The following is a 56,015-nucleotide window of genomic DNA, read 5'->3' as shown; positions in this document are numbered from 1 at the left end:
GCGCGGGCCATCGTGGTGGTCGACGCCGACGGCAATGTCGCCTACACCGAACTGGTGCCCGAGATCGCGCAGGAGCCCAACTACGACGCGGCGCTGGGGGCGGCGGGCTGATCGCTGCCCGCCGGATCGGCCGGGCGGACGCGCTCCGACGTGGTTGCCAGCACCTCGCGGCAGCCGCGCCACATCTTTGTGATGATGTCGGCGGCCGGGGGCAGGTCCTCGATGCGCCCGGCCACCTGACCGGTGTTGGCGACGCTGGCGTCCAGGTCGCCGTCGAAGTAGAGTCTTTGCACGCGTTGTAGTGCCGCGGCGCCCTGGTCGGCGGACGTCGAGGTGTCGAGCCGCTCGGCGGCGGGTGTACGGATGACGCGCATCATTCGCGTCCCGTCGAGCGGCAGCATCACCGTTCCGGTCTCGTCGGCGTCGACAACCGCCTGCTTGAGGTTGCCGTGCACCGGCGAGTCCGCCGACGCCAGCAGCCGGGTGCCCATCTGCACGGCCTCGGCGCCCAGAACAAACGCCGCCGCCATGGACCGCGCGTCGCAGATCCCGCCTGCGGCCACGATCGGGATGTCGACGTGGGCCGCCACCAGCGGCAGCAGCACCATGGTCGACGCCCCGAACCGGTTCTTGAAGCCGCCTCCCTCGACACCCTCGACCACCAGCCCGTCCACGCCGGCGTCGACGGCCTTCCTGGCCGCGGCCAGGGTGCCCACCACGTGGAACACCGTGATGCCGGCGTCGTGCAGACGCTCGGTGAACACCGACGGGCTCCCGGCCGAAGTGGTCACGAACCGAATGTCATTGGCGACAAGCAAATCCAGCATCGCCGGGTCGCGGTTGAACAGCAACGCGATGTTGGCGCCGACGGCGCCGCGGGTCAGCTCGCGCACCCGCCGCAGATCGGCCCGGCCCTGCTCCGAGGTGGTCTCGATGATTCCCAGCGCGCCGGCATTGGACACCGCGGCGGCCAGTTGGGCGCCGGCGATATAGGTCATGGGCGCCTGGATGATCGGGATGTCGATGTGTGCCAGCGCGCAAACCCGGTTGGGCGCGGCGCCCGGGCCGGCGCTCATCGGTCCCGCGGATCGACAAGGTCGCGGAAGCTCTCGGACCGCTGCACGGATGCGCCGAGACTGCGCACCCGCTCGGTCAAGGCTCTGTCGGATGTCACGACGCGAATGTCGTGCGGCGCGGCATCGGCCGCGACAAGCCGAACGATCTCGTCGTCGGCCGAATTCGCGGCCGCCTTGGGCGCGTGCGCGACCTCGACCACCGAGGCTGCGATGGCCGTCGACGGCGGCCGCTCAAAAACCACTGTCACGGTCTCTTTCTGGCCCGACGCCCATCGATCCAGCCTTTCCACCAAAGTGACCATGGCACCGTTGCGGTCTTTCCACCAGCCATCGGGACGGCTTCCGATCACGTTCATGCCGTCGACAATCCACCGCACACCCACACCGTAAACGACGTGGTGGCGCGGCCGGTGATTCTCAGGCCGCGAGCGAGCACCAGTTGATACGGTCACCCCCATGACCTCGATCGCCGACACCACAGACCGGGTGGTCGCGCTGGCCCGCGGCATGCGGGACCTGGTGCGCACCCAAGCCGCCGAATCCGAGCGCATGCGCACACTCACCCCGGCGATCGTCGACGCGATGTGGACCGGCGGGCTGATGTCGGCGTTCAACCCGGTCGCGGCCGGCGGCGTCGAGCCGTCGTTCACCGAGATGATCGAGACCTGGATCGAAATGGCTTGGCAAGACGGGTCATTCGGCTGGGTGGGGATTGCCAATCTGCCGTCGTCCTTCGCCGCCGCGGCCTACCTGCCCGACGACGGCTTCGCCGAAGTGTTCACCGCACACGACAACCGGGTCACCATGGGCGGGCAGTTCTTCCCCAACGGGCAAGGCGCCGCCGTCGACGGCGGCTACCTGGTCACCGGCGCGTGGAACTTCGGTTCGGGCATCGGTCACGCGGAATACGTTGCGGCCGGCTTCCTGCCGATGGACGACGGCGAGATGCGTTGGATCAGTGAGGGTTTCCCCGAGATGCGGGTCGCCGTGATTCCGCGGGAGCAGATCAGCTTCGACGACGGCTGGTTCGTGCAAGGGCTGAAGGGGACCGGGTCCTATGACTACAGCGCTCAGGAGATCTTCGTCCCCGAGACCCGCACGTTCGAATTGTTCGTGCGCCGGCCCTACCGGGGGACGTCGCCGGCCACCCGGATGGGGCTGATGCCCGTGACCGCCGCCGGGCACGCGTCGTGGGCGCTGGGCGTGGCCAAGAGCATGCTGGACGACGTCCAGGAGCTGGCCGCGACGAAGTTCCGGATGAGTGACATGGCCTCGCTGGCCAGCCGCCCCACCTTCCAGAAGGGCCTGGCGCATCACCGCGCGGCGTGGCGCGCGGCCCGTCTGTTGGTCCTCGACGCGTTCACCACCGCAGAGGCGGCGGTGGCGTCGGGGGAGGACCTGACGCCGGCGCTTCGCGCCGACATGCGGGTGGCCGCCGTCTACGCCACCGACACGGCCCGCAGCTGCGCCGAGTGGGCCCATCTGGTGGCCGGGACCAGTTCGATCCGCGAAGGCAGCCGGCTCGAGCGCGCCTTCCGTGACATCTACACCGGCACCCAGCACGCCTTCATCAGCGAGAAGGTCGCGATCGACGTCGCGCAGATCTGGCTGGGCATCATCGACGACCAGCCCGGGTTGTAGCGCCGGGTTCTCGATAGCATTGCGCGCATGCGCGCCGCGAAAATCCTGATCACCGGCCCGACCGGGCAAATCGCCACCCCTATCTCCCGGGCGCTGGCCGCCGACAACGAGGTGTGGGGGATTGCTCGTTTCACCGATCCCGCCGCGCGAAAAGGCCTCGAGAAGGCTGGGATTCGTTGCGAGAAGGTCAATCTGGCGGCCGGCGACTTCAGTGCGCTGCCAACGGATTTCGACTACGTGCTGAATTTGGCGGTGGCCAAGAGCGGACGCTGGGACAAGGACCTGGCGGCCAACGCGGAGTCGGTCGGCCTGCTGATGGCCCACTGCCGTAGCGCGAAGGCCTTCTTGCACTGCTCCTCGGCCGCCGTGTATGACCCGCCGGGGGATGACCCCCGCAGCGAGGAGTCCGCGCTGGGCGACAACCACAAGCCGCTGTTTCCCACCTACTCCATCTCCAAGATCGCCGGGGAAGTGGTCGCCCGTTCGGTGGCGCGGGCGGTCGGCGTGCCCACCACGATCGCGCGGCTCAACGTCCCCTACGGCGACAACGGCGGCTGGCCGTTTTACCACATGGAGATGATCCTGGGGGGCATCCCGATTCCCGTCCCACCCGGTGCACCCGCGCGCTACAACCCGATCCACGAAGACGACATCATCGCCAGCATTCCCAAGCTGCTCGAGGCGGCGTCCGTCCCGGCGACCACGGTCAACTGGTGTGGCGACCAGACGGTCAGCCTGCAGGAGTGGTGCGACTACCTCGGCTCACTCGTGGGCAAAAAGCCTGACTTCGAGCCCAGCGAACAAGCGCTGCGCGGCAACCCCACCACAGTCGACCGGATGCACGAGCTCATCGGCGGCACCACGATCGACTGGCACGACGGAATTCGCCGCATGGCAGCCAAATTCCACCCGGAACTGGTCCACGTCTAATACGTCGGGGCACGCGTCAGCGATTCCGCGAGTAGCCCCGCCGCCGGCCGGCAACAGCGCCGAAGCCACCCCACCCTGCGGGTGCTTGACCAGCCGTGTGCACAATGCTAAGCAAGTGCTCAGCACTGAGCGTATCGGCGCCCGGCGCCACGACTTGGACCACGACTGGCACGAGGAAAGGGATCGGATGGCTCTGCAGGCGGTACTGGACGACCTCACCAAGCGTCCCGGCTCGGGTGAGGTCATTCCGATCATCAATCCCGCGACCGAAGAACAGATCACCGAATTCACCGACTGCGGGGAAGAGGCGGTCAACGAGGCCGCCGCGCGGGCGAAGGCGACATTCGAATCAGGCGTCTGGTCCGATCTTCCGGGTCGCGAGCGGGCCAAGATCTTGTGGCGCATCGGGGAGCTGATCGACGAACACGCCGAGGAGTTCGCGCAACTCGACTCGCTCAACACCGGCATGCCGTTGATGCAGGCGCAGCTGCAGATGTCGACTTGCTCGGAGTTCTTCCGCTATTACGCCGGCTGGTGTTCGAAGATCAACGGCGTCGCGTACGACGTGAAGACCGACGGCATCGCGACCGACACCTACGTCAACATGCACGCCTACACGCTCAAAGAGCCCTACAGCGTGGTGGGCCTGATCTTCCCGTGGAACGGCCCGATCTTCAACGCCAGCGCCAAGCTGGCGCCCGCCCTGGCTGCCGGCGGCAGCCTGCTGGTCAAACCTGCCGAGGAGACCCCGCTGTCGGCGGTGCTGCTGGACCGGCTCATCCACGAGGCCGGTGTCCCCGAGGGCGTCGTCAACCTGCTGACCGGCTACGGCCACACCGCGGGCGCCGCGATCACCGCCCATCCCGATGTCCAGAAGGTGGCCTTCACCGGCTCGACCGAGGTCGGCAAGGCGATCGTGCGGGCCGCGGCCGACAACCTGAAGAAGGTCACGCTCGAACTCGGCGGCAAGTCGCCGGTGCTGATCTTCGACGACGCCGACCTCGACAAGGCCATCATGATGGCCTCGCTGGGCATCTTCGTGCACTCCGGCCAGGGCTGCGTCTGCGGATCGCGAATCTTCGTCCAGCGCGGCGTGTTCGACCGCGTCGTGGAAGGCATTGCCATGATGGCGAATTCGTTCAAGCTAGGCGCGCCGAGCGAGGAGGGCTGCGTCAGCGGACCGCTGATCAGCGAGAAGCAGCTGACCCGCGTCATGGGCTACATCGACGAGGGCAAGAAGGACGGCGTCGACGTGGTCACCGGCGGCCACCGGCTGGACCGCAAGGGCTACTTCGTCCACCCGACGGTGCTCACCAGCGTCGATCCCAAGATGCGGCTGTACCGGGAGGAGATCTTCGGGCCGGTGGTCAGCATCCTGCCGTTCGACGACGAAGACGAGGCCGTGGCCCTGGCCAACGACACCACCTACGGTCTGGCGGCCACCGCCTGGACGGAGAACCTCGGCCGGGCCCACCGGATCATGAAGCGACTGCAAGCCGGCAGCGTTCAGGTCAACTGCCAGTTGGTGTTCGACCACGACGTGCCGTTCGGCGGGTACAAGCAGTCCGGCTGGGGCCACGAGTTCGGTAAAGAGGGCCTCGAGATCTACCTGAAGACGAAGTCGGTCTGGGCGCAGCTCTAGCCCCTTCAACAAGGGGGCCGGGCAGAAGGGTCAACTCGATGAACGTGGTGCGCCGAATAGCCCCGGCGTGTGCGGTCGCGCTCGCCGCGTCCGTCGCTGTCGTTTCATCGGCGGTCGCCGATCCGCCGCCCACCCAGGTGGTCACCGTGATTGCCGTCGGGCCCGGCGGCGAAGCGATCAACGGCTACACCGTGGCGCCCGGACCGGGCAACGTCGGGCAGGCCGGCGACTGCTCGCAGGTGTCGCCGTCGGCGCTGGCCGACAACGTCTACTACTGTTCACCCAGCGCGGCCGGGGCCGGAACCTGCTGGCCGTCGACACCGGGATCATCCCTTCTGTGCGTGGACAATCCGTGGGACCGGCAGATGCACCGGGTGATGTTCGACGGCCCGCTTCCGACCGTTCATCCGAGTGCCAACCCGGACCCGTTCGCGCTGACCCTCGACGACGGCACCCGCTGCCTGCTGCGCAACGGCGGCGCGTGGGGCGGGCGCGCCGACGGGTATGTCGGCGTGTACGGATGCGGCGGCGCCGGCAGCGATCTTGCCGTGCTGTGGCAGCCCAGCCAGGGCGCCGGATCCTGCATCGACCGCTCCTCGCCGGTATGGACCGTCAAAGTCGGTCGCCTCGGCGCGCCGGACGCCGTCCTTCCGCCGCCTGCGACTCGCGTGGTGACCTCTGCCTGGCTCGCCGGAGGCAGGGCCGGTCAGTAGGACGGCAGCGGTACTGCTATAACGCACGTATGTCAGATCTTGGGCACACGATTACCCATGTTTCCGATACTGCCCGGTGGACAGCGTTGCACCGAGCGACCGAATCGGCCCGTCCCGATGCACTATTCAGCGACCCGCTCGCCGAACGCCTCGCCGGTGAACAGGGCCGCGCGATCGTCGACAACGCCCCGTGGACGGATCGCAGTGGTTTTTGGCTGGTCGCCCGGACCAAGCTCATCGACGACGCCATCGCTGACGCACTCGCGCACGGCTGTGACCGCGTTCTGAATCTGGCCGCCGGTCTCGATACCCGGCCCTATCGCTTGGGCCTGCCGTCCGATCTCACCTGGGTCGAGGCCGACCTACCCAAGCTGCTCGCGGAAAAGACCGAAGCGCTCGCCGATCAGACTCCGCACTGCCGGCTGACCCGCATAGCCGTCGACCTCGCGGACCCGCCCGCCCGAGACGCCTTCTTCGACGAGGCGCTGGACGGCGCGACGAAGGCCTTCGTGCTGACCGAGGGGCTGTCCATGTACCTGACGGCCTCTGACATCGCGGCGCTGTCTAACGCGATCACGCGACCCGAGGTCGCCTGGTGGATGCTCGATTTCGCCTTTCCCGGCCTGCAGAAGCGAATCAACAAGAACGTCGCCGGCATTGCGGCGAACGCCCCATTCAGATTCGCACCCGAAAACGGGCTGGCATTTTTCGAGGACCTTGGCTGGCGGGCCGTCGAGGCGGAATCGGTGCTGGTGGCGGCCCACCGGCTGCACCGCCTACCGGTATGGATGCGCCCACTCGCCTGGCGGAAACCGGATTTGCGCCACCCGGGACGCCAACCCACGAGCGCGGTGGCCCTGCTCACCCACTGAACGCCGGGTGGCTACCAGACGCGGATCCAGTCGACGAGCATGTCGGCCGGGTAGCTGCCCGCGCCGGGGTCGCCGCCGCCGGAGCCGGCCACCGCCAGGTTGAACACCGGATACACGGTGTAGCCCGGGCCGTTGAACGGCCAATCCGGCAGCGAGCTCGCCGGTACGTCGAAGTACGGTTGCGCCCCGTCGGAATAGTCTTTCCAGAACCGGATGCCCGCCTCGTCCCACTGGCAGCGCCAGGTGTGCCAGGCGCTGTCCACGGCGATGTTGTGGGTCTTCCATTCGCCGCCGTTGGCTTTGGCGTGCACGGTAGTGGCCGAGGGCCAGTTGCCGTTGCCGTACCACTCCATGACGTCGATCTCGCCCTGATCGTCATTGCCCATCCAGTAGGCGGGCCAGGCGCCTGGGGTCAGGCAGTCCAGCTTGATCCGCGCCTCCCAGGTGTGGCCGACGCCGCCGCGCCACAGGCTCTGCACCTTGCCGCTGTAGTAGGTGGGGCCGTCCTTGGCGGCGCGCAGCACCAGGTTGGACTTGCCATCGACGAAGACGTTGCGGCGATCGTCGCGGTACTGCCCGATGTTCTCGGGACGTTCCCAGTAGGTCGGGTCCTTGATGGTCTCCCGCGCTTTGGCCACCGCCCACTTCGACGCATCAGGAGCCGAGCCCGCCGGGCCGTCGAAATCGTCCGAGAAGATGTAGTTCCCGGACTGGCCGCTCGGCGCGGCAGGCGGCGGTATCCGTTCGTCCGGTCGAGGGTAGGCCCGGGCCTTCGGGGCCGGCAGCGTTGCTGCCAGCACACCGATCCCGGCTGTCAGAAGCACGCGGCGGCGATCGATCTCCGGCATAAGCATGGGACCCTAGCAGCCAATCGCGCATGCGGTCGGACGGGAATTCTGTCGGTGCCCGCAGCTTTGGTTCGAATCGCGGTCGGACCAGCGGGGATGACAGCACGACAGGGTAATGGATTGTGTTGGCGAATTCACGGCCAATTCCGATACACGTGCCAGCTAACGGCCTTGACCAGCGGATGCACAGTGGGCCATGCCTCGGAGGCTGTTTCGCAGTATTCCTGCGCACGTGTTAAATAGCGCGGTAGCATCAGCCCATCGGGCCAATAGTTATCTGCACCTAATCTCCGCCAGCCAGAAGGGTGTTGACCGAATGAACAAGGCCATTAAAAAGACGCTGAAAGCTGCCGCACTTGCCGTGATAGCGGTCGGCGTGATGCTCGGGTCGTCGGGCTGCATAACGATCACAGCGCCCGCCCCGGTCAGCCGGTACTAAGACGGAGCCTGGATAAAGGGCGGACCGCCGCCGTAGTCCGCCTCAGCCTGCGCCGTTCAGCCCGGCAGCCGTAATCGAGCGGTAGTCCGTTAGGTCACCGCTTCGCACTCCGCAGCGCCATGTTGTGTGGATCACGATGACGCAGACCACGATAATCATGATCAGGACGGCAGCGAGGATGTCGACGAGTTTGTCGCGGGCGTTGGTGCTGAGGGCCAGCCGCGACCGCACTTAACCCTGGCTCGCGATGGACGAACCGAGAACCTGGCGGGGATCCGAGCAAGCTGCTCGCGACCTGCTCAACAACTTGGGTGACCAACTCGGACTCGCAGGTGGAGGGCAAGTAGCGTCTCGACGGCCGGGCCGAGGAGGGTCGTGCTGCCCGAGTTGTCGGTGGTGGGGCGTAGCGTCCGCGGCGTGAATCTCGGTAAGCGAGTTGCGTTCGGCTGGGACCGTAGTGGAATTGCAGGGCAGTTGACGCGTCTCAAGACTGCTTGGCGCTATCAAGCGCTTGACCAGCATGTTTGCAGAGCCGTTAAGACAGCTGAGCCCTGCGAAATCCCGGGAGATAATTCACGGCCAATTCTTATCTTGGCGGGTGGTTTGGTCTCAGGATTCGACGGGCATTCTGGAATCACGATCTGATAACCACACTGTTGTGTTTTTGCGGGTGGTACTGAGAGGAGTGGACGATCGTGGCGAATACATCTGAAGGCACGGTTGTTTTTCTTCAGTCCCACCCGGCATGGGTCGCCGCCCAGCGTCGGCAACGCGAATGCAACGAAGCAATGCGCCGCCACCCTTCCTTTCGTGCCCGGCGGCGTGCCGCAGCCGCTGGCAACCACGCCGTTCCGATGGTCCGCGACTTCAAGCTGTACTCGAGCGGAAACACCCCGGCCTGAATTTCGCCAACAATTGGCCTAACCGGCACGAGCAACTAGCGGGCGCTCATGTCACTCGCGCCCAGATGTCGCGGCGCCGATATCGAGCACATCACCGCCGGCTGGGTCGCGAACCTCTATCACCGGGTCGTCGACGTCATCGAACTCCAGCCGCAATGCACGGGACATGATCGCGTGCATCACGTACATGGTGGTGGTGTAGGTGAACTCGAGGATCTCGGTGTCGGTGAAGACCTCCCGCAACTGAACGAACAACTGCTCGGGTACCCGACCATGTTGACCCGCAAGGCAATCCGCGTAGGCCAGTAACAGCCGCTCGGTGTGGTCGAAACAATCGGCGGTCTCCCACGACGGTATGGCCGCGATCTTCTCCTCGGACAAGCCCGCCGACCGGGACGCCTTGCAGTGCTGCGAGAAGACGAACTGGCTGCCGACTACCCAGCCCGCACGGATTTGGCCCAACTCGCGGTGATCGGCCCGGATGGACACCTCTTCGCGGTAGAGGCGAAAGCCACGCACTGCGTGGCGCAGGGCGGCGGGGGACTGCGCCATCACCGTCCACCAGTTGCCGGGAGTACCTCCGACAGCGCCCGGCTCGGCCACCGGGTCGCGACCGCCGAACATCAAGTCGTACATCTTCAGCGTGAACTCGTCGCTGACTTCACCTAGCGGGATCGGCTTCAGACGCGGCATTGAGAGTCCTCTCGGCTGGCGGCATGGATCGGGCAATACTGGCAGATCCCATGCAGAGCCCGGGAATGGTTGCCGGCCTCAGGCGTGGCCTGTCGGCGTCTCTGCCGTCCCGTTTTGCACGACGGCCGGGCGCGGGTCGTCATCCCAACGGGGGAAGACGCCGGCCTGGATGCCGAACGAGTCAAGGGCGCGGCCGACGGAGTGGCCAACACGCCGTCGGCCCCGCCGGTCAGAGCTTGCCGGCGACGAAGTCCGCGGCCTGGTTGGCCATGCCCGCGTCGATGTAGGCGCTCGCGAGATGTTGAGGCCAGTTTTCCTTCCAGGTGTTCGGGTCGGCCGGGTTGCAGATGGGATCGGCGCCGTGGCACAACTCGATGGTCCGGTCGTTGTACACCGGGCTGAAGTTGGTGATCGGGCCCGCCCACTGGCTTCCGTTGCCGAACAACGCGACCGCGGCGATGTGCTGGTCGGCGCCCGCCGGCAGCGGGCTGTCGAACCCGAACGCGCCGATCGGCGCAGCCAGCACGACGTCGGTGACCGCAGCACCCAGGGAGTAGCCGCCCAGCACCAGTCGGGTGTCAGGGCAGTTGTTGATCATGTCCTGAACGTGGTGGCTCATGTCGTTGGCACCCTGGGCGACCTCGGTATCGGCCGGGTAGCGCACCGCGTACACGCCGACGTTCCTGTTCACCTTTGCGCGCACATCGCTGATGAACGCGTTACCCAACACTCCCGGCCCGGGTGATTCGTTTCGGCCGCGGGCGAAAACGATCTGCACCGGCGGGCAGTTCGCGGCCGCGGCGGGCGGTGCCGCCCCTGGCGTCCCGGGCGGCAGCACCGCGGCGGGCACCATCAGCGCGGCCGCGGCCACCACCGCGGCAAAGCCGACACCGATCCATTCACGAATAACGAAGGCACGCACACGACGATGTTAAAGCGAACCCGCTCCGCCCGCCGGGCGGCGGGTGCTCCGATGCCTGGTGATCTCCCAGGGCGAACAACGACCACGGTGTCGGGGGTCGAGAGCGAGACGATAGGTTCGGCTGATGAGTGACGTCGACGTGGATGCGCCCGAGCGCTTGTTCGCGCTGGCCGAACAGGTACCGGGCTTCATGCCGGGCGACGAGGGGCGCGCGCTGTACGACGCGGCGCTGCGCTATCTCGGCAGCGGTCTCGGCGTCGAGATCGGCACGTACTGCGGCAAGTCCACCCTGTTGCTGGGCGCAGCGGCGCAACAAGCCGGCGGCGTGCTCTACACGATCGACCACCATCACGGTTCCGAAGAACACCAGGCCGGGTGGGAATACCACGACGCGTCGATGGTGGATCGGGTCACCGGTTTGTTCGACACACTGCCGACGTTCCGGCGCGCGCTCGACTCCGCCCGGCTGGACGACCACGTCGTCGCGATCGTCGGCAAGTCACCGCTGGTGGCGAGGGCCTGGCGCGCACCGCTGCAGTTCCTGTTCATTGACGGCGGCCACAGCGAAGAAGCCGCGAACCAGGACTTCGATGGCTGGGCCAGATGGGTTGACACGGGCGGGGCGCTGGTCATCCACGACGTGTTTCCGGACCCTAAGGACGGCGGCCGGCCCCCGTATTACATCTATTGTCGCGCCATCGATTCCGGACAATTCAGGGAAATATCGGCGACCGGATCGCTGCGGCTGCTCGAACGCGTCGGCGGCCGGCCCGGGGAACGGGTTTAGCGCAACAGCGGGTCAGCGTCCCGTGGCGACGCATTCGCAGTCGAAGTCGGTCTGCAAGCCCACCGGCAGCTCGTCGCCGCGGAAGATTCCCGCACCGGCGGTGGTGTTCGACAAGGCGTCCGCCGCCAGGATCATCGCCGCGCCGGTCCAGGTGGTGCGCTCCTCGGGCCAGCGCTTGCCGTCCGCGAAAACCAGTCCCGTCCAATAGGATCCGTCGGCCTCGCGCAGATGCTGCATCGCGGCGAACTGCCGGTGGGCGCCGGCGGGTTGTCCGATGGCGTCCAACGCCATCACCAGTTCACAGGTTTCGGCACCGGTCACCCACGGCCGGTCGCCGACACACCGGATGCCCAGGCCGTCGACCACGAAAGCATCCCAGCGCTGCTTGATGCGCGCCGCGGCCGCCGGGCCCCGCAGGGCGCTACCGAGGATGGGGTAGTACCAGTCCATCGAGTAGCGGTCCTTTTCGGTGAACGCCTCGGGGTGCGCGGAGATTGCGTGGCCCAGGCGCCCGAGCGCCAATTCCCACTCCGGCTGCGGATCTTCGACCAGGGCGGCCAGGGCAAGCGCGCAGCGGATGCTGTGAAAGATGCTGGAGCACCCGGTCAGCAGCGCTTCCGATAGCACGCCCGATTCGCTTCGTGCCCAGCCGATCTCGCCGTAGCCGAATTGCATGTCGATGACGAAGTCGATCGCGTTGCGCACCACCGGCCACATCTCGCCGGCGAACGACTCATCGCCGGTGACCAGCACGTGGTGCCATACGCCGGTGCCGATGTACGCGCAGAAGTTGCTGTCGCTGTTGGCGTCCTCGATGACGCCCGCCCGGAACTGGATGGGCCAGGAACCGTCGGCGCGCTGGGTGCGGCGGCTCCACTCGAAGGCGGCCCGCGCCGGCTCCAGCAGTCCGGCGGTGGTCAGCGCCATCGCGCACTCGATGTGATCCCAGGGATCGGTGTGCCCACCCGCGAACCAGGGGATGGCGCCCGATGGTTCCTGGGCGGCGGCGATGGAGCGCGCGGTCTGTCGGCACTGCTCGGGAGTAACGACCCCCGGGACCGCGGGCGGATTAGACCGATGCAACTGAATACCCTTCAGCTACCTGGCTTTTCGCATCTCCCGGTTTGACAAAGTACATCGCTACGCTTTTGCCCACCAGCGGATTGAGCAACGACTCCGCCAACCGGGTGATCTTCGGCCGTTGCATCAGGTCCCAGACCAGGAGCTTGTGATAGGCGGTCACCGCGCGGTGGCCCGTGTTCTGCACGCCGACAGCGCATTTGAGCCACCAGAAGGGGGAGTGTAGCGCGTGGGCGTGATGGGAATGGGTCAATTCCATTCCGCCGCCGAGGATCTTGCCGCGCAATTCACTGGCCCGGTAAATGCGTACGTGGCCGCCCTCGTTGCTGTGGTACTCCTCGGACAGCAACCAGCACACTTGCTCGGGCAGCCACCGGGGCACGCTGACCGCCAGCGTGCCACCGACTTTGAGCACCCGGATCAGCTCGGCGATGGCCGCGTCGTCGCGGGGAATGTGCTCCAAAATTTCTGACGCGATGACGCAGTCGAACGTCTGGTCTGCGTAGGGGAGCTTCAGCGCATCGCCGGCGACCACCCTCGCCGACGCGCCGGCGGGCGCCTCGCCGGTTTCGGCCATCGCGCGCAGGATCGTGTCCACCGACCGCAATTCGGCCTCGTCCCGGTCGAAGGCGACGACGTCGGCGCCACGCCGATACGCTTCGAACGCGTGCCGGCCCGCCCCGCAGCCCACGTCGATGACCCTGGTGGAAGGCCCGATTCCGAGCCTGTCGAAATCGACCGTCAGCATGGCGTTCCGCTCTGGGCGTTGCGCGCGATCGCTCGCTCGTAGACCCGCACGGTTTGGGCGGCCACGGCTTCCCAGCTGAAGACGTTGACGGCACGGCTGCGGCCCGCCTTGCCCAGGCTGCGGCGCTTGTCCGGGGAATCCAGGAGTTCGCCGAGCGCGCGGGTCAGCTCGTCCACGTCGGCGGGCGGCACCAGTTCGGCGCAAGAACCGTCCGCCCCAAGGACTTCCGGCAGTGCGCCGACCCGGCTGGCGACGATCGGGGTGCCGCTGGCCATGGCCTCCACCGCGGGCAGCGAAAAGCCCTCGTAGAGCGAGGGAATGCAGGCGACCTCCGCGGACGCGAACAGGGCGGCCAACTCGGCGTCGGACAGCCCACTGGTGATGTGCACGATGTCGGAGATTCCCAGTTCGGCGATGAGTTTGTGGGTCGGCCCATTCGGCTCGACCTTGGCGACCAACCGCAACTCGAGGTCGCGCACGGTGCGCAGCCGGGCGACCGCTTGCAGCAGGGTGCGGACGCCTTTCAGCGGGGTGTCGGCACTGGCGATCGCGATGATGCGGCCGGGCTCGCGCGGGCCGGATCCCGGTTTGAAGAGCTCGGTGTTCACGCCCAGCGGCACGACGTGAAGTTGTTCCGGTGCCACGCCGAAATCGGCGATGATGTCCGAGGCCGACGACGACGAGACCGTCAACAAGTCGGGGATGTGCCGGGCAACCTCCTGTTGCATGTCCAAGAACCCATACCAGCGGCGCACCAACGGCTTTCGCCACCATCGCGCGGCCGCCAGGTCCAGCACCCGGTCGCGGGTGATCGGATGGTGCACGGTGGCGACGACTGGTAGCCCCGCCTCGGCGACGCTGAGCAGTCCGGTGCCCAGGCTCTGGTTGTCGTGGACAACGTCGAAATCGGCTGTCCGCTGGGCGAGTAGCCGCGCGGCCCGCATCGTGAACGTCCGCGGTTCGGGAAAGCCCGCGGTCCAGGTGGTGAACAATTCCAAGAGGTCGATGGAGTCACGAATTTCGCTCGGCCGCGGCACCCGGAAAGGGTCGGGTTCGCGATAAAGGTCAAGGCTGGGCACCTCGGTGAGCCGGACCCGCGGATCGAGCAGGTGGGGATACGGCTGTCCGGAAAACAGCTCGACGTCGTGACCGAGTTCCACCAGGCCGTGGCTGAGATGGCGCACGTAGACGCCCTGTCCGCCGCAATGGGTCTTACTACGGTAGGACAGCAGGGCAATTCGCATACTCAACTCTTCTTTGCTGGAAAAGGTCCGCGGAATGGCGCCGAATCCATCGCGGTCAACGGGCTCCCGAACTCCGTGACAGCAAACTGGACATGTGTCCAGACTATAGTTCGATCACCTAAGCGAGCGCAACGAGCCGCGAATCCGCCGTCTCGCGCGCCCGCGGCCCCCCGGATTTCCGACACGCAAAGATCATGCCACTGGGCGGTGGCCACTATCTTTCCGGCCGGTCGCTTCCGGCGCCGCGGGAGACATGCCGCGAATGTCAGGCCGCCGCTGAGCCTGGGGCCGGCGGGCATTGACCCAGAGCTGTCCGGTCGAAGCGCCTGACCGTCGAGCGACTTCGAGAAGAGAGGTCTTTGTTACCATCGCGCGGTGCGGGATTCGGCCGGACCGAGTGGACGCGGCAATCCGCCGTCGAGGCGCGACGTCCTCAAATACACCCTGGCCCCGGTCCTGCTGAGCATGGGAACTCTGGTCGCCGGTCCCAACGCTTCGAAGGCGTCGGCCGCCGGCATGAGGCTGATCGATTTCGCCGAGCGCAGGATCGCCCCCGACGAGATCAAGGCGGCCGGCTACGACGGCGTGGTGAATTACGTATCGCAGTCGCGGCCGGGCGCCAACTTCGAGGCCAAACCGCTGACTCGGGATTACGCCGACGCCCTGCGCGCGGCGGGCCTGCATATCGTCAGCAACTTCCAGTACGGAAAACCGGGCTGGCCGGACCCGTCGGACCTCACGCGCGGGTATGACGGCGGCGTGGCCGATGCTCACACCGCCATGCAGCTGCACTCGGCGGCCGGGGGGCCGAACTCGGCGCCCATCTTTTTCAGCGTCGACGACGACATCGACGCGGACACGTGGAACAACCTTGCGGTGCAATGGTTTCGAGGGATCAACTCGGTTTTGGGCGTGGGCCGTACCGGCATCTACGGCCATGCCCGGGCGTGCGAGTGGGCGATTCGGGACGGCGTCATCGGACCGTCGACCAGCGCCGGACACCAGTGGGCGTGGCAAACACGGTCCTGGTCGCACGGCGATCGCGAACCCGCGGCGGTGCTCTACCAGACGGTCGTCAACAGCCCGGGAAATCCCGGCCCGCTGCTGGGCGGCATCAACGTCGACGTCGACGACGTCTTGGCCGCCGACTTCGGGCAGTGGGACCTGGATCGCTGACCCGGACATCCCTTACCGCTTCGCGAGACGTAAACCCGGGCGGCCGATAGCGGCGTGTCGTGTACGTGGTGCACGTGTCGCGAAAGCACGGGCACTAAGACAACCGAACGAAAACGGCGCCCCGCGAGCCGATGGCCCGCGGGCGCCGCATCGTGTTCGGGTGTTACTTCAGGTCGAACCGGTCGTTGTTCATGACCTTGACCCACGCCGCGACGAAGTCCTCCACGAACTTGCCGCCCGCGTCGTCCTGGGCGTAGACCTCGACCAATGCGCGCAGCACCGAGTTCGAGCCGAAGACAAGGTCGTTGGCGGTCGCGGTCCACTTGTGCGCGCCGGACGCCCGGTCGTGCCCTTCGTAGACGTTCTCCGCGGTCTCGGACGCCTTCCACTCGGTCCCCATGTCGAGCAGGTTGACGAAGAAATCGTTCGTCAACGCGCCCGGCCGGTCGGTGAACACGCCGTGCTTGCTGCCGCCGTGGTTGGCGCCCAGGGCACGCAGTCCGCCGACGAGCACGGTGAGCTCCGGTCCCGTCACACCCAGTAGGTACGCGCGCTCGACCAGGAGCTGCTCCAGCGGGGCTTTCTCACCCGGCCGCGCGTAGTTGCGGAACCCATCGGCCCGCGGCTCGAGCACCGCGTTCGACTCCACATCGGTGTTCTCCTGCGACGCATCGGTACGCCCGGGGGCGAAGTGCACCGAGATCTCGTAGCCGGCGTCCTTGGCCGCCTTCTCGACCGCGGCGGAACCGGCCAACACGATCAGGTCGGCGATCGAGATCTTCTTGCCGTCCGAGGCCGAGGCGTTGAAGTCCTGCTGGATCTTCTCCAGCACGGGCAGCACCTTGTCCAGTTCGGAGGGTTCATTGACCTCCCAGTTCCGCTGCGGCTGGAGGCGAAGCCGCCCGCCGTTGGGGCCACCGCGCTTGTCGGTGTTGCGGTAGCTGATCGCGGCCGACCACGCGGTCTTGACCAACTGGGGAACCGACAGTCCCGACGCCAGCACCTTGCTCTTCAGAGCCGCGACGTCCTTATCGTCGACCAGTTTGTGGTCAACTACCGGAACCGGGTCCTGCCACAGCTGCGGCTCGGGAATCCAGGGCCCCAGGAAGCGGGTAACCGGGCCCATGTCGCGGTGCAGCAGCTTGTACCACGCCTTGGCGAAGGCGTCGGCCAGCTCCTCGGGGTGGTCGAGCCAGCGCCGAGTGATGTCGCGGTAGATCGGGCTTTCCCGCAACGAGATGTCGGTGACCAGCATCGTCGGGGCACGCCCCGGCCCACCGAACGGATCGGGGATGGTTCCCGCGCCTGCGCCGTCCTTGGCGGTGAACTGCCAGGCGCCGGCGGGGCTCTTGGTCAGCTCCCACTCGTAGCCGTACAGCGTCTCCAGGAAGGAGTTGTCCCACTTCGTCGGCGTCGGCGTCCAGACGACCTCCAGGCCGCTGGTGATGGCGTCCTTGCCCGCGCCGCTGCCGTAGGAGCTCTTCCAGCCCAGCCCCTGCTGCTCGATCGGGGCGGCCTCCGGCTCGGGACCGACAAGATCCGCGTCGCCGGCGCCGTGCGTCTTGCCGAAGCTGTGGCCGCCGACGATCAGCGCGGCCGTCTCCTCGTCGTTCATCGCCATCCGGCCGAACGTCTCTTTGATGTCGATCGCCGCGGCGACCGGGTCCGGCTTGCCTTCGGGTCCTTCGGGATTCACGTAGATCAGGCCCATGGTGGTGGCGCCGTAGGGCTGCGCCAGATCGCGCTTACCCGAGTAGCGCTTGTCGGTGCCCAGCCATTCGCCCTCTTCACCGAACAGGATCTCCTCGGGCTCCCAGACGTCTTCACGGCCGAAGGCGAAGCCGAAGGTCTTGAATCCCATTGATTCCAGGGCTGTATTGCCGGCGAACAGCAGCAGGTCCGCCCAAGAGATCGTGTTGCCGTACTTCTTCTTCAGCGGCCACAGCAGCCTGCGCGCCTTGTCCAGGCTTGCGTTGTCCGGCCAGCTGTTGAGCGGGGCGAAGCGCTGCATGCCCTGCCCGCCACCACCGCGGCCGTCGAAGATGCGGTAGGTGCCCGCGGCGTGCCAGCTCATCCGGATGAACAGGCCGCCGTAGTGGCCGTAGTCGGCCGGCCACCAGTCCTGCGAGGTGGTCAGCACGGAGATCATGTCCGCTTTCAGCGCCTCGACGTCCAGCTTGGCGAACTCCGTTGCGTAGTCGAAGTCGTCGCCGAGCGGGTTGGACTGGGCGACGTGCGGGTGCAGCCGGGACACGTCGACCTGGTTGGGCCACCAGTCCTGATTCGTCAGTGGCGCATCGCTTTTGGGCGTCGGCGCATCGATCGCCGGGTTTTCGCTATTGCTGCCCTTGTGGGTGGTATCGGATGACACAGCATTCCTTTCGAGGGTGGGTGAATCGGGCTGCGATCACGGCTGTGATCTAAGAACCTGTCGCCGAACAATCGGCGCACAGGCCCCAATAGATGACTTCGGCCTCATCGAGGACGAAGCCATCGAGAACGTCGTCGTCGTCCGAGGGCGTGAGGCAGGGAGCGTCTCCCACGGCGCAGTCGACATCGGCGATGATCCCGCAGGACCGGCACACGACGTGGTGATGGTTGTCGCCGACGCGCGACTCATAGCGCGCGACCATGCCCAGAGGCTGGATGCGCCGAACCAAACCTACCGCGGTCAGGGCGTTGAGCACGTCGTAAACGGCTTGGCGGGACACCTCGGGCAGGCCGACCCGGACCGCCGAGAAGATCGTCTCGGTGTCGGCGTGTGGATTGGCATCCACCACTTCCAGCACCGCAACCCTGGGCCGGGTCACCCGCAAATCGGCCATCCGCAACCTGCTCGCGTAATCGGCCGTCGATGACACGCAACCAATATGACGCACTTATCTGGAACGAGTCAAGACTTTACTGTGAAGTGAGACACAACGATGGGTGACGAATGAGTTGGATCACGATCAGGTCGGCTTCAGCGCGCTGCCCTTGCGCCACTGGTCCCAGCTGAGCGTCCAGTCGCCGTTCTGCGCCACCGTCAGCGGAGGCCCGCCGCTGTTGCGGACCTCGACGACGTCGCCGGGCACCGAAAACCCGTAGAACCACTTCGCGTTGTCGGCGTTGAGATTCAGGCAGCCGTGCGACGTATCGCGGCGACCCTGGGCCCATACCGTCGCGTCGAGCTCGTGCAGATAGATGCCGTCCGTGCTGATCTTGGTGGCCCAGTTGATCGTCTCGCGGTATCCGAGCCGGGAGTTCTTGGGCAGGCCGAAGGTCGAGGAGTCCATGATGACGGGGTTGCCCTTGTCGAGAACTGTGTAGACCCCGGGGGGAGTCCACAGCGAGATGCTTTTCCCGCCGACGTCTTCGGTGCCGCCCATGCCCATGGACGTCGGCATGGTGCGCTGCAGGTTCCCGTTGCTGAACACGCTGACCTGGTGGGTGGCGTCATCGGCGATCGACACGTGCGCGTCGCCGATGCGGAAGGACACAGTGGTGTCATCTTGGCCGAAAAGGCCTTCGCCCAAAGCTATTCCGTAGACCTTCGCCTCGGCCCTGACGTTGGTGCCGGGCGCGTAGTAGTGCTCCGGGCGCCAATGCGCGTTCTGGCCGTCGACCCAGTACCAGGAGCCGTCGACCTTCGGGGTGGTCGTCACCGCGAGGTGCCGCTCGGCGGTGGCGCGATCGGCGATCTTCTCGTCGAAGTGCGCCACGAGCACCGTCCCGACGCCGTAGGTGCCGCCGTCGTGCAACGCGGCTTCCGACGTGGCGGTGAACGACACCTTGGTCTGATTGGACGGCTGCAGGGTCGAGAACATTGAAACCTGTTTGCCCGCAACGCCACTGACGCCGCTGCTGGTGACCGTCAGCGTGTAGGTGCGCCCGTAGCCCAGCGGGATGGTGGGCTTCCACACCGTGTTGTCCGGGGTCATGACGCCCTCGACCCGTTTGCCGCTCTCGTTGACCATGTCGACGCCCGTCAGCGTCCCGTTCTCGGCCTTGACCGTGACCGGTCCGACGGGGTCGACGTCATGGGCGCCGGGACCTGGGGTGATCGTTATCTGTGCCGGCCCAGCAGCTTTCGCGGAATCGCCGCGTTGGCCGCAGTCGCCGTTCGGGCAATGCGGGGCCGACGCCAGGCGTATCGCGCCCGCCAGGGCGATGATCACGAGCGCGGCGCACAACACCCGGCGAGGCCGGCTGGTGCCGAGGATCCGGCTGACGAACTGATCGATCGACTTGAACGTCATGAAGGAGCCGAATCCTGCTTTCTGTTAGTCGCAGGCTGCGATGTTTCGCCCGGCGAGTTGAGTGTCGTGAGGTTGAGTGCCGTAGGTGAAGTATCCCGCGAGGTGCGGTTTCTAAACCGACGGACCCGGCGAGGGGGTTCCGTTTCCCGGGGCCGGGCCGGGGTATCAATCCAGCCGTGACTTCGTTATGGATGGCCGAACAACCCGAACAGCCGTGGGCCGCAAGCCGGCTTGACCAAGGCCCCGATTCCGCCGAGGTCATCGTCGTGGGCGCGGGCATCACCGGCCTGATCGCGGCGGTCTTGCTGGCCCGCGCCGGCAAAGATGTGCTAGTGCTCGAGGCGCGCACCGTGGGGGCCTGCGCCACCGGGAACACCACCGCCAAAATCAGTCTGCTGCAGGGCAGTCAGCTGTCCAAGGTGCTACCGCGGCACGGCAGGGATGTAACGCGCGCATACGTCGACGGCAATCGCGAGGGCCAGGAGTGGGTGCTGCGCCATTGCGAGGAGCACGGCGTGGCGGTGCAGCGCGAGGACGCCTACACCTACGCCCAGTCCGTGCTGGGCGTGCCATCGGCGCGCGCCGAACTCGCGGCCTGCAAAGCGGCCGGCCTGCCCGCGGTGTGGGATGACGACGCCGACGTGCCGTTCGCCTATCACGGCGGTGTGCGCCTGGCCGATCAGGCCCAGTTCGACCCGGTGTCATTCCTCGACTCGTTGGTCGCCGAGCTGCTGGGTCACGGCGGTCGGCTGGTCGAGCACACCCGGGTGCGGCGAGTTTCCTGGCGCGGCGAGAAGGTGCGCGTACACGGCACCGACGCCGCCGGGCCGACATCGAGCTTCACGCCGGCCAACTGGTGCTTGCGACCGGGATCCCGATCCTGGATCGCGGCGGCTACTTCGCGCGGGTGAAGCCGAGCCGGTCCTATTGCCTGGCCTTCAAAGTTCCGGGCACCATCACCCGGCCGATGATCATCTCCACCGACTCGCCGACCCGTTCGGTGCACTACGCGCCGGTCGCCGACCCGACCAGAAGTGGGTCTGCAAGCTGACGGGCCTGTCACGCCCGACGGCACGCTGCTGGAAGGTCCGGCCACCCGCGACCTCACCGCGTAGCCCGCGACGTCAGGGCTTCTTCTCAAAAACCAACCAGCGCAACTCAATTGGCGAGTCGCCGCGCTCGACGTCGAACACATCGAGGCCGCCGGCCCAACCCTCGAACCAGCCCGTGGGCGGCCAGGCATCCGGCGGCAACTGCGCCTTCTCGTACTCGTAGGCGGAGTCGTCGGCGATGGACCCGAGCGGCAGCCCGGCCGCCGCGGCGCTCACCTCGTCGCGGGTGAAGATCATGCTGTTGCACTGCTGACCGAGTTGCACCGCGGCGTCGTCGGGAACGTAGCCGTCACGGGCCAGGAAGGTATTGAAAACCAGCCGTCCACCGGGAGCCAGGCAGTCGGCGGCCAGTTCGAACATGCCGCGCAACTCGCGCGTCGTCCTGAAGTCGGGCACCACCTCCGAGAGCACCATCAGCTGATACTCCTCGCGCACGCCTTCCATCGCGGTGAAGACGTCGCTTTGAATGACGTTCACGCGCAGGGATTCACGGGCGACTTCGGCACCAATCGCCTCGGCGAACTTTGCGGTCATCTCGACCGCGTCGACCGGATGCCCGAGCCGGGCCAGTGGCAGCGCGTTGCGCCCTGTTCCCGCACCGACATCGAGCACCCGACAGGTGGAAGGGTCACCGGCCTCGGCGGCCAGCGCCAACACGCGTGCGTCGGGGTCGGTGCCGAACAGCGGCGGCGGCCGCACGGCCACCCACTTGTCGTAATCGGCCTCCACGGTGCGCCATTCGGCCTGGACGCGGAAGTTCACGCCCTCCCCGTAGGGCGCCTGATAGGAGATGAGGACCTCCGAACGAGGGGAGGCCCTGAAGGCCTTCGCCAACTCGACTTCCAGCGCGGCCCGCAGGTGTGCGGCCTGCTCGGGTGTGTACCAGACACCCAAGGTGGCGCAGACGTTGCCGCACAACTGGACATATTCGTCGATCAGGCCCGGCACCGCCGGCACCCAGATCTGGCCCTCGGCCGCCGTTCGGCGATAGAGCCGCCTGATCATCGCCTCGCGTAGCACCAGCGGATCGAACGACCTGTTCGGCGGATCCTGCACCAGAACCTTCTACACGACCGGCGGGCTTTGCACCACCGCCGCGCCGACCTGCTCTTCCAGCAGATCGGCGGCGCGGGCCACACTGTCGGCGGGTGTGCTCAGCCGAGGCGCCAGCTCGCGGGCGCGGGCGGCACAGTCCGGTGTGAGGATCATGCGTAGGTCCGCGACCAGCGAGTCCAAGGTGCTCTCGGCAAAGGCGCGTCCGGAACCGACCTGCAATTGTTCGACGGCGGCCGCCCACATCGGCTGGTCCCACACCGTCCACAGGATGAGGGTGGGGACTCCGGCGCGCAGGCCCGCGGCCGTGGTGCCCGACCCGCCGTGATGGACCACGGCCCGGCAGGCCGGGAAGACGGCCGCATAATTCATCGCCTCCACCACCTTGACGTGATCGATCAGCGGGACGTCGGTGAAGTCATTCGCGCCGCTGCAGATCAACGCCCGCTCGCCCAGCTGACCGCAGGCCGCGCTGATCACCGCGACCGTTTCGGCGGGAGAGCTGACGGGCGTGCTGCCGAACCCGCAGTACACCGGTGGGGTCCCGTCGGCTATCCAGGACAGCACCTCGTCGTCGGTGTCGGTCGGCAACTCCAGGGTCAGGGAACCGACACAAGGACGCCGGCCACCGGGTTCCAGCCAGTCGGCCGCCGGCGCAGGCAGGCACAGCTCGTCGTAGCTCTGGATTTCCAATGGCCCACCCGCCGGTCTCGTCGGCGTCCTTTCGGGCAAGCCCAGCGCTCGACGCTGGGCGACGTCGGCATCCTGCGTGATGCTCGAATACAGCGGGCTCGACGGCATGATCCGCGCCGGGAAGACGTGCAACGCGGCGAGCGGAACGCCGTGGTGTTCGGCGACGTTGGCGGCGAGCGCCTGATCGTTCATGTGCGCCACCAGCAGGTCGGCACCGGTTGCCAGCGACGCCAGCGTCGCGCTCTTGTCCATCCAGATCCGGGTCACGCGTTCGACGATGTGCGACAGCCCGCCGACCCCCCATTGGAGGGAGCCGAGCAACTCCTGAGCCACACTCATCCCTTGTTGCGTGTCCGGCCCGTATCCGACGGCGGCGAGCCCCGTCGACTCGACGAAGCCGGTCAGGTTGGGCGGGACGGCCAGGCGCACCTGGTGGCCCCGCCGCATTAGCTCCCGGCCGAGGGCAGCGCAGGGTTCGACGTCGCCGCGGCCGCCGTAGGCGGCCAGCACAATTTTCATCACCAGACCTCACTTGCGGGGATGCCACAAATCCAAGCAGAACCGGCGTATCCAGGTCCGCCTGGCGCCCGCCCCGCACGGCTGAGCTGCGCTTTTGGCGCGATCGGGCGAGGGAAGACGGACCGGGGAAGATTGGCGACACCTGTTGTTCCCCGTCAAGGTCGGGGCTGGAGTGATGTGCGCGATACCGGCCGAACGCTCGCGCATTTCCGCCGTGATGTGCAGGTAACGTATCGTTAACCCTCGGCAACAATTTCGCTGTAATGGTTAACTTGGGAGCGCCTGCAAACGAGTGAGAGGCCGGTCCGCCAACGCGAGGGACTGCCTTCCTCATTGTGTTCATTCGAGGCACTGGCAGCACCGGAGGGGATGCGAGTTGTTTGCTGCTTGGTTGGCTACCCACATTCGACGCGCATCGTGGCCGTCGACGCCCTCGCGGCCCTGACAGCGATCGGAGGAGAACGACATGGACTTCGCAGTACTACCGCCGGAGGTCAACTCCGCGCGGATGTACGCCGGTCCGGGGTCGGGACCCATGCTGGCGGCCGCGATGGCCTGGGACGAGTTGGCCGCTGCGCTGCAATCGACCGCGGATTCGTATCAGGCCGAGATCACGGCCTTGACCTCCGGACCGTGGGTTGGCCCGTCGTCGGTGTCCATGGTCGCGGCGATCACCCCCTACCTGGGGTGGATGAGGACCGCAGGCGCCCAGGCCGAGGAAAGCGCCAACCAGGCCAGAATCGCGGCCTTCGCCTACGAGACCGCGTTCGCCGAGACGGTGCCGCCGCCGGTGGTCGCGGCGAACCGCACCCTGCTGGCGACGCTCGTCGCGACCAACATCCTTGGGCAGAACACGCCGGCGATTGCCGCCACCGAGACCGAGTATGCGCAGATGTGGGCGACCGACACCGCGGCCATGTTCGGCTATGCCGGCACGACCAGTTCGGCGACGCGGCTGACGCCATTCTCCGAGCCGGACCCGACGACCAATTCCGATGCCGCACAGTCCGAGGCGGTGACTCAGGCCACCGGAACCGCTGCCGGAAGCACGCGCAACGCCGTGACGAATCAATCTTTGTCGGCGGTACCGAACCTGCTGAGCGCGGCGGCGGTGGACCCGAGCGCCGTCTCCGATCCGACATCCGGCCTGGACACCTTGGCCGATCTCATCTCGGTCTTCCTCGACGCACCGGCCAGCGTCACCGGCCTGGGCATCGACGCGCCGGGGACACTGATCACCCTGCCCTTCGACGTGGCCGGCGCTCTGACCGGTTTCCACACCGATGACATCGTCAGCGGGTGGGCCGGAGTGCAGCCGTGGCCTGGAGAGGGCCCGGTGCCGCCGTCGCCGTTCCCGGTCATCACGAACCCGGCGGGCGGATTCGGGTCGCTGGCGTCCGCGGAGCTGGGTCAGGCCAACAGTATTGGCAGCCTGTCGGTGCCATCGGGCTGGGCGGCGGCCGCCCCGGCCATCCGCCCGGCAGCGTTGGTTCTTCCGACTGCCACCGCCGGCGCCGCGACGGAAGCCGCGGCCGCGGCCGCCGCCGCGCCCACCGGCGCGGGAGGCCTGTTCGGCGAGATGGCCGTGGCGAGCATGGCCGGGCGCGCCATGGCCGGGACCGGCGGCGCTCTGGGTCGCGAGCGGGCCCGGGCGGGCGATGCCGTCAAGGCGCCGCGCGAGCCGGCGAAGGATCAGCCCGACGAGCCGACACCACCGCGGGTTGCCGCGGGTGGTCCGATCACGAGCATCGCCGCCGAACTACGCGAACTGGCGTCGCTGCGCGATGCCGGAATCCTGACGCAGCAGGAATTCGAAGAGCAGAAGAAACGCCTGCTGCCGGGCTGATCCGGGCCCGGACGCCGGTGACGTCCTGCCTTACGGTGGGCGACCCAAGCGTGACCACCGCAGCCCGCCCCTAGTTCTCCGCGTTCGGCGTGGGACTCTGCGCAGATTCCCACTTGGCCTCGGGCGACCGTGTCACCCGGGTGCCGGCCGCCAAATCGAGCTGAAAGGTTTCCCCGCCGTCGGCCTCGAAGGTGATGAGATACCCCGCGTCGGTGGAGTCCTTGAAGACCACCTTGTAAGGCTGTTCACCCGACCCGCGGTCCACGGCGATGATGTCGCCAGGGCTGACGTCGTCGATCAAGTCGTTGCCGGAGACTTTGGACATAGCCTCGACGTTAGCCGAAACGACACGGCGACCCTGTGTCGCGCGCGGTGACCGTTCTCACCTAGGGCTGTAGGAAAGCCTTGATGGCGCGGCGCTCGTCCATGGCCCGGTAGGCCTCAGCGACCTGCTCGAGGGGCAGGCGCAGATCGAATACCTTGCCGGGGTTGATTCGTCCGGCGAGCACCAACTCGATCAGCGAGGGCAGGAAGTGCCGGACGGGGGCGGGTCCGCCGCGCAGCCCGACGTGGGTGCTGAACAGTTGCTCGCCGGTTATCGCGACGTCGTGCGGGACGCCTACGAACCCGACGAAGGCGCCCGGACGAGCGGATCGGATCGCTTGCTGCATGGCCTCGCCGGTGCCCACGCATTCGAGCACCGCGTCGGCACCGACGCCCTCGGTCATCTCCTCGATGACGGCGACTCCGTCGTCACCGCGTTCGGTGACGATGTCGGTGGCGCCGAACTCCCGGGCCAGCTTCTGCCGCGGCTCGTGGCGACTCATCGCGATGATCCGCTCGGCACCCTTTTCACGAGCGGCCAGCACCGCGCACAGCCCCACCGCACCGTCTCCCGCCACGGCCACGGTCATGCCGGCGGCCACGTTGGCCGCTTCCGCGGCGAACCAGCCGGTGCCCATCACATCCGACAGGGCCAACAAGTCCGGGATCGATTCCTCGTCCGGGTGATCGGCCAGTGCGACGAGACTTCCGTCGGCCCAGGGGATGCGCACCGCCTCCGCCTGGCAGCCGCCCATCAACACGCGGTGCACACACGCAGTCTGAACTCCGTTGCGGCAGTTCGGACACGTCCCATCCGAGGCGAAGAAGGATCCGATGACGAACTGGCCGGGTTTCACCGAGGACACGTCGCTGCCGACGGCTTCGACGACACCGCAGTACTCGTGCCCGAACGGTTTGGGCTTGGGCACCGGGTTGATCCCGCGGTAGTCCCAGAGGTCCGAACCGCACACGCACGTCGCCGCGGTGCGGATGATGGCGTCCGTCGGGGCGATGATCTCGGGTTCCGGCAGTTGTTCGAAGCGGACATCACCGGCGCCGTAGATGACAGCTCCTCGCATCACGCCTCCCTTTCGAGGTAATGGACGCCCAGATACCCGCGAGCGATGGCCTCAACCGGGCGGTGGCGCCGGCCACGGTACCGCCGGATCGCCGGCCCGCGCACCGCACCGGACTTCGAATGCGAAACATAGTGCGCCGCTTGTGAACTCAATCCAGCCACCACGTTGTCCGATGTCCGGCGAGTCACGCGGGTCAGGCGCGCGGCGCGCCCTGGTTGACCTTGTTGGCGGCAAACGTCGCGGCCTGCGCGGTCATCCCGGCGTCGATGTAGGACACGTGCGCCATGATGTTGCCGCCGCCGGAGCAGATCGGATCATCGGGCGCGCACAGGCTGATGACCTTGGAGCCGTACGCCGGGTTGATCGTCGGCAACGGCTGGCCGCCCCACAACATGCTGGAGAACTGGCTGGTGGGCTCGCCGAAGAGGGCGACGGCGGCCACGTGGTCGGCCACCGAGGGCGGCATCGCGTTGGTGGCCAAGTCGATCACCGTCGAGCCCTGGGAATAGCCGCCGAGCACGATCCGCGAGTTCGGGCAGCTGGCCACGACGTCCTGGATGTGTGCGCTCGCGTCGTTGGAGCCGGCGTTGGCGCTGTTGTGGTAGTCGTCGTTGGCGGGGTAGTTCACCGCGTAGACATCGACGGACTTGCCGCCGAGCTGGGACGTGAGCGAGTCGACGAACGCCTGCCCGATGTTGCCGAGCCCGGGTTCCTGATGGGTGCCCCGGGCGAAAACCACCGCGACGTCCGAGCACCCGTCGGCAGCGGCGGTGGGGGTCCCGATGGGTGCGCTCAGCAGCGCCCACGTCGTCACAACCGCGATACCAACCCAGCGAGCAAATCTGCGTGCATTCATGCCGAAATCCTGTCACATCGTCGGCCACGGCCGTGCCCGCGGTTGACCCACGGGCAACGGGCAACGTGTTCGATCCACGAATGACGTTGCGGCGCAACGCCGCGGCTAGGGCCCGCAGGCACGGATGCGAATGGGGCCGGACCAGTCGCCGTCGGGGTCGACGATCCTGCCGCGCTGCATGATCTCCACGGCGCCCGATCTGGCCAGGCGCCGCGCGGCCGCCCTGGTGTCGTCCATCAGCTCGCGCCAGTGGTCGCCGCCCACCGCGCGGGCCGCGTCCGACGGGCAGGTGCTGCTGCTCGGGCCGCGATGTTCAGCCAGTGCACGGATCGAGGACTCGATGCGTTGCCGCATCGGCCCGTCGCCGAGGGCCGTTTCGGCGTGCTCGGCGCCGCGACCCCCGTCGGCGCGCACGCGGCTCAGTTCGGCACGCAATCGCTCGCTCACGACGCCGGCACCGGCCCTCACCGGCCCCGCCACTGCGGCTTGCGCTTCTCGGCCCAGGCGCGCAGCCCCTCGGCGACGTCTTCGGTGGCACCGGCCACCTTGCGCATGGTCTCGCCGAAGCGCACGGATTCGATCCAGCCCATGTCGGCGGTTCGCCACGCCACCTCTTTGGTCGCCCGCTGGGCCAGCGGTGCGGCCTCGGTGAGGGTGCGGGCCCAGGCTTGGGCTTCGGCCTGCAGCTGGTCCGGTTCGACCAGCTTCCACACCAGGCCGATCTCCTTGGCCCGCTCGGCGCTGATCGGTTTTCCGGTCAGCAGCAACTCCATGGCGTTGGCCCAGCCGACCCGGTGCGGCAACCGGATGGCTCCGACGATCGTGGGCACCCCGATCGACACCTCGGGGTAGCAGAACGTGGCCTCGGTGCTGGCGATGACGAAGTCGCAGAACAGCACCCCGGTCACGCCGTAACCGATGCATGGACCGTGCACCGCGGCGATGGTCGGTTTGAACAACTCCATGCCGGATTCGAACGAGTTGATGGTCGGCTTCTCCCAGAACGTACCGCCGAAAGTTCCGACCGAACCTTCGCCGTCCTTGAGGTCGCCGCCCGCGCAGAAGACGCTGCCGGTGGCCGTCAGGATCCCGACCCACGCGTCCAGGTCGTCGCGGAAGCGATCCCAGGCGGCGTTGAGGTCTTGGCGGAGCGCGCCGTTGATGGCGTTGCGCGCGTCGGGACGGTTCAGCGTGATGGTGGCGACGTGGTCTTGCAGCTCATAGGTGACCAGACTCATGACTGCAGACTATTGCGCCGGGTCCTGGGAGCAGGCCCTAGGCGGGCAAAGCGCGTCTTCACGGCGTTCGCGGGCGGCGAAAATCATGGAACATCGCCAGTCGCCCAACGGTTTTCGCCGGCAGACGCTTGACGTCGTCGAAATGCACATGCACCCGCTCGAAGGCTTTGACCCGTTCGGCCTTGACCTTTTTCGTGTAGGTCCGCCGATCCGCCACCGTCAGATCGGCGTCGTCGCTGAACGCGCCCAGCAGTGCGCGCGGGTAGAGCCGCTCGACCAGGACGACGTTGATCTCGGCACACATCACCAGCGCCACCGACGCGAGGAACAGGAACGCCAACGCACCCAGCACCAGTGCGAACACACTGTTGGTAGCGCTGGCCCTTTTCACGGTGTGCGCCACATAACCCGCCCCGAACCACTGCAGCATCTGCCAAATGAACGCTGCGGCAACCGCTCCCGGCAACACCTGCCGATACGTCAGGGCCCGCGCGGTCGTCACCCGAAAGGCCACCAGGCAGATCAGCGCATTGATCGCCACCGCCACGAGCGCGAGGCCGATCTTGCCGAAACCGCCGAGGGCCCCGGTGGCGTGGCCCGCGGCGGCCAGCACGGTGGCGGCGATGGCGGCCGAGCCGAGCACCAACAGCAACATCAAGCTGCGTACGCGGGATCGGATCGGGTTGGGCCGCTTGTGTTTCGGGACCGCCCACACGGTGTCCATCGCGTTCTGCAGCGCCTGCCCCACACCCAGACCGCCGTAGAGCGCACCGAGCAAGCCCACCAACACGCCCACCGTTCCTCCGCTGAGGCCTTCGGGGTGGTGCAGCTGGGCGCCGAGCACGGGGAACTGGCTCAACGTGCTGTGCAGCACCTGGGCCTGCAGGTCGGGCCGGCCGGCCAGCACCACCCCGAGACCGGTGGTCAACAACAGCAGCAACGGAAACAGCGACACCAGCCCGTAGTAGGTGATCAGGGCGGCCAGGTAGCCGCCCTGATCGTCGTTGTACTTGTAGACAACACCGATGATCACGCCGACGGCTCGATTACGCCGCTGCAGCTCGTCCAGCCAACCGACCATCGCTGATCACTTCCCCCACCAGCCGGCATCCCATCCGATGCACTCGCCATGTGGTACCCGCATCCGCCGGCCGTCAACCCAGCCGGTCACCCGCTGGATCGGCTGTTGCCGGCCGGTTTCGTGCGAGCGTTGGTGATACCACAAAAGCTGACTTGTCTCGGGAGGCGCAGGTGTAACGTCCGAGTTTGCTGTTCAAGAGCAGGAAGCATTCACCGTGGACATGGCAACAGACCAACCGCCCATGGATTGGGCCGAGGCCCGACCTCTGCTCAGGTCGGTGCTGCGGCCGCAAAGCTACGTCAACCACCTGGTCAACACCGGGGCTCAGCCCTGGGTGCGGCCGGTGTTCCCGTTCATCAACGAGATGGTCGTAGTCGATCTGCCCACGGTTCGGGCCATGGTGACCCCGGCCGAGACGGACGGGTGGGGCATCAGCGGCGATCAAGCGTTCGCGGCGGCCAGGGAGAACCTTTCCGCGCGCCAGCAGGCGTTCGAGCCGGGGGCGAAGTTCCTGCTGAAAGACGCGGACGGCGGCACCTATGTCGACTCGATGATCCTGGCGACCGGTTGGCTGGGTTCGCTGGCGGTGGCAGGCGGGCCCCGCCCACTGGTGTTTTCCCCGGGCGACGGGGTGTTGCTGCTGGGCACCGACGCACCCGAGGACGCCGCAGACCTCTTCGAGACCGCCGAGCAGATGTACCTCGATGCCGATCAGCCCGTCTCGCCGCAGGGTTACACCATCGCGGGCGACATCATCGCGCCGTTCGATCAGGCCGGCCCGCACCCCCTGCGGGCACTGGGGTTGCGGGCCCGAACCCTCTTGGTTACAAGGGAATACAGCCATCAGACCGAATTTCTGCGCGAGCATTATGAGCGTGAGCTGTTCCCGCAATACGTCGGCAACGCGCAGGTGATCGACACCCCCTGGGGCCCGCGCAGCACGACGACGTGGGGGCAGGGCATCGCATGGGAGCTGCCGCAGACCGATTACGTGACGTTTCTGGTGGGCGATCCGTCGAATGTGTCCCAGGCGTTCACCGTGCCCTTTCCGACGGTGGTGGAAGCGGTGGGCATCCTTCCCGTCGCGGGGATCAACCCGGTCCGCTACCGGGCCTCCGACTGGCCGGCGGCCGAGATGCTGGCCACGCTCAAGGCACACGCCGTCGACCTGCCGAGCGAGTAAACGCCCTAGTCCGGCGGCTCCTGTGCCGTGCCGCGGACAACCGTCTGGTCCCGCTCGGTGCGGTTGCCGGGCACGCCTTCGGCTTCGCTTTCCTCGGTGACCTTCTCCTCGAGCTGATCGACGATGTCTTCCAGCTCCTGACTGCGGCTCAGCGGATCTTTGTCGGGGTCGGTCATATCTCTTTCCATTGGCGTGGGAGGAACCAGGCCCCGGCGCGCCGGGAACCCGCCGCTATCCAATACCCGATCGCACGATCGCTAACCCGCCGCCGCCGAACAGGGAAGACATTGCGCCGCGCCGATGGAAGTATCGCAGGAGTGGCTACCGAGAAACCTCAGACCATCTCATACCCCGCTGCCGACGCGCGCCCGCGTCGCCATCATCCCGACCCGCTCGATCCGCACGTCATCGTCCTTTTCGGTGCGACGGGCGATCTGGCGAAACGAAAGCTGATTCCGGGGTTGGCATATCTGGACCAGTCCGATTTGGCACCCAACATCCAGATCGTCGCCACGTCACTGGAAGACCTGAGTCAGGACGAATTCCACGAACTCGCGAAGGAGGCGATCGAATCTTTCGGCACGCACAAGCTGACGTCCGAACAGTGGTCGAACTTCGCCAAAATCGTCCGCTACGTCCCGCAGGGCGAGGGTCCCGAAGCGTTGGCCGAGGCGGTGGCTCAGGCCGAGGAGAAGCTGGGTGCCAACGTTCGGCGGCTGCATTACCTTTCGGTCCCGCCCAAGGCGGCGCGCGCCGTGATCACGATGCTGCGCGACGCCAAGCTGGTCGAACGTTCGCGGGTGGTGATGGAGAAACCGTTCGGCACCGATTTGGCCAGTGCGGTGGCGCTGAACGACTTCGTGCACGAAACCTTCGAGGAATCCCAGATTTTCCGCATCGACCACTTCCTGGGCAAGGAGGCCGCGCAGAACATCCTGGCGTTCCGCTTCGCCAACGGCTTGTTCGAGCCGATCTGGAACCGCAACTTCATCGACCACATTCAGATCGACATTCCCGAGGAGAAGGGCCTGGAACAGCGGGCCAACTTCTACGAAGACACCGGCGCGTACAAGGACATGGTGGTCACCCACCTGTTCCAGGTGATGGCGTTCGTGGTGATGGAGCCGCCGACGGCGCTCGAACCGTTTGCCATCAGCGAGGAAAAGAACAAGGTGTTCCGCTCGATGCTGCCGGTCAAACCCGCGAACGTGGTTCGCGGTCAATACAACGGCTACCGCGACGAGGACGGCGTGGCAAGGGATTCCGACACTGAGACGTTCATCGCGCTCAAGGTCGGCATCGACAACTGGCGATGGGCCGGGGTCCCCATCTACCTGCGGACCGGCAAGAAGATGGCCGAGGGCATCCGCATCATTTCGATCGCCTTCAAGGAGGCCCCGCGAACGATGTTCCCGCCGGGCTCCGGGGTGGGCACCAAGGGGCCCGATCACCTCACGTTCGACCTCGCCGACAACTCGAAGGTGTCGCTGTCCTTCTACGGCAAGCGGCCCGGACCCGGCATGAAGCTGGACAAGCTGTCCATGCAGTTTGCTTCGCAGGAAATCGAGACGGTGGTGGACGTGCTGGAGGCCTACGAGCGACTGATCCTGGACGCGATGCGGGGCGACCACACCTTGTTCAATACCGCCGAAGGCATCGAATCATTGTGGGAGCGTTCGGAAGATCTGCTCACCGATCCGCCGCCGGCCAAGCTGTACCAGCCGGGCACGTGGGGACCGAATGCCATCCACCAGTTGATAGCGCCCAATGCGTGGCGGCTGCCGTTCGAGCGGGAGTGGCGCGAAGCCAAGTCCTAGCGGTAGCGCCGAAACCGCCGGGGCTCAGCTCAATTCGGCGCTGAGGTAACTGATCGCGTGACGGAATTCCTTGAGAATTTCATTGTCGGGCAACACGAATCCGTAGTCGGCATAGACCTGTTCGGTCGGGTGACGGGTGACGTTCCAGCCGGTGGCGCCCAGATGCTCGGCAGCGGGGCGGCGCTCCCCGAGCCAGACCAGCTCGGCGACGTCGATGTCCAGTCCATGCCGCCGCCAGGTGCTGCGCATCGCTCGGGCCCGTTCGTCGGTGAAGACGCTCATGTCGGTGATGTTCTCGGTGGCCAGCCGGCTGCCCGGGGCACTGAGCGCGGTGATGTTGTCCAACAGCCGGTCCTGGGCTTCGGGCGGTAAATACGGCAGCAGGCCCTCGGCGATCCAGGCGGTGGGAGCGTCGGCGTCAAAACCGCTGCTGCGCAACACTGTTGGCCAGTCATCGCGAAGGTCGACAGCGACGGTCCGGCGCTCGGCGGTCGGTTCGGCACCGATCTGGGCGAGGGTGTCGGTCTTGAAGGCGATGACCGCGGGTTGATCGACCTCGTACACCACCACGCCCGACGGCCACGGCAGCCGATAGGCCCGCGCGTCCAGCCCGGCGGCCAAGATGACGGCCTGCCGGATCCCGGCGGCGGTGGCGGCGCCGAAGAAGTCGTCGAAAAACCTCGTCCGCGCCGCCATCTGCTCGCATCGCTGCCGCAGCGTCAGCGGCATGTCCTCGGTGTCGAGCGGGATCTGGCCGTCCAGCATGCGAACGAAAAAGGGGTGCCCTACCGCCCGCACCAACGGCTCGGCGAACCGGTCGTCGAGCAGCGGGTCGGGCTCGCGCGACGCCAGCGCCCGCGAGGCCGCCACCATCGTCGCGGTCGCCCCCACGCTTGAGGCCAGATCCCAGCTGTCGCCCTCGGCGCGCGCCGAGCCCACTGATGACATTCGTCTTCCCCTTCCGGATCCACCCCGCCGCGTCGGCCGATTCAGCCCCGGCGCCGTCCGCCACCGGCGACTGCACCACCGGTACTGAAGGGTACTTTCTGCCTATGCCGTGCGCACCGCGCACCCGTCGCGCAGGCATGTGACTGCCGCCCCGCTGCCCGACGACCGGAAAGTGAACTCCCTCCATGGCACCGACTCTGCGCCCGCGCCGATCCGCGCTGTATCTGCCCGGCAACAAGCCTCGCGCGCTGGAGAAGGGCAAGTCGTTGCCGGCGGACGTGCTGATCTTCGACCTCGAGGACGCGGTAGGGCCCGATGCGAAAGCCGATTCGCGGGCGACCGTGTGCGAGGCGATCTCGTCGCCGGGCTACCGGCCCCGCGAGGTGGTGGTGCGTGTCAACGGGTTGGACACCGAGTGGCACGACGATGACCTGGCCGCCGTGGCCGCATCGGCCGCCGACGGCGTGCTGGTGCCGAAAGTCGAGACGGGCCAACAGGTTCAAGCGCTGGCCGACACGCTCGAGTCCGTGGGCGCGCCGCCGTCGCTGCAGCTGTGGGTGATGATCGAAACGCCCCGGGCATTCCTGCGGGCCGAGGAGGTCGCGTCGGCCAGCGACCGCCTGGCCGGACTGGTGGTGGGCACCAACGACCTGGTCAACGAGCTGCACGGCCTGCACGTCGCGGGCCGCGCTCCCGCGTTGCCCGCGCTCGGCCTGGCCGTGTTGGGAGCGAGGGCGGCCGGAAAGGTCATCTTGGACGGGGTTTTCAACGACATCACCGACGAAGGCGCATTCCGGGCCGAGGCCCGGCAGGGCCGCGAGATGGGATTCGACGGCAAGACCCTGATCCATCCGTCGCAGATCACCCCCGCCAACGAGCTGTTCGGTCCGTCACTCAAGGAGCTGGAAGACGCCCGCAAGATCGTGTCCGCGTACGAGCAGGCGCAGGCCGTCGGGACCAGCGTGATCACGGTCGATGGCCGCATGATCGAGAGCCTGCACGTCCGCGACGCCCAGCGGCTGCTGGCCCTTGCGGATGTGATCGCCGAAATGGAATCCGCCCCGTAGGGTGCCTGGACATGTCGAGCGCGTGACGGCCGCCCACAACGGGCGGGTATCGCCGGCCACACGGTAGGTTGAACGCGTCCGGACGACTCGAGAGGAGATGACGTGGGCCAGACCGCGGCCATGGCCGAGGCCGACCGCGCGTGGATGATCGACACGCTGCTCGCGCTGTTGCAGACCCCGAGCCCGTCGGGACGCACGGACGCGGTGATGCAGCTGATCGGCGACATCTTCGACGACTTCGGGGTGCCGTTCAAGCTGACCCGGCGCGGCGCGCTGACCGCCGAGCTCCCGGGTGAGTCCCCGACCATCGACCGGGCCGTGGTGGTGCACTCCGACACCATCGGCTGCATGGTCCGCGAGCTCAAGGACAACGGCCGCCTCGAACTGGTTCCGGTCGGCACGTTTTCGGCGCGGTTCGCGGCGGGCGCCCGGGTGCGCATCTTCATCGACGACCCCGACGAGTTCATCACCGGCACGGTCATGCCGCTGAAAGCCAGTGGGCACGCATTCGGCGACGAGATCGACACGCAACCCACGGATTGGGAGCACGTCGAGGTTCGCATCGATCGCAAGGTGTCCACGCGGGAGGACCTCGTTCGGCTAGGCCTGCAGATCGGCGATTTCGTGGCGCTGATCACCAGCCCCGAGCTCACCGCCGACGGTTTCGTCGTCTCCCGTCACCTGGACGGGAAGGCGGGGGTCGCGATCGCGCTGGCCCTGGCCAAGAACTTCTCCGAGAACAAAGTGGTGTTGCCGCACCGCACCACGATCATGGTCACCATCACCGAGGAGGTCGGCCATGGCGCCAGCCACGGCCTGCCCGCGGACGTCGCCGAGCTGATCTCGGTGGACAACGCGGTGTGCGCGCCCGGCCAGCATTCCCTCGAGGACGGCGTGACGATCCCGATGGCCGACTTGCACGGCCCGTTCGACTACCACCTGACGCGCAAGCTCTGCCGGCTCGCGCAGGAGCAGGGAATTCCGTTCGCCCGCGACGTTTTTCGCTACTACCGCTCCGATGCCGCGGCGGCCATCGAGGCCGGGGCCAACACCCGCGCCGCGCTGGTCGGCTTCGGCCTCGACGGCAGCCACGGCTGGGAACGCACCCACATCGAGTCGCTGGAAGCGGCCTACAAGCTGCTGCACGCCTGGCTGCAGACACCGCTGACGTTCGCCAAGTGGGATGCCAAGCCGACCGGCAGCCTGCGCGACTTCCCCTCGTCCGAGCAGCCCGCCCCCAGCGAGCGCTGGGTGCCGTTGTCCCGTGGCGATCACGAGAGGCCCGGCGACGCGGCGCCCGGGACGCACTGGCCGCCGGAGGGCCCCCAGGCCTGAGGCCGCTACATCTGGACCCAGACGATTTTCGTCTGGAGATAGGTTTCGATGCCGGCCTTGCCGGACTCGTGGCCCCAGCCGGACTGTTTGTAATTCGCAAGACATTCGGAAGAAAGAAACGCGACCGCGCGCTCAGCGGCCGCGGGCCATCCGGTCGGCACGCCAGCACCGGGACTGCATGGGAATGTCGATCGTGTCGGCCCCGGGAAAACGCTCCGTCAAGACCGCGCGAGCCCTGGCGAGACGTTCGGCGCGGTCGTCGGGGGACGCGATGATCACCCGGCTGTAGGTGCCGATCATCGCGACGATGTCGTCGACGTTCATGGTGCGCACGAACGTGAACGTCTCGCGGGCAATGTTGTGGAAGATCTGCGGATCGGGCAGTACGACGTTCTCATGGCGCCGGCGGAAACGATCGGGGGAGTCAGCGGCGGGCGCGTCGTCGCCGGGCAGCACCTCGAGGTCGCGGACCCAGTCCACGTCGCGGTCCCGGCTGGTCCAGATCAACCCGAACCGGCCGCCGTCGCGCAGCACCCGGCCGATTTCCGGCACGGCCCGGTCGGGATCCATCCAGTGCCACGCCGACGAGACGAACAGCGCATCCGCGGATTGGTCGGCGAGGGGAATCGCCTCGCCGGTGCCCTGCACGGCGCGAACGGTGGGGGATCGTTCGGCCAGGACCGCGCGCATCCGCGCGTCGGGTTCGACGGCGATGACGTCCGCCACTCTGCCCACCAGTTTGCGGGTGAACAGCCCGGTGCCCGCACCGACGTCGACGGCCACCGCACACGGCGAGGGCAGCAACCAGCCCACCGCCTGGCGCGGAGGGCGCGGCCGCAGGCCGTCGTAGTCTTCGGCGATCGAACCGAAGGACATCGCGCGTTCTTGACGATCGGTCACACGCGACAAGGTAATCCAGCTCGCTGTGCATGACATGTGAGACCGCGACGCGTCACCACAACGCGCTGTGATTGATGAGCGCGTCGCCGATGAGCCCCGTCCCGAAAATTAAGAACAACAGCCGCACCGATATCGGGCCGTAGCGGGTGAGGGCACGCACGATGGCGCGCTGAATACGCTTGGCCCGCAGGCTTTTCCTCGTCGAGAGGGCAAGGATCAGCAGCGGCGGCGAGAGCGCGATCGCCCAGTACCCGATGATGACCAGCGGCCACAGCGGCGGTCGTGGGTGCAGGGCGGCGAGCATCGCCAGGCCGGTCAGGTAGGGCACGGCGGTCGGGGCTTGGCCGCTGCCCACCGCGAGCCCCAAAAACCCGAGCAGCCACGGCCGTTGCCGCATCGCGGCCAGCGCCCACCCGGGTGCCGATGATTGCGCGGTCAGCGGGAAGTACGCCAGACCGATCAGCACGAGCCCCAGCAGCAGTTCGCCCCGGAAGCGAATCGCCGGTGTCAGGTGGAAGTCGAGCACCTCGGTGACCAAGCCGAGGCCCAGCACCGCGCACATCCCGAACGTGGTCGTCACCGCGAACACGCCCGCGATGTAGCTCAGGGCGCCGGGCATCGGTGACCGGCGACCCAGTCGGCTGTCGAAGATGACGGCCGAGACGACCCCCAGGTTGAGCACGTTGAGCGAGTCGAGAAACGCCAGTCCGGCAAGCGCCAGTGCCAGTGCTACCACGCGTCGGTACCGGGCCTAGCGTGCGGATAGCCAGGCCGCCCGCAGCGGGCTGCGCACTGACCACGACGACACGATCAAGGCGGCGATCATGGTGCAGACTTTAGTTCGTTGTCGCCCGTGATCGCGCTCACCGTGGGCGATACGGGGGCGCCGGCGTCGGGGCATGCATCGGGCGGCATTATCGATGCGTGGGCTTGCTGGACAACAAGATCGCCGTCATCACCGGCGCCAACTCGGGCATCGGGCTGGCCACCGCGCGGCGGTTCATTGCCGAGGGCGCCGGCCGCGTGTTCATCACGGGCCGGCGCCGGCCCGAACTCGACAGTGCGGCATCCATATTGGGCCCGCGTGCCACCGCGGTGCGCGGCGATGTCGGGACGCCGGAGGACGTTGACCGGCTTTATGCCGAGGTCGCGGCCGCCGGCAAGGGCCTCGACATCGTGATGGCCAACGCCGGTTCCACCAGGGTGGCCCCGCTGGGGGAGATCACCGACGACGACCTCGACGCGCTGCTGACCACCAACGTCAAGGGAGTCGTCTACACCGTGCAGAAAGCACTGCCGCTGCTCAACGACGGCGCCTCGGTCATCCTGACCGGCTCCACCACCGCGGACCGGGGCCGGGCCGGGCTGAGCATCTACGCTGCCACCAAGGCGGCCGTCCGGTCGCTGGCCCGGGCGTGGGCCAACGAACTCGCCGATCGCAACATCCGGGTCAACGTGATCGTGGCCGGGTCCACAGCCACGCCGGGAAGCAACGCTTTGGCCGCGCAGACCGATCCCGACGCTTCGATCGAAGAGTTCCGCGCCGGTCGGATCGCCACGATCCCGCTGGGCCGCTTCGCCGACCCTGTCGAGATTGCCAATGCCGCAGTCTTTTTAGCCAGCGATCTGTCGAGCTTCAGCACCGGATCCACGGTTACTGCCGACGGCGGATTCAATCAGGTGTGACCTTCAGGAGATAGTCGGCGTCGTCCGGATCGGTCAGCATTCTGGTGAGCCGTTTGCGGTCGAATGGCCAGAGGTCGATGTGGTCGTCGTCGGTGAAGTACCAGGAGTTGCAACCGGTGTTCCACACCGTTGGACCCATCGCCTCGCTGACGTCGTCGGCGAAGCGGCTGGTGGCTTCTTCGGTGATTTCCACAGTGGTGATCTCGCCGTCGCGGAATCGCCGCAGCCATCCCACAATGTAGCGTGCAGTCAGTTCGGCGACGAGTTGCATGGCCAAGACCCCCGTCGGCGAGTTCGGGCCCATGACGGTAAACAGGTTGGGAAACCCCGGGATTGCGGTCATCGCCCATGCGCGAGGCCCTTTCGATCAGGCGTCGTCGATAGAGAGTTCATCGCGGCCACGCAGGTTCATCGGACGCATGTAATTGTGCGCGTGAAAGCCGGTGGCCAGCACGATCGCGTCGAGGTCATGGTGCACGCCGTCAGCGGTTCGTATGCCGGTGGGCGTGACCGCCGTGATGGGCACGGTGACCAAGCTGGCGTTGGGCTTGCTGATCGCTCGGTAATAGCTGCCGGATATCACCTGTCGCTTGCAAAACGGTTGGTAGTCGGGGGTGAGTCGAGCGCGGAGATCCTTGTCGCGCACTTGAACTCGCAGGCACAGGCGCGCATAGCGCTGGGCCAGCCGTCGTCGCCAGGTCGGTTTGGTCACCAGGTCAACGAACAGGTCGGAACCGAGGCGCTGCGCCTGGTCGACCGATCGCCCGAGCCCTGGCATTACCGCAAGAACCCGACCGACGAGACGCGGCTGCGGTAACCCCATCGGCATCCACATCACCCACTGCGGGCTGCGGACGAAATGAGTGATGTGCGCCGCGTGCGGCTGTATCGCGGAAAACACCTGAACGCCAGTAGATCCGGTGCCGATAACCGCGATACGCTTTGCCGCCGCGTCGATGCCCGTCCAACGGGCGGTATGCGCAACGGGTCCGGCGAAGGAATCCAAGCCGGGAATGTCCGGGGTGAAAGGATGGTGCAGCACACCTGTGGCGGCGACGAGGAAGTCGGCGTCGAGCTGCTCACCGCCGGCGACGCACACCCGCCACCGGTTGTCGGCGAACACCGCCGAGGTGACCTCGCAGCCCAACCGCAGATGTTGACGAAGGTTGAGGCTTTCGACAACGTCCCGGTGATACTGCTGTATCTCGTCCCCGGTGGCCCAGACGTTCTTCCAGTCGGGTTTCGGCGCGAATGCGAATTGGTAAGCATGCGAGGGTATATCGCACCTCAGGCCCGGGTATCGGTTCCAGTGCCAGACGCCGCCGACGTCTGAACCCTTTTCCAGGATCGTGAAGTCGGTGAAGCCGGCTTGCCGCAGGACATGGGCGACGGCGATGCCGGCCATACCGGCCCCGACGATCACGATGCGAGGATTTCTGGGTCGAGGGAACGGCGCAGTCATGCAAGCCCTTTCGCATCAACCGTGACCGGCGGTGATCGCAGCCCCCGCAGTTTCCGGAACCGAAAGCGATGTGGTCGTTGGAGTCCGCGTCCAATCAACTACTTGGGTATTCTCAACCCTATGTTTGTTCGAGTGGTGCGGCAATAGTTGCCCGCGCAGCCACGGCCGCCGGACAGATCTCCGAGATAGCGCGGGTAATTCGGTGGCGATCCGCCGTCGCCTCGACGAAGATTGACGGGATGTCGCCAATCTCCCCGGCCTTCGCCCGAGACCCCGCCACCGCAAACTACTACGACCGGCGCGCCGCAGAATACGACGAGTGGTATTTAGGCCGAGGGCAATTCGCTCAGCGTGACCGGCCGGGTTGGAGCGCAGAAGTCGATCAAGTGGTGAGGTTGGTTGCCGGGCTGCCGGTCGCCCGCACGGTGGACGTCGCGTGCGGCAGCGGCTTTTTGACCCGCCACCTACGCGGCTTTGTGGTGGGCGCGGACCAGAGCCCGGCCATGGTCGAACTGGCCCAGACGCGGTTGCCGCACGGCGTTGCGGTCGTGGCTGACGCTCTGGCGTTGCCTTTTGCGGACAGCGCCTTTGACCGAGTCATGACCGGACACTTCTACGGGCATCTTCCCGCCGATGAACGCCAAGCCTTTCTGGCCGAGACACGCCGGGTGGCGGGGGAACTGGTCGTCATCGATTCGGCGCGACGCCCCGGAGCGGAATCCGAACAGTGGCAAGAGCGGATCCTCAACGACGGATCGCGTCACCGCGTGTTCAAGCGCTACCTTGCCGGTCGGCAACTTGCCGACGAACTCGGGGGAGAGGTGCTGTTCGACGGCACCTGGTTTGTCGCCGCGCAGGTTCGCTGGGGCCGCTCCCCGGCATGATTCAGCCTCGGTGATCCGCCAAGTTTTCGGCCAGCTCGTCGAAGAGGGCCTGGTTCAGGCCGAAGGCGAATTTCACCTCACCGACGATGCGATCGATCTCGTCGGCGTCGGCGGGCAGGGCGTCCAGGCGGGCCCGGTAGGCGTCCTTGTACGGCTTGGGCCGCACCGGGAATTCGTAGAACGCGAGACCCGCGCCGCGCAGCTCGAACGCACGCCCCAAGATTTTGCCGATGCCGCGACCTCCGGAGAGATCACCGAGATAGCGCGTGTAGTGGTGGGCGACCAGCCCACCGCCCCACGTGAGGGACCCGAGCCGCTCGGCGTAGGCCGCCGCCGCGGGGGAGTCGACCCGCCGTTCGGCGGCTTGGGGCAGCCAGTGTTCGAGGTCGGCGTCGATGGCGGCCAGGCGCTCCAACGCGGGGTCGTACACGGCGGCGACCATGGAATCGTCACGGCGGGCCCGCACGGCGTCTTCCAGGGCGGCGTACACCACGCGCAACCGCAACAGGTATTCGGAATAGCCCGCCGCGCCGATCCGCCCGGCGAGTAGTTCGGACATGAAGGGACTCTGCTCGGCGGCGTCGTGTTCGCTCGCCGAGCCCTCTTTCATCGCGACCGACAGACGGCGGCTTGCTGGGGCGGCGCTCGAGCACATGACGCTGCTCAGATTACATTGGTGAGCACAGCGGGGCGGTTACTGCACCGGGCTGAACGCGCGGCACAACCGGTGCCCGACATTTCTGCCCCTGAATCGCGAACCGCGGCCGGCCGTGTCCCCAATGACCACGCACATTGATAGTTTGGAGACCTGGCTGCTACCCCTCACCCCCCGATAACGCCGGTCACGTGACGAACGACGAGCGGCTGGTCTGGCCATCGGCACCCGCGGATCAGCCAACCGACGACCTGGTTCCGGTGGGCACCCCCATCGACCTGGACAACTGTGCGCGGGAACCGATCCACATCCCCGGCAGCATCCAGCCGCGCGGCGCGCTCGCGGTGGTGCAGGAGCCCGCGTTCGAGGTGCGTCAGGTCAGCGCGAACGTCGCCGACCTGCTCGGTCGTCCCATCGACGCAGTCTTGGGCCGGCATCTGTCGGCGCTGATCGGTACCGAGCAAGCCGCCCGCGTCGAGCAGGTCGCGGCCACCTTCGGCAGTCTGCGCCAGAACAACCCGGTCGAGGTCACCATCGATGTCGCCGGCGAGGCGCGGGCGTTCGACGCCATCCTGCACCGTGAACCGGGCGGCGTGCTGCTGGTGGAACTCGAGATCGCCTACGGCGATCGGCCGTTCTCGTTCCCGAACACCTACCAAGCGGTCCGCGGCGCGGTGGAGGAGCTGAACCGTGCCTCCACGCTGACCGACCTGTACGCCACCGCCGCGCGCGCCGTCCGCGATCTGACCGGCTTCGACCGGGTGATGGTCTACCGCTACGACGACGAGTACAACGGCGAGGTTGTCGCCGAGTCCAAGCGCGACGACCTCAACTCCTTCCTGGGCCTGCACTATCCCTCCACCGACATCCCCGCGCAGGCACGCGCACTGTACGAAAAGAACTGGATTCGGCTCATCTCGGACGTCGACTACACGCCCGCACCGCTGGTGCCCGCTGTCGACCCGGCCGGCGGCACGCCGCTGGATCTCACCTACGCCACCTTGCGCAGCGTGTCGCCGATCCATATCGAATACCTGCAGAACATGGGTGTGCACGCGTCGATGTCCATCTCGCTGCTGCGGCATGGGCGGCTGTGGGGGCTGATCGCCTGCCACCACTACGCCGGTCCGCACCTGCCGCCCTTCGGCACCCGGGCGGCGGCCGAGTTCCTCGGCTCGACCCTGTCGCTGCGACTCGTCGACCGGTTCGAGGACGAACAGCTGCACAAGCGGCTGGCGGCGCAGGCCGTCCTGGGCAAGCTGCTCGCCGTCACGCTCGACGACGGCGAGCCGCTGTCGACGGCGTTGCTCGGCGCGCCCGACCTGCTCGACCTGGTGCCCGCCGACGGAGTGGTCGTCAACATCGGGGGCGACCTCCGGATGCGTGGGGCGGTGCCACCCCCGGAGGTCGTGGCATCCGTCGCCGCGTGGGCGCGTGACGCGGACGACGAGATCGCGAGCAGCGAATGTCTGGCCCGCGCGCTGCCCGAACTCGAGCTGGACCCGCAGTTGGCCGCCGGCGCGCTCGCCCTCAACCTGCCCGACGGGCAGTACGCCATCTGGTTCCGCCGCGAGGTGCTGCGCTCGGTCGACTGGGGCGGCGACCCGTACAACAAGGCGATCGCGGTCAGCAAGGACGACCAGGTTCGGCTCAGCCCGCGCAAATCGTTCGAGCGGTGGCGCGAGATCGTCCACCAGCGCAGCGAGCCGTGGTCGCTGAGCGAAACCGAATCCGCCGGGGCGTTGCGGCGCCACCTGGTCGAGTCGCTGTACCGCCGCACCCGGGGAGCGCTGCGGTTGGCCGAGACGCTGCAGCGCAGCCTGCTGCCCGAGTCGATCCCCGAACTCGACAGCTGGCAGCTGTCCGCGCACTATGAACCGGCCGCGGGAGACAACGTCGGTGGCGACTGGTACGACGCGTTCGAGCTCCGCGATGGCCGGCTGATCGTGCTGATCGGCGACGTCGCCGGGCACGGCATCGCGGCCGCCGGCACCATGGCGGCGCTGCGCAACGCGCTGCGCGCCCAGTTGTTCGCCGGCGCGGCGCCGGCCGAGGCGCTCAACCAACTCAACGACTTCTGCCTGCACATGTTGCCGGGCGCCTTCGCCACCGTGATCGCGGCACGAGTCGACCTCGGCTCGGGCCAGGTGGAGGCCGCCTCGGCGGGCCACCTGATGCCGTACCTGACGGACGCGACGGCAAACGCGCCCACGGAGGTGGTCCCCGCTCCGATCACGCTGTCACCACCGATCGGCATCAGGGGTATCAGATACGCACCCAGCAGTTTCACCCTCGAACCCGGACACGGCTTGGTGCTGTTCTCCGACGGTCTCGTGGAACGCCGCGGCGAATCGATCGACGACGGGCTCGACCTGCTGGCCGGGTTACTGGGCCGGGCGGCCGACACGGCGGCTACCCAGATCTGGACGGCGATGGCGTCGGGCCACACCGACGACGACGTCACCATCATCACGTTGCGGCGTCCCTGAGCCGTCGCTAAGCGGTTCGTATATCACCGCCCGATCGACCGGCAGCCGTCTACAGTTCGACCAATAGCGAACTGCGATCATCCTGAAGGAACGATGTGATGCCGAAAAGCGTTGCGGCCAAAAATGACAACGAGAAAAGGGTCGTCGATTTCATCCATGCCGCCTACGGCCAGAGCATGGACATCGACGCCATGACCGCGCTCATGGCCGACGACTTCGTGTGGCAACTGCACGTGCCGCTCTCACCGGTGGTTCGCGGACGAGACGCGGCGCGCGCGGAACTCGAGAAACACAGCACCCTGTCTACGGGCATGATCGAGGGCAGCGAAATCCGCACGATCGTGTCCGACGGCGACACCGTCGTCGTCGAGCGGGTCGACGTCAACTCCATGAACGGCGTCGCGGTCACGTTCTACGTCACTGCGCTTTTCGAGGTTCGCGACGGCGCGATCACCCACTGGCGTGAGTATTGGGACACCACTCACGTCGCCGCGCAGCTCGGCATAGATCCCGCGCTCATGTTCGCACCGTTGGCTGATTGACCTACGGCACAAGGGATTTCGGTGGTCCGGATTAACCTGACGCGCTGAGGATTTTGATCGCGAACACCAGTGAGTCACCGGGCCGGATCCCCGCGCTGGGCTGGCCCTGGGGGTAGCCATCCGCCGGCACCATCGCGACGGCCACTGTGGACCCGACCTTTTGCCCCGCGATGGCCTTCTGGAAGCCGGGCACGACGCCGGTCAGGGGGAAGTCGACGGGGGCGCCGCGCTGGTAGCTGCTGTCGAACACGGACCCGTCGCGCCCGTTGACACCCATGTAGCAGACGGAGACCGTGGCGGTGCTCGACACCACCGGTCCGTCTCCGGCGTGCAGGGTGTGCACCTGGGTCTGGCCGACGCTGAACGGGGTGGTCACGTTGATCAGCGGGGCGGTCGTGTCGGTCGACCCGGTGACCGCGACGCTGCCGGTGGTGCCGCTGAGCGTCCAGTCAGGCGTTCCGCCGTTCGGCGGTGCCGCGGTGGGGCATGAGCCGGCCGCGGTGGCCGTGCCCGCTGTCGCGAGGCTCAGGGCGGTTGCTGCGACAGAGGCCGCCAGCGCGGCGGCGGAATACATCCGGGAAGGCTTCACGGCCGTCACGCTACAGCCACGCCCAGTCGGTCACGTGCACAGGCTGGGGGCGTCGCACACGTTGCCGGGGCAATAGACCGAGTGGGCCGCGTTGACCAGGCTTCCGATTTCCAGCAGCGTCACGCCCTTGGTGTCCAGGCGGGCGTGCAGGTCGTCGGCGATCTGTTGCGGTGTCCAGCCCCACGTGAGGTCGTAGCACACGTCGTGCGCCTCCGCGATGAGCGCTTCTTCCGTCCTCGGCGGCCACGTGAGGCCGGCGGCGCGCAATTGCGCGAGGTACGCATCGTCTTGGGGGGTTGCGGCCGCGATTCCGGGACTGCTCAAGACCGCGGCGCAAACCATGATGGGGACGGCCGCTTTGGCCAGCCTTCGAGGTGAGGGCATGTAACTCCCTTTCATTCGCCGACGCGATCCAAATCGCCAAAGGAGGGCCGCCGCACAGCGAGTCCGTCAGCAGAATAGCCAACATGCGCAGACGCGGCCCGTCGGAATTCTCAACGCGCCGGTGGCCGGTTCGCGTTTCCCGCCAATTCGCGTGTCACGGCATCGAAGGCGCGCAATGTGTCGAGCATGTGCGGCTCATGAGAGTCCAGTTGGGTGGACAACTTGGCGGCGACGAGTTCCGCACTGCGGTTGACGTAGATCATCTGACCGCACATCCCTTGGCACAACACGACATCGCTGCCCGGATAGGGGAACCACATCTGGTTGCGGTACATCCCGCCGGGCATTTCGTTGTCGTCGGGGCTGGAGGCGAACGCCTGGCGCGAGTCCGGCCCGCCGCCGAGAGTGTCGGCGACCCACGCCGCCGGTATCACTTGCCGGCCGGTCAACGAGACGCCGTCGCGCAAGAACAGCGCACCGAACCGGATCATGTCGGTAACGCAGGCGCTGACACCACCGTCGAAAAACCCTGTGCCACTTGCGTCTATACCGATCGTCGCGTCGCGACAGGCGCCGATGCGCGTCCAGACGAGTTGCGACATCAGCTCGGGCATCCGCTCGCCTCCGGCGACCTCGCAGATCCAGCCCAGCGCATCGGTTTCACACGAACGGTATTGGAACGGTCCGCCATGCGCGGACTTCTGCCGCAAGGTCAACAGGAATGCCTGCAGCGTTTCGGGAGCACCCGGATTGGTCTTGGGCGCCCAGCCCATCGCCTGGTCGAGAAGATGAATCTCCGCCGCCGGATCTCGATAGTCCTCCGAGAAGCCGATGCCCGACCTCATGTCCAGCAGGTGGCGCACCGTCGCGCCCGCGTACCCGCAGTTCGCCAGGGCGGGAACATATTTCGTCACGGCCGCATCGAGCTCGATGGCGCCGGCCCCGTGCAGCGCGCCGACGACGACCGCCACCAGCGATTTGCTCACCGAGAACAGCAGGTGCCGCGTCCGAGCCTTGAGACCGTGGAGGTATTCCTCGGCCACCATCGACCCGCGGTGGCAGACGGCCCACCCGTCGGTGCCGGTGGTGGCCATCACCGCCCCCACCGTGGTGGCCGTCCCGTCGGCACTGGTCACCGGGATGGCGGACAGGGGCGAGGTGGCCGGGGGCAGCGCCGCGATCGGTCCGGTCCCACGCGAGATCACGGCCGTCGGCACAAAGTCTTCGACGTGTTGGAAGGACCAATGAGCATACGGTGCCGACATCCAGTTGCCCAGAGAGATGCCGGCCGGAAGGTGCCGCGTGCGACCGCCGGTCACGCTCGTGCAACGAGCCGCGAGACGATCGGCGCGGCCGGCACCAACGGCGTCGACACGAATTTCGCCTTCATGCCCTTGACCCAGCGCCGGCAACGTTCGCTGAGCTGGTAGTCCTCGGTCTGCAGGTGTCCGCGGGTGACGAGCACGCCGAGTTGGGCGCCCTCGGAGCGTAAGTCGCCGGGCGCCGCGACGCGCATGTAGAAGGCCTCGGAGCCGTCGAGCAGCGTGGCCCAGTCGTTGGCGGAACGCGCAAAGGTAACGCGACCGTCGTCGTCGATGCGCCATACACCCGTGCGCGGCGTGGCGGTGAATAGCTCGACCTCGGACGAGGTCTCCGTGATGATCACTTGGCCCCAGACCTCGTCCTCGCCGTAGCCCCGCTCCCAGCGGGTGTTGATCTCCTCGATGTCGAGTTCGTAGTCCACGTCCAGGTATTCGAGCAGATGGAAGAGGAACAGCGGCATGTCCGCATAGGCCTCGGTGGTAAGGTTCGTCATCGGGCTGGCGCCACTCAGGCGGGGGTTCACCTCACCGAGGTAGAGCTCGCCGGAGTCCAGGTCGTGCAGCAGGTCCACCTCGAAGTAGCCACGGTAGCCTTCGCGGCTCAGGACGCCACCCAACGTCCGCACCATTTCGCGCGCGGCGCGCGTCTGGTCCGGCGGCAACACTTCACGCCAGATGTCATTGCCGCACCAGCTGCCGCGGTGCGGGGTCAGTTCCGTGTAGCCGACCAGACTCGTCATCGCGGGTCCGATCACGGTGCCGTGGCGGGTCACCGCACCTTCGATGCACACCTCGACATTGCGGATCCGCGTCATGACCTTGACCTCTTCGTGCCCGGTCAGGTCGCCGGCGTGCTGGTCCCAGTCACGCTGACCGTGCACGAAGAATGTCCCGCTGCCGGCGTTGCCGTAGGCGAGTGAGACGACGAGGTCGTCCCCCAGTCCGGCATTGCGCGCCAGCGTCAGCAGCTCGTCGTACGAGCCGGCCCGGCCGATCGCGTGGGGCACGCTGGGCACGCCCGCCTGGTTGGCCAGCCGCGTCATGACGACCTTGGAGCCCAGGCGTTGACGCAGCTCGGCCGGCGGGTGCATGACCTGCAGGCCGGCCTGGCGCGCGAGGGACTGTGTCTCACCGTCGAGCATCACGAAGCAGGCCTTGCCGCCGGGTCCTCGGCCCGCGATGAACTCGAGCGTCTCGGGATCGGACAACAGGTGGTTGCACACGTCGCCCATGGAGTCGAAATCGAGGCGGTCACGCCGCCGGGGCACGAACACGCGCGAGTGTGTGCCCTCGAAGGAGTCAAAGTAGGTGAGGTAGAAGAAGTTTCGTATCCAGCGGTCGATGCCCAACAGGTTGAACGGCGTCGGTGAGATGAAATACAACGGTACGGCGTTGGTGTGGAAGAACGCGCGCACGTCCGAGAGTCCGTTCAGCGTTCGCGGCTCGTGGGCCATCACGCCAACAACCGCGACATCGAGTACCGAACCCGGCTCGCGGGTCGGGGAGCGGCCAGAAGTGGCGTGGTCAGCGCATCGGCGACGAAATGACTTTCCTCCATGTGACAAGTGTGCGCCCTGTTCGCGGCCGTGTCGAAAGATCAACGATCCCGGGCGCCGATGGGATGCCCTGGCGCAAAGTCAGCGGTGGCCGCTTATATCGCTGGGGTACAAGCGATTTGAACGCCGGCGAAGCCGGACATCCGCGGCCGTGCCTCCGGGTGTCGTCGGAGCACATGTGGTGGTAGGCCTCCCGCGGCGCCATATTCGTTCGCGAAGGGTTGTCCCTTTTCTTTGCTGGATCGCAAAAACACTCTTGACCCGCGTGCTCGCACTGGGTTCGATAGTGGAAAGACGATGGGAGGCCCACATGAGGACGTTCATTCGACAATGCGTAGTCATCACTATGTTGGCGTTCGCATCGATCGCCGCCGTGACGATCATGACGCCGGCGATAAGTAAGGCCGACTGCGGGGACGGGGAGTGGTGGGACCCGACCGGCAAGGTTTGCCGACCGCTCGGGGTCGGCCCGCAACCCCTGGCGTGCGACCCCGGCCAGTGGTGGGACCCGACGGCCAACGTGTGCAGACCCCTCGGTGTCGGTCCGCAACCGCTCGCGTGCGACAACGGCTGGTGGTGGGATCCGGGCGCCAACGTGTGCCGGCCACCGGCGGGCTGATAGGCACACTTTTCGTGGCACCTGATGTGGGACAACGCGTCTCGCGGCCAGCCCACGCGCGATTCCCGGCCCGAAGAAGCCTAGACTTCGCTAGATGACTGCGCTACTGGTCCTCAAAGTGCTGTTGGTGGCCTTCCTCGTGGTGGGCTGCGGCGTCCTCACGGTGAGGTACGTGCGCAGGCGCCGGGGCGGCGTGCAGCCGTGGAAAAACCCCTACGCCGCACCATATCTCGACATCTATCGCGGCGGATCATCCCCGATACCGCCGCCCTCGACGGTCTGCGAGCGGTCCGCCGACGGCGATCCCGCCGCCCGCGGTTCGGATGACGTCGACGGTCACCCCCAGTAAGAGAAGTTGCATACGGGCCGCGGTTCGCTCTTGAACGACACCAGCTTGTCGCCATTCATGATGATCGAGCAGATGAGGGCAGCGTCCCCACCGTCGGCGGCCACCCGGGACTCCAGTTCGTTGTAGACGGGGTACTGCTTTTCCCACGGCAGGGGCACATTGGTCTCGGTCTGCTCGGGGCCGCCGTTGATCCGGTAACGGATCGTCACGGGGCCGCTGCCGCCGCTGACCTTCATCACTGCCGTGCCGACTGGGTTGCCGTTGGGCGCCACCGAGGTCGGCGCCGTTGGCGCCGGGGTGGTGATCAGCGAGCCGGCCACACCGCTAGTGGTATGAGTCGCGTGTCCGGCGGTGCTCTTGGTGCACGCCGTACCGCTGATACCAGGCGCTACAACGCTGATGATCACCCCGACGGCATAACCATACGAGCGCATGAGCAAAGCCTACGTTCACCGACTCGTCGAGCGTGGGGGCTATGGATCAAATTGGGGCCGTCACGGTGCATAGAGCACACGCTCGGCGCTTAGGGTGAAGCCCATGGGCGGTATCGCGTTGCCCCAGAGCGAGGTCAGTGGCGGGTGACGAAGTAGCCGGACACCAAGGCCGTCAACCGTTTCGACGGGGACACCGTCGCGGCGACGCTCATGATCTTGGTCCCCACGCCCGGAATCGATGCGCGCCGGCCCCCGCGCATGGTTTTGTAGCCCGCGCGGGCGACGACCGGTGCCGACATCGCGGCGAGGTTGAAGCGTGACGCATCAGCAAGGCCGGCGGTGGCGGCGAACTCGGTGACGGTGGGCCCGGGTGCGACGTGGCTACAGGTGACCCCGGTGCCGCGAAGGTCATCGGCCACGGACTCCGAGAAGCTCCTGACGTAGGCCTTGCTGGCCGCGTAGGCCGCTTCCAGCCCGTGCGGCACGATGTAGGCCGCCACCGAGCTGACGTTGAGGATCGCGCCGTGGCCTGCGGCGACCATGCGCGCCGCGTAGGTCATGGTCAGGTCGGTAAGCGTGATGACGTTGAGCTGCAGCATCTGGCTGACGGCCGCCGGGTCGCACTCGTGGATCTTCAGGCCCAGAATGCCGATGCCGGCGTTGTTGATCAGGTATTCGACGTCGACGCCGAGCTCGTCGACGCGGGCGACCAGGTCGGCACCGGCGCCGGGCGTCGCCAGGTCCATGGTGATGGGGTGGGCCTGCACCCCGTGCGCGGTGCGCAGTTCGTCCGCGAGCTGGCTCAGCTGATCGCTGCTGCGCCCGCTGGACACGGTGACGACGTCGGTCCCGTCGGCCGCGCACAAGCGGGCGAACTCGCGTCCGAGCCCGGTGGACGCGCCGGTGATGAGGGCGGTGGTCATGACGGCCTTCCAAACGGGTTGCGGAAAACACTTGGTCGGACCGCAGCATGATATCGAGTTCATGGCGAGTCGCGTCAGAGCGGGATCGTCGCACCTCTCACGGTGGCACCCCCGGGTCGGTGGCCCGGTGGTCGCGGCATCTCCTGTCTCCCTGGGCTTTACGTGTCTTCGGCCTCGACCGCAACCGGTTACGACGGCTTGGAGCGGTGAGTGGAGTCGGACTCGTGCGCCATGCGTCGCATAGTCGTCAAAACCGGTTCGTAGAGCAAGGTTCCGATGACGAGATGCTCGATGGCGGCCGCGCGGTCCGTGTCGGTCGTGATCGGTTCGACTTCACTGGGGGCGAGGGCGGAAACCATCGCGGCGTATTGGTCGAGCAGTGAGTCGGGGACGGGGAAGGCAAGTTGGTCGAGGCGGTCGAGCGCGTCGGCAAGCACTCGGCGGTGCGGGCTGTCGGGAGCCAGCTCCCACTGGTGCCGGGCGAGAAAGGCGTCGACTCGCCGGGCCGACCGGGCGCTCGGTTCTTCGGCGACGACGGGGGATAGGAGCCATTGCGCGGTTCCCAGCGCGTCGTGCAGCGGCACCGACTCGTCGTTGACGACCTCGAGTACTCGTCGCACCGACTCCAGCGGCAGGCCCGCGACTTCGCTGAGTGCGCGGATGAGTGCCAGGCGACGCAGGTGCGAGTCGTCGTACGTCGACCAGGTGCTGCTCTGCTGGTGGCCGGAGTGCAGCAGGCCGGCCCGCAGGTAGTACTTGATCGTCGATGAGGCAACGCCGCTGCGCGCAGAGAGATCAGCTAGTCGCATGCCTCTATCTTGACATATCAGATACTCAAGCTATCCAATGATTGGAGAGTGAAACTCGCCAATAAGGAGGCCGTCGTGTCCGATGCCACCCGCCTGCTCTCGGGAATCCTGCTGTTATCCCTGGTCACCGTGGAAACCGGTGGACTCTACCTGATCCGCCTCGTCCAGGGTGCGGCGCCCGCAACACCGTTCCAACTCGGATTCGCCCGCGCCGGGCACGCCCACGCGGGCGTGTTGCTCATCTTGTCGCTGACCGCGCTGCTCTACACCGACGCCGCGCACCTGAGCGCGCCCTGGGACTGGCTCGCGCGCCTGGGCGTGCCGGTGGCGGCGTTGCTCATGCCCGCGGGCTTCTTCGCGGCGTCGACGGGCGAGGGCCGGACATCGCCTAGCCGTTTCATCGCACTGGTCTATTTCGGCGGAGTCGCTCTGGCGGCCGGCCTGACCTCGCTCGGAATCGGATTGCTCACCGCTTGAAGCGAATACGCCAAATCCGAGCGTGTCGAGATCCCGCATGTACGCGCGAACACGGTCGTCGTGACCGCAAGCTACTTACGGGGATAGCCCACTCGCCTCGAACAGCCTCGGCCTGCTGGCCGCCGACGTCTTGATTGACGCCGTCCACACGTCGCGATGACTGCCGCCGCGGCATGGAGATCTCTTCGGCCGGCAACTTGACTGTTGCCAAGCTGTTCTGGATGTGGCAACGCTGAATAGTGATTCGCGCGAGGTGTATTGGACCCAGGTCTGCGTAGTTATTCCCGACTTAGAGGGCCATCCGGTACGCGGCGCTAGCCTTTCCAGACGACCTTGTCCGTGCCTCCGGCGTCCCGGTAGACGACGCTGTCGGGGTTCGTACCGTTGCGAACGTTGAAGTAAAGCCGACCCGTAACCGGGTTGCCTAAGGGGAGTGGCCCCTCAGGAAGGCCGTCGGTCTGGTTGCCCTTCATAACCGCGAACGTGGAGCTGTTGACGGCCCGAGCGTTGAAGTCTGCAATGTTCGGAGTTGCGTTACCGCTCACACCTTTAGCCGTGACGTCGGAATACCACACGCCGTCGTTGTGACCGCTCGGCTGCAGGTTGCTCACGGTGTAGTCGATGGTGCCGCCCATGCTGGAAATCTCTGCCATCTGGCCGAATTGCAGCGTTTGCGGATCGGCGAATGCGGGTGCTGCGGCGAGCACTCCGGCCGCCGCCAATGCAGCTGTTGCTGCCGTTGTTTTCGATGCAATGTGTGAGATCGCCACGTCGGGCTCCCTTCGTGATGTGCCGACTTTCAGGAGCGGCAGCTGAATCGAAGGTGTATCCACAGCTCGAAATTTCAAACCTGACGTTTGCTGATAACGCTCGCCGATTCTGCGCGCACATTCCTTGATTAGCTCGATATCGGAGCGATTCCTCCCTAAGCCGTTCATTACCGGTAAAGCTGCATATTCAACTCCTGCCTATCGCGCCCGTGCCGGACATCGACGGGATATTGATCGAGCACAGGCGATCCATACTCGGGTGCTCTGGCCTGCCATCTATGACCGCGTTGTAAGTTCGTTCGAAGCTACGAAGACCGCGACCGCCTGCACCAATCAGTGGCCGGGTAATCGTCCCCGGCCGGGCGAATCGGTCAGCCGCAACTTGGCCCACACCACAGAAGACGCGAGAGGAAGCTAGATGAGAACGATCGCATACCGCCACACGGCCGTAGCCGGCCTGGTCGCCGTCGCGCTGATGACTGCGGGCTGCACCAACGGCAAGAGCGTCGACGCGTCGGCACCGCCTCACACCGGGGTGAACACCACGTCGGTGTCTAACTCTCCAGCGCCGCCCACCGAGGTGAAGCTGATGGGGGAGAGGGACGTCGAGGTGACGCTGACTGGTCCGATCGCCGTCAAGTACTCGTCGGCAACCCAGAAGCAGAAGGATGCTCTGGGCAAGCCGCTGACCGGTGACCGCAACGCCGGGACACGGGAAAGCGGCGTGGTATTCCAGCAGTTTCAGGGCGGTGTGATCACCGCCAGGAACGACCAGGCCGGCACGCCCGCATTTATCACGCTGGGCAAAATCCGGGAGGCCTGGAATGTCCCGCGCGGCCCGGACGGCACGCCTGCAATTACCGGCAGCAATGGTTCGGCAGGTCCGCTGGGTCTGCCCACCAGCGACGCGAACCCCGTCGGCGACCTGCTGGTGTCGAACTTCGAGCACGGCACCATCGGGTACAACGCGAAGACCGACCAGGTCGAGGTGACGGTGAACGGCAAGGTCGTGCCATCCGGGCTGTAGCCCAATCAGCCGATTACCAACTGCAATTCGTTCGATGTCGATGCGCGCAGACACGAACAGATTGGAAATAACTGCACACGTCGGGTGGTTGAAAACCGTTGTGCAGCAAGACGCCAGTGTAAAGCGCTGTCGCACTTGAATACTCGCGTCCGTCGACCTATCCCACGATCGCCCGTGCTGCGCGCTCCGCGATGAGCATGACCGGCGCGTTGGTGTTGCCGGAAGTGATGGTGGGCATCGCCGACGCATCGGCCACCCGGAGACCGGCGACGCGATACACGCGGCAGTCGGTGTCGAGCACCGTGGCGGCCGAGCGCGGCCGGCCGTGTGCGTCAAAGGCTCCCATCGCGCAGGTGCCCACCGGGTGGAAAATCGTCGTACCCAATTCGGTGGCCGCCTTCTGCAACTCTTCGTCACTCACCAGTTGCGGGCCGGGAAGCAACTCCTGCGGGCCGTAGCGGGTCAGAGCCGGCGCCGCCATGATCCGCCGGGTCATCCGGAGGCCCGTGACGGCGGTTTGACGATCGGCGTCAGTCGACAGGTAATTGCAGCAGATCTTCGGGTGGTTCAGTGGATCTGCACTGCCCATCCGCACATGGCCACGCGAGCTGGGTCGCAAATTGCAGACCGAGGGAGTGATCGCACCGAAGGGGTGCAGGGGTTCGCCGAATTTCGCCAACGACAAGGGCTGCACATGCCATTCCAAATCGGGACTGCGTAGCGCAGGGGCGCTTTTGGCGAAAGCCCCCAGCGTGGAAGGCGGCATGGTCATGGGTCCCGATCGCAACAGCAGGTACTGCAGTCCCATGCCCGCGCGGGTGATCCAATTCCGGTACAGCGTGTTGACGGTTCGGGCTCCGCGGATCCGGTAGATCGTTCGAATCTGCAAGTGGTCCTGCAGGTTTTCGCCTACTCCCGGCAGATCGACGGCCACCGGCACCTGATGGTGGGCGAGCAGGCCGGCCGGGCCCAGACCGGAGACTTGCATCAGATGCGGCGAGCCGATAGCTCCGGCGCTCAGGATCACCTCCCGGCGGGCTCGCACGTCCACGATCTGGCCATCTTTGAGCAGCCGCACGCCGGTGACGCGTTGCTGTGCGGTGGTCCAGGCACCGTGACGCTGATCCTCGTGGACCTGGCAGTCCATCAGCAGCCGCAAGGCCTGCGTCTTCGTGTAGACGGTGAGGTTGGGCCGGTGGGCGATGGGATGCAGGAACGCATCGGCCATCGACCAGCGACGGCCGCGCCGTTGGTTGACATGAAAGTAGGCACTGCCTGCGTTGTCGCCCCGGTTGAACTCCTCGATCGGGGCAATGCCCACCTGGGCGGCGGCGGCCTGCCAGGCGTCCAGGATCTTCCAGTTCACGCGTGGTCGTTCGACGCGGATCTCACCACCGGCGCCGTGCCACTCGTCGGCGCCGCCGAAATAGTCTTCCAACTTTTTGTAGATCTCCAGCGTCTCGCCTGGACGGTCCACGCCGCCCCAAAGCCAGCTCTCGTCACCGGTAGCCTCCGCCCACAGTTCGTAGTCGCTGGCCTGTCCGCGCATGTGGATCATCGCGTTGATCGACGAGCAGCCACCGATCACGCGGCCCCGCGCGTAGAGAATGCTGCGGCCGGCCAGGCCCGGGTCGGCCTCGGTGGTGAAACCCCAATCGGTGCGCGGGTTGGCGATTGTGTAGAGATAGCCCACCGGCACCTTGATCCAGAACCAGTCGTCTCTGCCGCCGGCCTCAATCAGGAGCACACGGCGATCCGGGTTGGCGCTGAGACGATTGGCGAGCAGGCAGCCCGCGCTTCCCGCTCCCACGATGATGAAGTCGAATTCGGCGACCGGGTTCATTCCGGTATCGGCCCTCCAGGCGTCGGATACGCGTCCCAGTGTGCGCGATGACTGCCTCACCACGTCAGGGAATGATTGGTAGCGAACAAATGTCGGTGCCGCGCCATAGAGTCCGGTCAGTGTCAGGGTGATGTTGCCGCTTGTTGCGGTGGTTGGATCCTGATCACCTGATGTCTGGCTCATAGAGTCGGTG

At 66.8% G+C, this 56,015-nt stretch carries 55 protein-coding genes and 3 pseudogenes (1 of these 58 running past the window's edge); 23 read left to right on the top strand and 35 right to left on the bottom strand.

Features of this window, described 5'->3' with window-relative positions:
• Positions 1-111 carry the end of a thiol peroxidase gene (gene tpx / locus OQ789_RS12590; RefSeq protein WP_324686157.1) on the top strand. Its footprint begins 384 nt before the window's first position, so only the last 111 of its 495 coding nucleotides appear in the window; the start codon falls outside the window, past its left edge; it ends in the stop codon at positions 109-111.
• Here the strand turns inward: tpx and OQ789_RS12585 are convergent.
• Both OQ789_RS12585 and OQ789_RS12580 read right to left on the bottom strand, forming a co-directional pair.
• Positions 81-1,076 carry a nitronate monooxygenase gene (locus tag OQ789_RS12585; protein ID WP_324686156.1) on the bottom strand — a complete coding sequence of 332 codons (996 nt, stop codon included), beginning with the start codon at positions 1,074-1,076 and terminating at the stop codon, positions 81-83. The genes tpx and OQ789_RS12585 overlap by 31 nt on opposite strands.
• Positions 1,073-1,453 carry an NYN domain-containing protein gene (locus OQ789_RS12580; RefSeq protein ID WP_324686364.1) on the bottom strand — a complete coding sequence of 127 codons (381 nt, stop codon included), beginning with the start codon at positions 1,451-1,453 and terminating at the stop codon, positions 1,073-1,075. Before OQ789_RS12580 ends, OQ789_RS12585 begins: the two co-directional genes overlap by 4 nt.
• 79 nt (positions 1,454-1,532) lie before the next feature.
• Here OQ789_RS12580 and OQ789_RS12575 point away from each other — a divergent pair, with 79 nt between their 5' ends.
• From OQ789_RS12575 to OQ789_RS12555, 5 genes are all read left to right on the top strand, one after another.
• Positions 1,533-2,717, top strand: a complete 1,185-nt coding sequence (locus OQ789_RS12575; protein WP_324686155.1) for an acyl-CoA dehydrogenase family protein — start codon at positions 1,533-1,535, stop codon at positions 2,715-2,717.
• A 27-nt stretch (positions 2,718-2,744) separates the two neighbouring features.
• Positions 2,745-3,647, top strand: coding sequence for an NAD(P)-dependent oxidoreductase (locus OQ789_RS12570; RefSeq protein WP_324686153.1), 903 nt, complete (start codon positions 2,745-2,747; stop codon positions 3,645-3,647).
• 187 nt (positions 3,648-3,834) lie between these two features.
• Positions 3,835-5,289, top strand: coding sequence for an aldehyde dehydrogenase family protein (locus tag OQ789_RS12565; RefSeq protein ID WP_324686363.1), 1,455 nt, complete (start codon positions 3,835-3,837; stop codon positions 5,287-5,289).
• A gap of 38 nt (positions 5,290-5,327) precedes the next feature.
• Positions 5,328-6,002: a hypothetical protein gene (locus tag OQ789_RS12560; protein WP_324686151.1), complete on the top strand. Its 675-nt coding sequence runs from the start codon at positions 5,328-5,330 to the stop codon at positions 6,000-6,002.
• Between the two features lie 29 nt (positions 6,003-6,031).
• Positions 6,032-6,874, top strand: coding sequence for an SAM-dependent methyltransferase (locus OQ789_RS12555; RefSeq protein WP_324686150.1), 843 nt, complete (start codon positions 6,032-6,034; stop codon positions 6,872-6,874).
• Between the two features lie 11 nt (positions 6,875-6,885).
• Here the strand turns inward: OQ789_RS12555 and OQ789_RS12550 are convergent, their stop codons facing one another.
• The 4 genes from OQ789_RS12550 to OQ789_RS12535 all read right to left on the bottom strand — a co-directional run bounded on the left by OQ789_RS12550 (position 6,886) and on the right by OQ789_RS12535 (position 10,609).
• Positions 6,886-7,722 (bottom strand): glycoside hydrolase family 16 protein, encoded by an 837-nt coding sequence (locus OQ789_RS12550; protein ID WP_324686149.1) that lies wholly within the window; start codon positions 7,720-7,722, stop codon positions 6,886-6,888.
• A 481-nt stretch (positions 7,723-8,203) separates the two neighbouring features.
• Positions 8,204-8,392 carry a hypothetical protein gene (locus OQ789_RS12545; RefSeq protein WP_324686147.1) on the bottom strand — a complete coding sequence of 63 codons (189 nt, stop codon included), beginning with the start codon at positions 8,390-8,392 and terminating at the stop codon, positions 8,204-8,206.
• Positions 8,393-9,114: 722 nt separating this feature from the next.
• Complete coding sequence (locus OQ789_RS12540) at positions 9,115-9,756, bottom strand: carboxymuconolactone decarboxylase family protein (protein ID WP_324686146.1); 642 nt, start codon at positions 9,754-9,756, stop codon at positions 9,115-9,117.
• A gap of 229 nt (positions 9,757-9,985) precedes the next feature.
• The gene (locus tag OQ789_RS12535; RefSeq protein WP_324686362.1) at positions 9,986-10,609 is read right to left on the bottom strand and encodes a cutinase family protein; all 624 of its coding nucleotides are present in this window, start codon (positions 10,607-10,609) and stop codon (positions 9,986-9,988) included.
• 193 nt (positions 10,610-10,802) lie between these two features.
• On the opposite strand from OQ789_RS12535, the gene OQ789_RS12530 reads away from it, so the two are divergent.
• Positions 10,803-11,465: a class I SAM-dependent methyltransferase gene (locus OQ789_RS12530; RefSeq protein WP_324686145.1), complete on the top strand. Its 663-nt coding sequence runs from the start codon at positions 10,803-10,805 to the stop codon at positions 11,463-11,465.
• Between the two features lie 12 nt (positions 11,466-11,477).
• Here OQ789_RS12530 and OQ789_RS12525 read toward each other — a convergent pair whose 3' ends face one another.
• Genes OQ789_RS12525 through OQ789_RS12515 form a run of 3 tightly spaced genes read right to left on the bottom strand, consistent with a single transcriptional unit; the run spans position 11,478 to position 14,537 of the window.
• Positions 11,478-12,548 (bottom strand): prenyltransferase, encoded by a 1,071-nt coding sequence (locus OQ789_RS12525; RefSeq protein ID WP_324686144.1) that lies wholly within the window; start codon positions 12,546-12,548, stop codon positions 11,478-11,480.
• Positions 12,535-13,293, bottom strand: coding sequence for a class I SAM-dependent methyltransferase (locus OQ789_RS12520; RefSeq protein ID WP_324686143.1), 759 nt, complete (start codon positions 13,291-13,293; stop codon positions 12,535-12,537). Before OQ789_RS12520 ends, OQ789_RS12525 begins: the two co-directional genes overlap by 14 nt.
• Positions 13,287-14,537: a glycosyltransferase family 4 protein gene (locus OQ789_RS12515; protein WP_324686142.1), complete on the bottom strand. Its 1,251-nt coding sequence runs from the start codon at positions 14,535-14,537 to the stop codon at positions 13,287-13,289. Before OQ789_RS12515 ends, OQ789_RS12520 begins: the two co-directional genes overlap by 7 nt.
• A 375-nt stretch (positions 14,538-14,912) precedes the next feature.
• Here OQ789_RS12515 and OQ789_RS12510 point away from each other — a divergent pair, with 375 nt between their 5' ends.
• Positions 14,913-15,713, top strand: coding sequence for a DUF1906 domain-containing protein (locus OQ789_RS12510; protein WP_324686140.1), 801 nt, complete (start codon positions 14,913-14,915; stop codon positions 15,711-15,713).
• 163 nt (positions 15,714-15,876) lie between these two features.
• Here OQ789_RS12510 and katG read toward each other — a convergent pair whose 3' ends face one another.
• The 3 genes from katG to OQ789_RS12495 all read right to left on the bottom strand — a co-directional run bounded on the left by katG (position 15,877) and on the right by OQ789_RS12495 (position 19,951).
• Entirely contained in the window at positions 15,877-18,084 is a 2,208-nt protein-coding gene (gene katG, locus OQ789_RS12505; protein ID WP_324686138.1) for a catalase/peroxidase HPI, read from the bottom strand.
• Positions 18,085-18,133: 49 nt separating this feature from the next.
• Entirely contained in the window at positions 18,134-18,574 is a 441-nt protein-coding gene (locus OQ789_RS12500; protein ID WP_324686137.1) for a Fur family transcriptional regulator, read from the bottom strand.
• A 90-nt stretch (positions 18,575-18,664) separates the two neighbouring features.
• The gene (locus OQ789_RS12495; RefSeq protein ID WP_324686134.1) at positions 18,665-19,951 is read right to left on the bottom strand and encodes a L,D-transpeptidase; all 1,287 of its coding nucleotides are present in this window, start codon (positions 19,949-19,951) and stop codon (positions 18,665-18,667) included.
• A gap of 191 nt (positions 19,952-20,142) precedes the next feature.
• On the opposite strand from OQ789_RS12495, the pseudogene OQ789_RS12490 reads away from it, so the two are divergent.
• Positions 20,143-20,984: pseudogene (locus OQ789_RS12490) on the top strand (NAD(P)/FAD-dependent oxidoreductase); the annotation flags it as partial.
• A gap of 91 nt (positions 20,985-21,075) precedes the next feature.
• Here the strand turns inward: OQ789_RS12490 and OQ789_RS12485 are convergent.
• Together OQ789_RS12485 and OQ789_RS12480 are read right to left on the bottom strand one after the other, a co-directional pair.
• On the bottom strand, positions 21,076-22,119 hold the full coding sequence (locus OQ789_RS12485) for a class I SAM-dependent methyltransferase (RefSeq protein ID WP_324686132.1): 1,044 nt from the start codon (positions 22,117-22,119) through the stop codon (positions 21,076-21,078).
• Positions 22,120-22,128: 9 nt separating this feature from the next.
• Positions 22,129-23,328, bottom strand: coding sequence for a glycosyltransferase (locus OQ789_RS12480; RefSeq protein ID WP_324686131.1), 1,200 nt, complete (start codon positions 23,326-23,328; stop codon positions 22,129-22,131).
• 466 nt (positions 23,329-23,794) lie between these two features.
• On the opposite strand from OQ789_RS12480, the gene OQ789_RS12475 reads away from it, so the two are divergent.
• Complete coding sequence (locus tag OQ789_RS12475; RefSeq protein WP_324686130.1) at positions 23,795-25,174, top strand: PPE family protein, SVP subgroup; 1,380 nt, start codon at positions 23,795-23,797, stop codon at positions 25,172-25,174.
• A 70-nt stretch (positions 25,175-25,244) separates the two neighbouring features.
• Here the strand turns inward: OQ789_RS12475 and OQ789_RS12470 are convergent, their stop codons facing one another.
• The 6 genes from OQ789_RS12470 to OQ789_RS12445 form a co-directional block, all read right to left on the bottom strand.
• Positions 25,245-25,499 carry a hypothetical protein gene (locus tag OQ789_RS12470; protein ID WP_324686129.1) on the bottom strand — a complete coding sequence of 85 codons (255 nt, stop codon included), beginning with the start codon at positions 25,497-25,499 and terminating at the stop codon, positions 25,245-25,247.
• Positions 25,500-25,560: 61 nt separating this feature from the next.
• On the bottom strand, positions 25,561-26,577 hold the full coding sequence (locus OQ789_RS12465; RefSeq protein WP_324686127.1) for a zinc-dependent alcohol dehydrogenase family protein: 1,017 nt from the start codon (positions 26,575-26,577) through the stop codon (positions 25,561-25,563).
• Positions 26,578-26,770: 193 nt separating this feature from the next.
• Positions 26,771-27,433 (bottom strand): cutinase family protein, encoded by a 663-nt coding sequence (locus OQ789_RS12460; protein WP_324686125.1) that lies wholly within the window; start codon positions 27,431-27,433, stop codon positions 26,771-26,773.
• Between the two features lie 105 nt (positions 27,434-27,538).
• Positions 27,539-27,880: a DUF3253 domain-containing protein gene (locus tag OQ789_RS12455; protein ID WP_324686124.1), complete on the bottom strand. Its 342-nt coding sequence runs from the start codon at positions 27,878-27,880 to the stop codon at positions 27,539-27,541.
• Between the two features lie 17 nt (positions 27,881-27,897).
• On the bottom strand, positions 27,898-28,671 hold the full coding sequence (locus OQ789_RS12450) for an enoyl-CoA hydratase/isomerase family protein (RefSeq protein ID WP_324686123.1): 774 nt from the start codon (positions 28,669-28,671) through the stop codon (positions 27,898-27,900).
• 58 nt (positions 28,672-28,729) lie between these two features.
• Positions 28,730-29,752: a YihY/virulence factor BrkB family protein gene (locus OQ789_RS12445; protein WP_324686120.1), complete on the bottom strand. Its 1,023-nt coding sequence runs from the start codon at positions 29,750-29,752 to the stop codon at positions 28,730-28,732.
• Between the two features lie 214 nt (positions 29,753-29,966).
• Here OQ789_RS12445 and OQ789_RS12440 point away from each other — a divergent pair, with 214 nt between their 5' ends.
• Complete coding sequence (locus tag OQ789_RS12440; protein ID WP_324686119.1) at positions 29,967-30,935, top strand: hypothetical protein; 969 nt, start codon at positions 29,967-29,969, stop codon at positions 30,933-30,935.
• A gap of 5 nt (positions 30,936-30,940) precedes the next feature.
• Here OQ789_RS12440 and OQ789_RS12435 read toward each other — a convergent pair whose 3' ends face one another.
• Entirely contained in the window at positions 30,941-31,123 is a 183-nt protein-coding gene (locus OQ789_RS12435; protein WP_324686117.1) for a hypothetical protein, read from the bottom strand.
• Positions 31,124-31,252: 129 nt separating this feature from the next.
• On the opposite strand from OQ789_RS12435, the gene zwf reads away from it, so the two are divergent.
• Complete coding sequence (zwf, locus tag OQ789_RS12430) at positions 31,253-32,752, top strand: glucose-6-phosphate dehydrogenase (RefSeq protein ID WP_324686115.1); 1,500 nt, start codon at positions 31,253-31,255, stop codon at positions 32,750-32,752.
• A 24-nt stretch (positions 32,753-32,776) separates the two neighbouring features.
• Here the strand turns inward: zwf and OQ789_RS12425 are convergent, their stop codons facing one another.
• Positions 32,777-33,700 (bottom strand): class I SAM-dependent methyltransferase, encoded by a 924-nt coding sequence (locus OQ789_RS12425; RefSeq protein ID WP_324686114.1) that lies wholly within the window; start codon positions 33,698-33,700, stop codon positions 32,777-32,779.
• A 185-nt stretch (positions 33,701-33,885) separates the two neighbouring features.
• Here OQ789_RS12425 and OQ789_RS12420 point away from each other — a divergent pair, with 185 nt between their 5' ends.
• On the top strand, positions 33,886-34,767 hold the full coding sequence (locus OQ789_RS12420) for a CoA ester lyase (RefSeq protein ID WP_324686113.1): 882 nt from the start codon (positions 33,886-33,888) through the stop codon (positions 34,765-34,767).
• Positions 34,768-34,869: 102 nt separating this feature from the next.
• Positions 34,870-36,102: an osmoprotectant NAGGN system M42 family peptidase gene (locus tag OQ789_RS12415; RefSeq protein WP_324686111.1), complete on the top strand. Its 1,233-nt coding sequence runs from the start codon at positions 34,870-34,872 to the stop codon at positions 36,100-36,102.
• Between the two features lie 132 nt (positions 36,103-36,234).
• On the opposite strand, the gene OQ789_RS12410 is transcribed toward OQ789_RS12415, so the two are convergent.
• Together OQ789_RS12410 and OQ789_RS12405 are read right to left on the bottom strand one after the other, a co-directional pair.
• Positions 36,235-37,002 (bottom strand): class I SAM-dependent methyltransferase, encoded by a 768-nt coding sequence (locus OQ789_RS12410; RefSeq protein ID WP_324686109.1) that lies wholly within the window; start codon positions 37,000-37,002, stop codon positions 36,235-36,237.
• Positions 37,003-37,054: 52 nt separating this feature from the next.
• On the bottom strand, positions 37,055-37,738 hold the full coding sequence (locus OQ789_RS12405) for a GAP family protein (RefSeq protein ID WP_324686108.1): 684 nt from the start codon (positions 37,736-37,738) through the stop codon (positions 37,055-37,057).
• A 188-nt stretch (positions 37,739-37,926) separates the two neighbouring features.
• Here OQ789_RS12405 and OQ789_RS12400 point away from each other — a divergent pair, with 188 nt between their 5' ends.
• Complete coding sequence (locus OQ789_RS12400; RefSeq protein ID WP_324686106.1) at positions 37,927-38,688, top strand: SDR family NAD(P)-dependent oxidoreductase; 762 nt, start codon at positions 37,927-37,929, stop codon at positions 38,686-38,688.
• Here the strand turns inward: OQ789_RS12400 and OQ789_RS12395 are convergent.
• Positions 38,675-40,150 (bottom strand): annotated as a pseudogene (locus tag OQ789_RS12395) (flavin-containing monooxygenase). The gene OQ789_RS12400 and the pseudogene OQ789_RS12395 sit on opposite strands and share 14 nt — an antisense overlap.
• Before the next feature lie 239 nt (positions 40,151-40,389).
• Here OQ789_RS12395 and OQ789_RS12390 point away from each other — a divergent pair.
• A complete protein-coding gene (locus OQ789_RS12390; protein ID WP_324686104.1) occupies positions 40,390-41,034 on the top strand; it encodes a class I SAM-dependent methyltransferase in 645 nt (214 codons plus the stop codon).
• 1 nt (position 41,035) lies between these two features.
• On the opposite strand, the gene OQ789_RS12385 is transcribed toward OQ789_RS12390, so the two are convergent.
• Complete coding sequence (locus OQ789_RS12385; protein WP_324686103.1) at positions 41,036-41,689, bottom strand: biliverdin-producing heme oxygenase; 654 nt, start codon at positions 41,687-41,689, stop codon at positions 41,036-41,038.
• Between the two features lie 191 nt (positions 41,690-41,880).
• Between OQ789_RS12385 and OQ789_RS12380 the strand changes: the two genes are divergently transcribed.
• A complete protein-coding gene (locus OQ789_RS12380) occupies positions 41,881-44,178 on the top strand; it encodes a SpoIIE family protein phosphatase (RefSeq protein WP_324686102.1) in 2,298 nt (765 codons plus the stop codon).
• Between the two features lie 98 nt (positions 44,179-44,276).
• Positions 44,277-44,720, top strand: coding sequence for a nuclear transport factor 2 family protein (locus OQ789_RS12375; RefSeq protein WP_324686100.1), 444 nt, complete (start codon positions 44,277-44,279; stop codon positions 44,718-44,720).
• Between the two features lie 31 nt (positions 44,721-44,751).
• Here OQ789_RS12375 and OQ789_RS12370 read toward each other — a convergent pair whose 3' ends face one another.
• The 4 genes from OQ789_RS12370 to OQ789_RS12355 form a co-directional block, all read right to left on the bottom strand.
• Entirely contained in the window at positions 44,752-45,294 is a 543-nt protein-coding gene (locus OQ789_RS12370; RefSeq protein ID WP_420716109.1) for an FKBP-type peptidyl-prolyl cis-trans isomerase, read from the bottom strand.
• A gap of 45 nt (positions 45,295-45,339) precedes the next feature.
• Positions 45,340-45,693: a DUF732 domain-containing protein gene (locus OQ789_RS12365; protein ID WP_420716107.1), complete on the bottom strand. Its 354-nt coding sequence runs from the start codon at positions 45,691-45,693 to the stop codon at positions 45,340-45,342.
• A 110-nt stretch (positions 45,694-45,803) separates the two neighbouring features.
• Complete coding sequence (locus OQ789_RS12360; protein ID WP_420716106.1) at positions 45,804-46,958, bottom strand: serine hydrolase domain-containing protein; 1,155 nt, start codon at positions 46,956-46,958, stop codon at positions 45,804-45,806.
• A 50-nt stretch (positions 46,959-47,008) separates the two neighbouring features.
• Positions 47,009-48,469, bottom strand: coding sequence for a biotin carboxylase (locus OQ789_RS12355; protein WP_324686359.1), 1,461 nt, complete (start codon positions 48,467-48,469; stop codon positions 47,009-47,011).
• A gap of 412 nt (positions 48,470-48,881) precedes the next feature.
• Between OQ789_RS12355 and OQ789_RS12350 the strand changes: the two genes are divergently transcribed.
• Entirely contained in the window at positions 48,882-49,190 is a 309-nt protein-coding gene (locus tag OQ789_RS12350) for a hypothetical protein (protein WP_324686095.1), read from the top strand.
• A 94-nt stretch (positions 49,191-49,284) separates the two neighbouring features.
• On the top strand, positions 49,285-49,539 hold the full coding sequence (locus OQ789_RS12345; RefSeq protein ID WP_324686093.1) for a hypothetical protein: 255 nt from the start codon (positions 49,285-49,287) through the stop codon (positions 49,537-49,539).
• Here OQ789_RS12345 and OQ789_RS12340 read toward each other — a convergent pair.
• The 3 genes from OQ789_RS12340 to OQ789_RS12330 all read right to left on the bottom strand — a co-directional run bounded on the left by OQ789_RS12340 (position 49,527) and on the right by OQ789_RS12330 (position 51,705).
• The gene (locus OQ789_RS12340) at positions 49,527-49,859 is read right to left on the bottom strand and encodes a hypothetical protein (RefSeq protein ID WP_324686091.1); all 333 of its coding nucleotides are present in this window, start codon (positions 49,857-49,859) and stop codon (positions 49,527-49,529) included. The two genes, OQ789_RS12345 and OQ789_RS12340, sit on opposite strands and share 13 nt — an antisense overlap.
• Before the next feature lie 248 nt (positions 49,860-50,107).
• Entirely contained in the window at positions 50,108-50,896 is a 789-nt protein-coding gene (locus tag OQ789_RS12335) for an SDR family NAD(P)-dependent oxidoreductase (RefSeq protein ID WP_324686089.1), read from the bottom strand.
• A 188-nt stretch (positions 50,897-51,084) separates the two neighbouring features.
• Positions 51,085-51,705, bottom strand: a complete 621-nt coding sequence (locus OQ789_RS12330) for a MerR family transcriptional regulator (RefSeq protein WP_324686087.1) — start codon at positions 51,703-51,705, stop codon at positions 51,085-51,087.
• A gap of 48 nt (positions 51,706-51,753) precedes the next feature.
• Between OQ789_RS12330 and OQ789_RS12325 the strand changes: the two genes are divergently transcribed.
• Positions 51,754-52,182: a hypothetical protein gene (locus OQ789_RS12325; RefSeq protein ID WP_324686085.1), complete on the top strand. Its 429-nt coding sequence runs from the start codon at positions 51,754-51,756 to the stop codon at positions 52,180-52,182.
• 62 nt (positions 52,183-52,244) lie between these two features.
• A pseudogene (locus tag OQ789_RS26005) lies at positions 52,245-52,342 on the top strand (protein deglycase HchA); the annotation flags it as partial.
• A 154-nt stretch (positions 52,343-52,496) separates the two neighbouring features.
• Here OQ789_RS26005 and OQ789_RS12320 read toward each other — a convergent pair.
• On the bottom strand, positions 52,497-52,952 hold the full coding sequence (locus OQ789_RS12320; RefSeq protein ID WP_324686357.1) for a DUF1942 domain-containing protein: 456 nt from the start codon (positions 52,950-52,952) through the stop codon (positions 52,497-52,499).
• A 418-nt stretch (positions 52,953-53,370) separates the two neighbouring features.
• On the opposite strand from OQ789_RS12320, the gene OQ789_RS12315 reads away from it, so the two are divergent.
• Positions 53,371-53,979 (top strand): hypothetical protein, encoded by a 609-nt coding sequence (locus OQ789_RS12315; RefSeq protein WP_324686083.1) that lies wholly within the window; start codon positions 53,371-53,373, stop codon positions 53,977-53,979.
• A 157-nt stretch (positions 53,980-54,136) separates the two neighbouring features.
• Here the strand turns inward: OQ789_RS12315 and OQ789_RS12310 are convergent, their stop codons facing one another.
• Entirely contained in the window at positions 54,137-55,822 is a 1,686-nt protein-coding gene (locus OQ789_RS12310) for a GMC family oxidoreductase (protein ID WP_324686081.1), read from the bottom strand.
• Positions 55,823-56,015: the final 193 nt, after the last annotated feature.

Source organism: Mycobacterium sp. 94-17 (genome assembly GCF_035617725.1).
Taxonomy (GTDB): domain Bacteria; phylum Actinomycetota; class Actinomycetes; order Mycobacteriales; family Mycobacteriaceae; genus Mycobacterium.
Note: the sequence above shows the minus strand (reverse complement) of the source record. Positions and strands in the feature narration are given on the sequence as shown.

Excerpts from the sequence above, each read along its gene's own strand:
- OQ789_RS12585 (WP_324686156.1), bottom strand. The coding sequence starts at position 1,076 with ATGAGCGCCGGCCCGGGCGCCGCGCCCAACCGGGTTTGCGCGCTGGCA.
- OQ789_RS12575 (WP_324686155.1), top strand. The coding sequence starts at position 1,533 with ATGACCTCGATCGCCGACACCACAGACCGGGTGGTCGCGCTGGCCCGC.
- OQ789_RS12570 (WP_324686153.1), top strand. The coding sequence starts at position 2,745 with ATGCGCGCCGCGAAAATCCTGATCACCGGCCCGACCGGGCAAATCGCC.
- OQ789_RS12565 (WP_324686363.1), top strand. The coding sequence starts at position 3,835 with ATGGCTCTGCAGGCGGTACTGGACGACCTCACCAAGCGTCCCGGCTCG.
- OQ789_RS12560 (WP_324686151.1), top strand. The coding sequence starts at position 5,328 with ATGAACGTGGTGCGCCGAATAGCCCCGGCGTGTGCGGTCGCGCTCGCC.
- OQ789_RS12555 (WP_324686150.1), top strand. The coding sequence starts at position 6,032 with ATGTCAGATCTTGGGCACACGATTACCCATGTTTCCGATACTGCCCGG.
- OQ789_RS12550 (WP_324686149.1), bottom strand. The coding sequence starts at position 7,722 with ATGCCGGAGATCGATCGCCGCCGCGTGCTTCTGACAGCCGGGATCGGT.
- OQ789_RS12540 (WP_324686146.1), bottom strand. The coding sequence starts at position 9,756 with ATGCCGCGTCTGAAGCCGATCCCGCTAGGTGAAGTCAGCGACGAGTTC.
- OQ789_RS12535 (WP_324686362.1), bottom strand. The coding sequence starts at position 10,609 with ATGGTGCCCGCCGCGGTGCTGCCGCCCGGGACGCCAGGGGCGGCACCG.
- OQ789_RS12530 (WP_324686145.1), top strand. The coding sequence starts at position 10,803 with ATGAGTGACGTCGACGTGGATGCGCCCGAGCGCTTGTTCGCGCTGGCC.
- OQ789_RS12520 (WP_324686143.1), bottom strand. The coding sequence starts at position 13,293 with ATGCTGACGGTCGATTTCGACAGGCTCGGAATCGGGCCTTCCACCAGG.
- OQ789_RS12515 (WP_324686142.1), bottom strand. The coding sequence starts at position 14,537 with ATGCGAATTGCCCTGCTGTCCTACCGTAGTAAGACCCATTGCGGCGGA.
- OQ789_RS12495 (WP_324686134.1), bottom strand. The coding sequence starts at position 19,951 with ATGACGTTCAAGTCGATCGATCAGTTCGTCAGCCGGATCCTCGGCACC.
- OQ789_RS12480 (WP_324686131.1), bottom strand. The coding sequence starts at position 23,328 with ATGAAAATTGTGCTGGCCGCCTACGGCGGCCGCGGCGACGTCGAACCC.
- OQ789_RS12475 (WP_324686130.1), top strand. The coding sequence starts at position 23,795 with ATGGACTTCGCAGTACTACCGCCGGAGGTCAACTCCGCGCGGATGTAC.
- OQ789_RS12470 (WP_324686129.1), bottom strand. The coding sequence starts at position 25,499 with ATGTCCAAAGTCTCCGGCAACGACTTGATCGACGACGTCAGCCCTGGC.
- OQ789_RS12465 (WP_324686127.1), bottom strand. The coding sequence starts at position 26,577 with ATGCGAGGAGCTGTCATCTACGGCGCCGGTGATGTCCGCTTCGAACAA.
- OQ789_RS12460 (WP_324686125.1), bottom strand. The coding sequence starts at position 27,433 with ATGAATGCACGCAGATTTGCTCGCTGGGTTGGTATCGCGGTTGTGACG.
- OQ789_RS12450 (WP_324686123.1), bottom strand. The coding sequence starts at position 28,671 with ATGAGTCTGGTCACCTATGAGCTGCAAGACCACGTCGCCACCATCACG.
- OQ789_RS12445 (WP_324686120.1), bottom strand. The coding sequence starts at position 29,752 with ATGGTCGGTTGGCTGGACGAGCTGCAGCGGCGTAATCGAGCCGTCGGC.
- OQ789_RS12435 (WP_324686117.1), bottom strand. The coding sequence starts at position 31,123 with ATGGAAAGAGATATGACCGACCCCGACAAAGATCCGCTGAGCCGCAGT.
- OQ789_RS12425 (WP_324686114.1), bottom strand. The coding sequence starts at position 33,700 with ATGTCATCAGTGGGCTCGGCGCGCGCCGAGGGCGACAGCTGGGATCTG.
- OQ789_RS12420 (WP_324686113.1), top strand. The coding sequence starts at position 33,886 with ATGGCACCGACTCTGCGCCCGCGCCGATCCGCGCTGTATCTGCCCGGC.
- OQ789_RS12390 (WP_324686104.1), top strand. The coding sequence starts at position 40,390 with ATGTCGCCAATCTCCCCGGCCTTCGCCCGAGACCCCGCCACCGCAAAC.
- OQ789_RS12385 (WP_324686103.1), bottom strand. The coding sequence starts at position 41,689 with ATGTGCTCGAGCGCCGCCCCAGCAAGCCGCCGTCTGTCGGTCGCGATG.
- OQ789_RS12375 (WP_324686100.1), top strand. The coding sequence starts at position 44,277 with ATGCCGAAAAGCGTTGCGGCCAAAAATGACAACGAGAAAAGGGTCGTC.
- OQ789_RS12370 (WP_420716109.1), bottom strand. The coding sequence starts at position 45,294 with ATGTATTCCGCCGCCGCGCTGGCGGCCTCTGTCGCAGCAACCGCCCTG.
- OQ789_RS12365 (WP_420716107.1), bottom strand. The coding sequence starts at position 45,693 with ATGCCCTCACCTCGAAGGCTGGCCAAAGCGGCCGTCCCCATCATGGTT.
- OQ789_RS12360 (WP_420716106.1), bottom strand. The coding sequence starts at position 46,958 with ATGTCGGCACCGTATGCTCATTGGTCCTTCCAACACGTCGAAGACTTT.
- OQ789_RS12355 (WP_324686359.1), bottom strand. The coding sequence starts at position 48,469 with ATGGCCCACGAGCCGCGAACGCTGAACGGACTCTCGGACGTGCGCGCG.
- OQ789_RS12350 (WP_324686095.1), top strand. The coding sequence starts at position 48,882 with ATGAGGACGTTCATTCGACAATGCGTAGTCATCACTATGTTGGCGTTC.
- OQ789_RS12345 (WP_324686093.1), top strand. The coding sequence starts at position 49,285 with ATGACTGCGCTACTGGTCCTCAAAGTGCTGTTGGTGGCCTTCCTCGTG.
- OQ789_RS12335 (WP_324686089.1), bottom strand. The coding sequence starts at position 50,896 with ATGACCACCGCCCTCATCACCGGCGCGTCCACCGGGCTCGGACGCGAG.
- OQ789_RS12330 (WP_324686087.1), bottom strand. The coding sequence starts at position 51,705 with ATGCGACTAGCTGATCTCTCTGCGCGCAGCGGCGTTGCCTCATCGACG.
- OQ789_RS12315 (WP_324686083.1), top strand. The coding sequence starts at position 53,371 with ATGAGAACGATCGCATACCGCCACACGGCCGTAGCCGGCCTGGTCGCC.
- OQ789_RS12310 (WP_324686081.1), bottom strand. The coding sequence starts at position 55,822 with ATGAACCCGGTCGCCGAATTCGACTTCATCATCGTGGGAGCGGGAAGC.